The organism is Sphingomonas faeni, from assembly GCF_040407505.1.
Classification (GTDB): domain Bacteria; phylum Pseudomonadota; class Alphaproteobacteria; order Sphingomonadales; family Sphingomonadaceae; genus Sphingomonas; species Sphingomonas faeni_E.
Map to the genome: position 1 here is coordinate 112,051 of NZ_JAPZPQ010000004.1, position 54,084 is coordinate 166,134.

General features: G+C 64.5%; 65 protein-coding genes and 1 tRNA gene (2 of these 66 cut by a window edge). 49 read left to right on the forward strand and 17 right to left on the reverse strand.

Features of this window, described 5'->3' with window-relative positions; all coding sequences use genetic code 11:
- The 4 genes from O6X71_RS13655 to zwf all read left to right on the forward strand — a co-directional run.
- Positions 1-1,157: the 3' portion of an FAD-binding oxidoreductase gene (locus tag O6X71_RS13655; RefSeq protein ID WP_435368488.1), read on the forward strand. The gene continues 316 nt to the left of window position 1, outside the view; 1,157 of the gene's 1,473 nt are visible here — the last part of the coding sequence; its start codon lies off the left edge, out of view; it ends in the stop codon at positions 1,155-1,157.
- A 62-nt stretch (positions 1,158-1,219) separates the two neighbouring features.
- Positions 1,220-2,005, forward strand: coding sequence for a SapC family protein (locus O6X71_RS13660; RefSeq protein WP_353466340.1), 786 nt, complete (start codon positions 1,220-1,222; stop codon positions 2,003-2,005).
- 244 nt (positions 2,006-2,249) lie between these two features.
- Positions 2,250-3,797, forward strand: a complete 1,548-nt coding sequence (locus O6X71_RS13665; protein WP_353466341.1) for a cation:proton antiporter — start codon at positions 2,250-2,252, stop codon at positions 3,795-3,797.
- Between the two features lie 83 nt (positions 3,798-3,880).
- Entirely contained in the window at positions 3,881-5,380 is a 1,500-nt protein-coding gene (gene zwf / locus O6X71_RS13670; RefSeq protein WP_353466342.1) for a glucose-6-phosphate dehydrogenase, read from the forward strand.
- A 132-nt stretch (positions 5,381-5,512) separates the two neighbouring features.
- Here the strand turns inward: zwf and O6X71_RS13675 are convergent, their stop codons facing one another.
- The 3 genes from O6X71_RS13675 to O6X71_RS13685 form a co-directional block, all read right to left on the reverse strand.
- Positions 5,513-5,800, reverse strand: coding sequence for a hypothetical protein (locus tag O6X71_RS13675; RefSeq protein WP_056047554.1), 288 nt, complete (start codon positions 5,798-5,800; stop codon positions 5,513-5,515).
- A gap of 52 nt (positions 5,801-5,852) precedes the next feature.
- Positions 5,853-6,083 (reverse strand): hypothetical protein, encoded by a 231-nt coding sequence (locus tag O6X71_RS13680; protein ID WP_056047557.1) that lies wholly within the window; start codon positions 6,081-6,083, stop codon positions 5,853-5,855.
- A gap of 88 nt (positions 6,084-6,171) precedes the next feature.
- A complete protein-coding gene (locus tag O6X71_RS13685; RefSeq protein ID WP_353466343.1) occupies positions 6,172-8,553 on the reverse strand; it encodes a hypothetical protein in 2,382 nt (793 codons plus the stop codon).
- A gap of 347 nt (positions 8,554-8,900) precedes the next feature.
- Here O6X71_RS13685 and O6X71_RS13690 point away from each other — a divergent pair, with 347 nt between their 5' ends.
- Positions 8,901-10,286, forward strand: coding sequence for a hypothetical protein (locus O6X71_RS13690; protein WP_353466344.1), 1,386 nt, complete (start codon positions 8,901-8,903; stop codon positions 10,284-10,286).
- Between the two features lie 483 nt (positions 10,287-10,769).
- On the opposite strand, the gene rplL is transcribed toward O6X71_RS13690, so the two are convergent.
- Together rplL and rplJ are read right to left on the reverse strand one after the other, a co-directional pair.
- Positions 10,770-11,144 (reverse strand): 50S ribosomal protein L7/L12, encoded by a 375-nt coding sequence (gene rplL / locus O6X71_RS13695; RefSeq protein WP_056047577.1) that lies wholly within the window; start codon positions 11,142-11,144, stop codon positions 10,770-10,772.
- Between the two features lie 64 nt (positions 11,145-11,208).
- Positions 11,209-11,724: a 50S ribosomal protein L10 gene (gene rplJ, locus O6X71_RS13700; RefSeq protein ID WP_055879768.1), complete on the reverse strand. Its 516-nt coding sequence runs from the start codon at positions 11,722-11,724 to the stop codon at positions 11,209-11,211.
- Between the two features lie 482 nt (positions 11,725-12,206).
- On the opposite strand from rplJ, the gene O6X71_RS13705 reads away from it, so the two are divergent.
- Together O6X71_RS13705 and O6X71_RS13710 are read left to right on the forward strand one after the other, a co-directional pair.
- Positions 12,207-12,575, forward strand: a complete 369-nt coding sequence (locus O6X71_RS13705) for a type VI secretion system amidase effector protein Tae4 (protein WP_353466566.1) — start codon at positions 12,207-12,209, stop codon at positions 12,573-12,575.
- The gene (locus tag O6X71_RS13710; RefSeq protein ID WP_353466345.1) at positions 12,572-12,955 is read left to right on the forward strand and encodes a T6SS amidase immunity protein Tai4 family protein; all 384 of its coding nucleotides are present in this window, start codon (positions 12,572-12,574) and stop codon (positions 12,953-12,955) included. Before O6X71_RS13705 ends, O6X71_RS13710 begins: the two co-directional genes overlap by 4 nt.
- 155 nt (positions 12,956-13,110) lie before the next feature.
- Here O6X71_RS13710 and rplA read toward each other — a convergent pair whose 3' ends face one another.
- The 4 genes from rplA to O6X71_RS13730 form a co-directional block, all read right to left on the reverse strand.
- Positions 13,111-13,803, reverse strand: coding sequence for a 50S ribosomal protein L1 (gene rplA / locus O6X71_RS13715; protein WP_056047582.1), 693 nt, complete (start codon positions 13,801-13,803; stop codon positions 13,111-13,113).
- Between the two features lie 4 nt (positions 13,804-13,807).
- Entirely contained in the window at positions 13,808-14,239 is a 432-nt protein-coding gene (gene rplK, locus O6X71_RS13720; protein ID WP_056047586.1) for a 50S ribosomal protein L11, read from the reverse strand.
- Positions 14,240-14,411: 172 nt separating this feature from the next.
- The gene (locus O6X71_RS13725) at positions 14,412-14,696 is read right to left on the reverse strand and encodes a hypothetical protein (RefSeq protein ID WP_353466346.1); all 285 of its coding nucleotides are present in this window, start codon (positions 14,694-14,696) and stop codon (positions 14,412-14,414) included.
- Positions 14,686-15,813 (reverse strand): EAL domain-containing protein, encoded by a 1,128-nt coding sequence (locus O6X71_RS13730; RefSeq protein ID WP_353466347.1) that lies wholly within the window; start codon positions 15,811-15,813, stop codon positions 14,686-14,688. The genes O6X71_RS13725 and O6X71_RS13730 overlap by 11 nt, the downstream gene beginning before the upstream one ends.
- A gap of 668 nt (positions 15,814-16,481) precedes the next feature.
- Between O6X71_RS13730 and O6X71_RS13735 the strand changes: the two genes are divergently transcribed.
- The 8 genes from O6X71_RS13735 (at position 16,482) to O6X71_RS13770 (ending at position 23,364) form a co-directional block, all read left to right on the forward strand.
- On the forward strand, positions 16,482-17,267 hold the full coding sequence (locus O6X71_RS13735) for a hypothetical protein (protein ID WP_353466348.1): 786 nt from the start codon (positions 16,482-16,484) through the stop codon (positions 17,265-17,267).
- Position 17,268: 1 nt separating this feature from the next.
- Positions 17,269-18,426 carry a M48 family metallopeptidase gene (locus tag O6X71_RS13740; RefSeq protein ID WP_353466349.1) on the forward strand — a complete coding sequence of 386 codons (1,158 nt, stop codon included), beginning with the start codon at positions 17,269-17,271 and terminating at the stop codon, positions 18,424-18,426.
- Positions 18,427-18,437: 11 nt separating this feature from the next.
- Positions 18,438-19,031: a hypothetical protein gene (locus tag O6X71_RS13745; protein WP_353466350.1), complete on the forward strand. Its 594-nt coding sequence runs from the start codon at positions 18,438-18,440 to the stop codon at positions 19,029-19,031.
- A gap of 209 nt (positions 19,032-19,240) precedes the next feature.
- Positions 19,241-20,200, forward strand: a complete 960-nt coding sequence (locus tag O6X71_RS13750; RefSeq protein WP_353466351.1) for a hypothetical protein — start codon at positions 19,241-19,243, stop codon at positions 20,198-20,200.
- A gap of 124 nt (positions 20,201-20,324) precedes the next feature.
- Positions 20,325-20,819, forward strand: a complete 495-nt coding sequence (locus O6X71_RS13755; protein ID WP_353466352.1) for a DcrB-related protein — start codon at positions 20,325-20,327, stop codon at positions 20,817-20,819.
- Positions 20,820-20,846: 27 nt separating this feature from the next.
- Positions 20,847-22,049, forward strand: a complete 1,203-nt coding sequence (locus tag O6X71_RS13760; RefSeq protein WP_353466353.1) for a glycohydrolase toxin TNT-related protein — start codon at positions 20,847-20,849, stop codon at positions 22,047-22,049.
- A 3-nt stretch (positions 22,050-22,052) separates the two neighbouring features.
- Positions 22,053-22,610 carry a hypothetical protein gene (locus tag O6X71_RS13765; RefSeq protein ID WP_353466354.1) on the forward strand — a complete coding sequence of 186 codons (558 nt, stop codon included), beginning with the start codon at positions 22,053-22,055 and terminating at the stop codon, positions 22,608-22,610.
- Positions 22,611-22,626: 16 nt separating this feature from the next.
- Positions 22,627-23,364 (forward strand): hypothetical protein, encoded by a 738-nt coding sequence (locus O6X71_RS13770; protein ID WP_353466355.1) that lies wholly within the window; start codon positions 22,627-22,629, stop codon positions 23,362-23,364.
- A gap of 266 nt (positions 23,365-23,630) precedes the next feature.
- Here O6X71_RS13770 and nusG read toward each other — a convergent pair whose 3' ends face one another.
- The 3 genes from nusG to O6X71_RS13785 form a co-directional block, all read right to left on the reverse strand.
- On the reverse strand, positions 23,631-24,167 hold the full coding sequence (gene nusG, locus O6X71_RS13775) for a transcription termination/antitermination protein NusG (RefSeq protein ID WP_055872668.1): 537 nt from the start codon (positions 24,165-24,167) through the stop codon (positions 23,631-23,633).
- A gap of 13 nt (positions 24,168-24,180) precedes the next feature.
- Positions 24,181-24,378, reverse strand: a complete 198-nt coding sequence (gene secE / locus O6X71_RS13780) for a preprotein translocase subunit SecE (RefSeq protein ID WP_056047594.1) — start codon at positions 24,376-24,378, stop codon at positions 24,181-24,183.
- 539 nt (positions 24,379-24,917) lie between these two features.
- A tRNA-Trp gene (locus O6X71_RS13785) sits at positions 24,918-24,994 on the reverse strand.
- Positions 24,995-25,139: 145 nt separating this feature from the next.
- Here O6X71_RS13785 and O6X71_RS13790 point away from each other — a divergent pair.
- From O6X71_RS13790 to O6X71_RS13815, 6 genes are all read left to right on the forward strand, one after another.
- A complete protein-coding gene (locus O6X71_RS13790) occupies positions 25,140-26,153 on the forward strand; it encodes an alpha/beta fold hydrolase (RefSeq protein WP_353466356.1) in 1,014 nt (337 codons plus the stop codon).
- A 413-nt stretch (positions 26,154-26,566) separates the two neighbouring features.
- Positions 26,567-26,938 (forward strand): 30S ribosomal protein S12, encoded by a 372-nt coding sequence (gene rpsL / locus O6X71_RS13795; RefSeq protein WP_010164594.1) that lies wholly within the window; start codon positions 26,567-26,569, stop codon positions 26,936-26,938.
- Positions 26,939-26,991: 53 nt separating this feature from the next.
- Entirely contained in the window at positions 26,992-27,462 is a 471-nt protein-coding gene (gene rpsG / locus O6X71_RS13800) for a 30S ribosomal protein S7 (RefSeq protein ID WP_031393769.1), read from the forward strand.
- A 147-nt stretch (positions 27,463-27,609) separates the two neighbouring features.
- The gene (gene fusA / locus O6X71_RS13805; protein ID WP_056047600.1) at positions 27,610-29,706 is read left to right on the forward strand and encodes an elongation factor G; all 2,097 of its coding nucleotides are present in this window, start codon (positions 27,610-27,612) and stop codon (positions 29,704-29,706) included.
- 213 nt (positions 29,707-29,919) lie between these two features.
- Positions 29,920-31,113, forward strand: a complete 1,194-nt coding sequence (gene tuf / locus O6X71_RS13810) for an elongation factor Tu (RefSeq protein ID WP_132741515.1) — start codon at positions 29,920-29,922, stop codon at positions 31,111-31,113.
- A gap of 117 nt (positions 31,114-31,230) precedes the next feature.
- Positions 31,231-31,680, forward strand: a complete 450-nt coding sequence (locus O6X71_RS13815; protein WP_353466357.1) for a hypothetical protein — start codon at positions 31,231-31,233, stop codon at positions 31,678-31,680.
- A gap of 74 nt (positions 31,681-31,754) precedes the next feature.
- Here the strand turns inward: O6X71_RS13815 and O6X71_RS13820 are convergent, their stop codons facing one another.
- A complete protein-coding gene (locus O6X71_RS13820; RefSeq protein ID WP_353466358.1) occupies positions 31,755-32,129 on the reverse strand; it encodes an endonuclease domain-containing protein in 375 nt (124 codons plus the stop codon).
- Positions 32,130-32,431: 302 nt separating this feature from the next.
- Between O6X71_RS13820 and rpsJ the strand changes: the two genes are divergently transcribed.
- The 26 genes from rpsJ to O6X71_RS13950 all read left to right on the forward strand — a co-directional run bounded on the left by rpsJ (position 32,432) and on the right by O6X71_RS13950 (position 49,205).
- A complete protein-coding gene (rpsJ, locus tag O6X71_RS13825; protein WP_007406109.1) occupies positions 32,432-32,740 on the forward strand; it encodes a 30S ribosomal protein S10 in 309 nt (102 codons plus the stop codon).
- A 288-nt stretch (positions 32,741-33,028) separates the two neighbouring features.
- Positions 33,029-33,775 (forward strand): 50S ribosomal protein L3, encoded by a 747-nt coding sequence (rplC, locus tag O6X71_RS13830; RefSeq protein WP_056060507.1) that lies wholly within the window; start codon positions 33,029-33,031, stop codon positions 33,773-33,775.
- Positions 33,776-33,777: 2 nt separating this feature from the next.
- On the forward strand, positions 33,778-34,404 hold the full coding sequence (rplD, locus tag O6X71_RS13835; protein ID WP_056047616.1) for a 50S ribosomal protein L4: 627 nt from the start codon (positions 33,778-33,780) through the stop codon (positions 34,402-34,404).
- Positions 34,397-34,711, forward strand: coding sequence for a 50S ribosomal protein L23 (locus O6X71_RS13840; RefSeq protein WP_056047618.1), 315 nt, complete (start codon positions 34,397-34,399; stop codon positions 34,709-34,711). Before rplD ends, O6X71_RS13840 begins: the two co-directional genes overlap by 8 nt.
- Before the next feature lie 4 nt (positions 34,712-34,715).
- Complete coding sequence (gene rplB / locus O6X71_RS13845; protein WP_055872649.1) at positions 34,716-35,555, forward strand: 50S ribosomal protein L2; 840 nt, start codon at positions 34,716-34,718, stop codon at positions 35,553-35,555.
- Between the two features lies 1 nt (position 35,556).
- A complete protein-coding gene (gene rpsS, locus O6X71_RS13850) occupies positions 35,557-35,832 on the forward strand; it encodes a 30S ribosomal protein S19 (protein ID WP_031393761.1) in 276 nt (91 codons plus the stop codon).
- Positions 35,832-36,209: a 50S ribosomal protein L22 gene (gene rplV / locus O6X71_RS13855; RefSeq protein ID WP_056047621.1), complete on the forward strand. Its 378-nt coding sequence runs from the start codon at positions 35,832-35,834 to the stop codon at positions 36,207-36,209. The genes rpsS and rplV overlap by 1 nt, the downstream gene beginning before the upstream one ends.
- Positions 36,209-36,916, forward strand: coding sequence for a 30S ribosomal protein S3 (gene rpsC, locus O6X71_RS13860; protein ID WP_055872646.1), 708 nt, complete (start codon positions 36,209-36,211; stop codon positions 36,914-36,916). The genes rplV and rpsC overlap by 1 nt, the downstream gene beginning before the upstream one ends.
- 15 nt (positions 36,917-36,931) lie before the next feature.
- Complete coding sequence (gene rplP / locus O6X71_RS13865) at positions 36,932-37,366, forward strand: 50S ribosomal protein L16 (protein ID WP_031393758.1); 435 nt, start codon at positions 36,932-36,934, stop codon at positions 37,364-37,366.
- 4 nt (positions 37,367-37,370) lie between these two features.
- Positions 37,371-37,577 (forward strand): 50S ribosomal protein L29, encoded by a 207-nt coding sequence (rpmC, locus tag O6X71_RS13870; RefSeq protein ID WP_353466359.1) that lies wholly within the window; start codon positions 37,371-37,373, stop codon positions 37,575-37,577.
- A gap of 10 nt (positions 37,578-37,587) precedes the next feature.
- Positions 37,588-37,860 (forward strand): 30S ribosomal protein S17, encoded by a 273-nt coding sequence (rpsQ, locus tag O6X71_RS13875; protein ID WP_031393756.1) that lies wholly within the window; start codon positions 37,588-37,590, stop codon positions 37,858-37,860.
- A gap of 267 nt (positions 37,861-38,127) precedes the next feature.
- Positions 38,128-38,496, forward strand: coding sequence for a 50S ribosomal protein L14 (gene rplN, locus O6X71_RS13880; RefSeq protein WP_031393755.1), 369 nt, complete (start codon positions 38,128-38,130; stop codon positions 38,494-38,496).
- Complete coding sequence (rplX, locus tag O6X71_RS13885) at positions 38,496-38,813, forward strand: 50S ribosomal protein L24 (protein ID WP_056047623.1); 318 nt, start codon at positions 38,496-38,498, stop codon at positions 38,811-38,813. Before rplN ends, rplX begins: the two co-directional genes overlap by 1 nt.
- Before the next feature lie 49 nt (positions 38,814-38,862).
- Positions 38,863-39,426, forward strand: a complete 564-nt coding sequence (gene rplE / locus O6X71_RS13890) for a 50S ribosomal protein L5 (protein WP_082441396.1) — start codon at positions 38,863-38,865, stop codon at positions 39,424-39,426.
- 158 nt (positions 39,427-39,584) lie between these two features.
- Positions 39,585-39,890: a 30S ribosomal protein S14 gene (gene rpsN / locus O6X71_RS13895; RefSeq protein ID WP_056015537.1), complete on the forward strand. Its 306-nt coding sequence runs from the start codon at positions 39,585-39,587 to the stop codon at positions 39,888-39,890.
- A gap of 10 nt (positions 39,891-39,900) precedes the next feature.
- On the forward strand, positions 39,901-40,296 hold the full coding sequence (gene rpsH / locus O6X71_RS13900; RefSeq protein ID WP_031393751.1) for a 30S ribosomal protein S8: 396 nt from the start codon (positions 39,901-39,903) through the stop codon (positions 40,294-40,296).
- Positions 40,296-40,829, forward strand: coding sequence for a 50S ribosomal protein L6 (rplF, locus tag O6X71_RS13905; protein ID WP_056047628.1), 534 nt, complete (start codon positions 40,296-40,298; stop codon positions 40,827-40,829). The genes rpsH and rplF overlap by 1 nt, the downstream gene beginning before the upstream one ends.
- Positions 40,829-41,185: a 50S ribosomal protein L18 gene (gene rplR, locus O6X71_RS13910; RefSeq protein WP_031393749.1), complete on the forward strand. Its 357-nt coding sequence runs from the start codon at positions 40,829-40,831 to the stop codon at positions 41,183-41,185. The genes rplF and rplR overlap by 1 nt, the downstream gene beginning before the upstream one ends.
- Before the next feature lie 3 nt (positions 41,186-41,188).
- Positions 41,189-41,983 (forward strand): 30S ribosomal protein S5, encoded by a 795-nt coding sequence (gene rpsE / locus O6X71_RS13915; RefSeq protein WP_060524133.1) that lies wholly within the window; start codon positions 41,189-41,191, stop codon positions 41,981-41,983.
- Between the two features lie 6 nt (positions 41,984-41,989).
- Positions 41,990-42,166 carry a 50S ribosomal protein L30 gene (gene rpmD, locus O6X71_RS13920; protein ID WP_055872633.1) on the forward strand — a complete coding sequence of 59 codons (177 nt, stop codon included), beginning with the start codon at positions 41,990-41,992 and terminating at the stop codon, positions 42,164-42,166.
- A 120-nt stretch (positions 42,167-42,286) separates the two neighbouring features.
- A complete protein-coding gene (gene rplO / locus O6X71_RS13925) occupies positions 42,287-42,829 on the forward strand; it encodes a 50S ribosomal protein L15 (RefSeq protein ID WP_056047631.1) in 543 nt (180 codons plus the stop codon).
- Between the two features lie 402 nt (positions 42,830-43,231).
- The gene (secY, locus tag O6X71_RS13930; RefSeq protein ID WP_055872627.1) at positions 43,232-44,596 is read left to right on the forward strand and encodes a preprotein translocase subunit SecY; all 1,365 of its coding nucleotides are present in this window, start codon (positions 43,232-43,234) and stop codon (positions 44,594-44,596) included.
- A gap of 52 nt (positions 44,597-44,648) precedes the next feature.
- A complete protein-coding gene (locus O6X71_RS13935) occupies positions 44,649-45,299 on the forward strand; it encodes an adenylate kinase (RefSeq protein ID WP_353466360.1) in 651 nt (216 codons plus the stop codon).
- 439 nt (positions 45,300-45,738) lie between these two features.
- On the forward strand, positions 45,739-46,431 hold the full coding sequence (locus tag O6X71_RS13940) for a winged helix-turn-helix domain-containing protein (protein ID WP_056050249.1): 693 nt from the start codon (positions 45,739-45,741) through the stop codon (positions 46,429-46,431).
- Positions 46,428-47,774: a sensor histidine kinase gene (locus tag O6X71_RS13945; protein WP_056486867.1), complete on the forward strand. Its 1,347-nt coding sequence runs from the start codon at positions 46,428-46,430 to the stop codon at positions 47,772-47,774. The genes O6X71_RS13940 and O6X71_RS13945 overlap by 4 nt, the downstream gene beginning before the upstream one ends.
- Positions 47,775-47,945: 171 nt before the next feature.
- Positions 47,946-49,205, forward strand: coding sequence for an MFS transporter (locus O6X71_RS13950; protein ID WP_353466361.1), 1,260 nt, complete (start codon positions 47,946-47,948; stop codon positions 49,203-49,205).
- 33 nt (positions 49,206-49,238) lie between these two features.
- On the opposite strand, the gene rsmD is transcribed toward O6X71_RS13950, so the two are convergent.
- Together rsmD and O6X71_RS13960 are read right to left on the reverse strand one after the other, a co-directional pair.
- Positions 49,239-49,781, reverse strand: coding sequence for a 16S rRNA (guanine(966)-N(2))-methyltransferase RsmD (gene rsmD / locus O6X71_RS13955; RefSeq protein ID WP_353466362.1), 543 nt, complete (start codon positions 49,779-49,781; stop codon positions 49,239-49,241).
- The gene (locus tag O6X71_RS13960) at positions 49,781-51,361 is read right to left on the reverse strand and encodes a pseudouridine synthase (RefSeq protein ID WP_353466363.1); all 1,581 of its coding nucleotides are present in this window, start codon (positions 51,359-51,361) and stop codon (positions 49,781-49,783) included. The genes rsmD and O6X71_RS13960 overlap by 1 nt, the downstream gene beginning before the upstream one ends.
- 120 nt (positions 51,362-51,481) lie before the next feature.
- Between O6X71_RS13960 and O6X71_RS13965 the strand changes: the two genes are divergently transcribed.
- Positions 51,482-51,913: a response regulator gene (locus tag O6X71_RS13965; protein WP_056060487.1), complete on the forward strand. Its 432-nt coding sequence runs from the start codon at positions 51,482-51,484 to the stop codon at positions 51,911-51,913.
- A gap of 52 nt (positions 51,914-51,965) precedes the next feature.
- On the forward strand, positions 51,966-53,336 hold the full coding sequence (locus O6X71_RS13970; RefSeq protein WP_353466364.1) for an AmpG family muropeptide MFS transporter: 1,371 nt from the start codon (positions 51,966-51,968) through the stop codon (positions 53,334-53,336).
- Here O6X71_RS13970 and O6X71_RS13975 read toward each other — a convergent pair.
- Together O6X71_RS13975 and O6X71_RS13980 are read right to left on the reverse strand one after the other, a co-directional pair.
- Positions 53,326-53,802 (reverse strand): DUF6628 family protein, encoded by a 477-nt coding sequence (locus O6X71_RS13975; protein WP_353466365.1) that lies wholly within the window; start codon positions 53,800-53,802, stop codon positions 53,326-53,328. The genes O6X71_RS13970 and O6X71_RS13975 overlap by 11 nt on opposite strands.
- A gap of 68 nt (positions 53,803-53,870) precedes the next feature.
- Positions 53,871-54,084: the final stretch of a bifunctional folylpolyglutamate synthase/dihydrofolate synthase gene (locus O6X71_RS13980; protein WP_353466366.1), read on the reverse strand. The gene runs 1,106 nt beyond the window's last position; only the last 214 of its 1,320 coding nucleotides appear in the window; the start codon falls outside the window, past its right edge; the stop codon is at positions 53,871-53,873.

Sequence of the window (54,084 nt, forward strand, 5' to 3'; positions counted from 1 at the left end):
TGAACCACATCCGCAGCCTCGACACCGACGCCGGGCTAGCAATCGCAGAGGCCGGCGTGATCCTCGCCGACCTCGACGGCGCCGCGCAAGGGGAGGGGTGGCGCTTCCCGCTCACACTCGGCGCGCGCGGCACTGCGACGATCGGCGGGCTTGTCTCGACAAATGCCGGCGGCACGCAGGTGCTCAAGTTCGGCACGATGCGCGGCCTCGTCGCGGGCGTCGAAGCAGTGCTCGCCGACGGCACGATCTACGACGGCCTGTCTGCGCTCAAGAAGGACAACCGCGGCTACGATCTCGACCAGCTTTTCATCGGCGCGGAAGGCACGCTGGCGATCGTCACTGCCGCCACATTGCGTCTCGCCCCCGCAATCGCAGCGCGCGGCACCGCCTGGGTCGGCGTCGGCTCGCCCCAGGCGGCACTCAAACTCCTGCGCACGATGCAGGCGAAGACGGACGCGATCGAGAGCTTCGAGATCCTCCCTGCCGAGTCGCTCGACGCCGCCATCGCGCATCTCCCCAACGCCCGCGCGCCGCTCGCCGGCCACCACCCCTGGCACCTCCTGATCGAGGCGACCTCGGCCACCGCCGAAGGCGAATCCCCAACCGCGCTTCTCGAACGCATGCTCGGCAAAGCCCTCGAAGACGGCGCGATCGAAGACGCGACGATCGCCACCAGCGAAGCCCAGTCCACTGCGTTCTGGCTGCTCCGCGACTCGCTCTCAGCCGCTGAACGCGCGCTCGGCCCCGCGACGCAGCACGACATCTCGATCCCCGTCGAGACGATGCCGCGCTTCATGATCGAGGCGGCGGCGGCGTGCGACGCGCGCTTCCCCGGCACGCACGCGAGCGGCTTCGGCCATCTCGGCGACGGCAACGTCCATTTCCACGTCCGCGCCGCCCCCGGCACCGACCCTTCGCATTGGTATGGCGAGAACGCGCCGGTGGTCACCCGCTTCGTCGGCGACCTCGTCGTTGCGGCCGGCGGCTCGATCTCGGCGGAGCACGGCATCGGCCAGATGAAGCGCGACGAACTCGAACGCCTCTCGTCGCCCGCACGGATGACAGCACTCCGCGCGATCAAGTCCGCGCTCGATCCGCTCGGCATCCTCAACCCCGGCAAGCTCGTCACACTTGCACGCCCGCCCGGCGCACCATAGAGCCTCGCCCCAATCGGTGGCATGAGCCACCGGCATTTCGACCGACCGATCCGGAGAGTAACATGGCCAGCACCGCCCAGCTTCCGCTTTTCTATAATGGCCTCGAGCCGCTTTCGAGCGACACGCACGCGAACTACAAGGTCCGTCCGCAGGACAGCGCGCCGTTCCTGGTCGGCCAGCACGCGATCCCGATCACCGTCGACGAGTTTCCGCTGGTCCAGCGCCACATGCCGATCGTCTTCTCGGTCGGTGACGACGCCATCCCTCTTGCGCTGATGGGCCTGAACGAGGGCGTCAACGTGTTCGTCGGCGAAGACGGCAAGCTGACCGAGAACACGTTCTACGTGCCCGCATACGTCCGCCGCTACCCGTACATGCTCGCGCGCCTGCACCCGGAAGCACAGGAGCTGTCGCTCTGCTTCGACCCCACCTCGCAGGCAATCGGTGATTTCGAGGACGGCGATGCACTGTTCGAGAACGGCCAGCCGACCGAACTGACCAAGAACATCCTCGGGTTCAACGAGTCGTTCGAACAGGCCGGCGCGCGTACGCAGAACTTCATGAACGAGCTGCGCGAGCTCGACCTCCTGATGGACGGCGAAGTCACGATCCAGCCCGACGGCGCGGACCAGCCGTTCGTCTATCGCGGCTTCCAGATGATCAACGAGGAAAAGCTGATCGACCTGCGCGGCGATGCACTGCGCAAGATGAGCAAGTCGGGCATGCTCCCGCTGCTCTACGCACACCTGTTCTCGCTGTCGCTGATGCGCGACATCTTCGCGCGTCAGGCACAGCTCGGCATGACCCCGCAGCAGCAGATGCCAGCCCCTGCGCAGTTCAACGTCTGATAGCGAAACCGGGAGGGCGCGAAAATTATTTGGGGTGCGGTGCAGCAGGGGTTGAACCAAAACGGCGCTCACCCATTTAGATCCTGTACGGCATCGTGTCCCCCCCTTTCGCGGCGCCGTACGGAACGCTTCTAGCGTCCCTCCTCCCTGAACCTAGGCCACTCCGTGCGACACGCACGGGGTGGTTTTTTTTGGCCTGCGCAATGCGGCGGGCCCGTCCTCTCCTCCCACCCGTTGCGTGCCCGTGGAATTATTCGAAAGTCTCGACGTCATCCTGCTCGCCGCGCTGGTCCTGCTGGTCCTCGCGCGCAAGTTGAACGTGCCGTACCCCACCTTGCTGGCGGTGGCCGGGATCGCCTTTGCGGCGTTGCCGTTCGCGCCGAAGATCACGGTCGAGCCGCACCTGGCGCTGGCCTTGTTCATCGCACCTGCGTTGCTCCACGCCGCGTATCACACCAGCCCGCGCGCGTTGCGGCGACACTGGTTCCCACTGCTGAGTCTCGCCGTGTTCGCCGTACTCGTCACCGCCGCAGCGGTCGCAATGGTCGGCGTGACGCTAGGTGGGCTGCCGCTCGCCGCCGCGTTCGCCTTGGGAGCGATTGTCGCACCGCCCGATGCCGCCGCTTCCGAAGCGGTGCTGGGCGAGGTCGGCATTCCCCGCCGCGGCCTGTTGCTGCTGCAGGGCGAGAGCCTGCTCAATGACGCCACGGCGCTGCTGCTGTTCGGACTCGCGGTGGCGTTCGCGACGCATTCCGACACGCCGGTGACGCCAGTCGCGCTTGCCGCCGCGGTGCCGGGCGGGATCGTCCTCGGCGTCATCGCCTCGTGGCTGTATCTCCGCGTGACGCCGCTGTTCGCGCGGACGCTCGGCGCGAGCCTCGCCGATTTCGCGGTGACGTTCGGGATATGGCTGCTCGCCGAGCGGCTGCACATCTCGCCAGTGCTCGCGGTCGTCACGTTCGGGATGATCGTGTCGCAGCGCCGCCCGATCGGCCAGCCTGCGCGTGATCGGTTGCAGGGGGCGGCAGTGTGGTCGGCGGCGGTGCTCGTCCTCAACATCATCGCGTTCGCATTGATGGGGCTGCAATCGCGCGACGTGCTGGTCGGCCTGCCCGCCGCAGAGCGCTGGCCGGCGATCGGGTTCGCCGCCGCGGTGCTGGCGACCGTGCTCGTCACCCGCATCGCCTGGGTATTCTTCGTACGCTTCGTCGAGGGGGGGATCGCCAACCGCTACGCGCCCTCCTGGCTGCCCAAGCCGCCGCCGTGGAACGCATCGATCATCCTGTCCTGGTCGGGTATGCGTGGCCTCCTGACGCTGGCGACCGCGTTCGCGCTGCCACGATCGGTGCCGGGCCGCGACCTGATCGTGCTCGCCGCGTTCGGCGTCGTGATCGGCACGCTGGTGCTGCAAGGGCTCACACTGGGCCCATTGATCCGCCGTCTCGATCTCGGCGCAGACACGGGGCTTGCCGACGAGATCGCCCCCGCGCGCAAGCGACTGATCGATGCTGGGCTTGCGGTACTGCCAGCACGCGAAGGCGCGGCGGCCGATGCGTTGCGCTTCCGCTATGGCGCAGCGGGCAAGGTTACCGCCGAGGCGGACGATCCCCAGGCGACCTCGGAATTCGACGAACTCCACTTGGAGATGATCGCCTGCCAGCGCGTCGTGCTCCACGAAATGCGCGATAAGGGCGAGGTGGCCGAGGACGTCTATCGCCGCCTCCAGGAGGAACTCGACTGGGCGGAGGTCGACGCGCGTGCGTTCGGGGACAACATCCTCACGGCGACCTGAGGGCGTGCGGGGAACATCGGCACACGCTATGCGGTTTGAAGGAACCACCGCAGAAAGGGTCGATGCATGTCCGAGGCGAATTCGTGAGCAAGTCCGTGAAGCCCGCACCGCCGACGACGCTCGTGATCTTTGGCGCATTCGGTGACCTGACCCGCCGCTTGCTGATGCCGGCGCTGATCAACATGACCCGGCTCGGGCTGGTCGGGAATGATTTCCATGTGCTCGGCGTCGGCATCGACGAAGGAAACGACCAGTCGTTGCGCGAGGCGCTTGGCATTTTCGATGCGAAGGGCGGCGAGGGGGCCGGCGAGAAGGGCGATGCCTGGGCACGGCTCAAGGATCGCGTTGGCTATCTCCAGGGCGATTTCACCAAGGACGCCGTCTTCGAACAACTCAAGGCCCGCGTGAACGGCAACGTCGCCTTCTACTTCGCGGTGCCCGCGAAGTTCTTCGGCACGATCGTCGACAAGCTCGCCGACCACGGCCTGATGGCAGAGACGCCGCATGGCTTCCGCCGGATCGCGATCGAAAAGCCGTTCGGCCACGACCTCGCCTCCGCCCGCGATCTCAACGCACGTATTCTAGCCCGTGTGTCCGAGGCGCAAATCTACCGGATCGACCATTTCCTCGGCAAGGAAACCGTCCAGAACATCATGACCGCGCGGTTCGCGAACATGATGATCGAGCGCGTCTGGAATTCGGACTGCATCGCGCACGTCCAGATCACCGCCGCCGAGACGGTCGACGTCGGCACCCGCGGCAAGTTCTACGACGGCACCGGCGCGCTGCGCGACATGGTCCCCAACCACCTGTTCCAGCTGCTCGCAATGGTCGCGATGGAGCCGCCCGCGAGCTTCGATGCCGAGGCGATCCGCAACGAAAAGGGCAAGGTGCTCAAAGCCGTCCGCGTCTATTCGCCCGGCAAGGCAAAGCGCAACGGCGTCCGCGGTCAGTATACCGCGGGAAAAGTGAAGGGGGTGGATGTCCCCGCCTACACCGCCTCGCCCGACGTCGCGCCGGACAGCCGGACCGAGACCTATGTCGCGCTGAAGCTGATGGTCGACACGTGGCGCTGGGCGGGCGTGCCGTTCTACCTGCGCACTGGCAAGGCGATGACGTGTCGCGATACCGAGATCGCGATCACCTTCAAGCCGGTCCCGTTCGCGTCGTTCCCCGGCGCCGCCGCCGACATGCTGCCGCCCAACCGGTTGATCATCCAGATCCAGCCCGACGAAGGGCTGAGCATGGACATCAACATCAAGCGCCCCGGCCTCGAAGTAGCGACCGCGCCGATCGCGCTCGATTTTCGCTATGCCGACGAATTCGATATCGGTCATCTGACCGGATACGAGTCGCTGATCTACGACCTGTTCGTCGGTGACCAGACGCTGTTCCAACGGGCGGACGCGATCGAGGCGGGCTGGGCCGCGGTACAGCCGTTCCTCGACCTTTGGGCGCATGATGCCGGGATGCCGGAACCCTACGAGGCTGGTACGCTCGGTCCGGCCGCGGCGGATGCGCTGCTCGCACACGACGACCACAGCTGGCACGAACTCGCGCCAGCAGGGCAGACCGTCCCCTGAGTCCACCCCGGCGAAGGCCGGGGCCCAATTGGGGAACGTCGCTAACGAGGGACGGCGCTCCGTTATGCCGACCTTGCCAATTGGGCCCCGGCCTTCGCCGGGGTAGCATGTCTATTCACATGCGATTCGTGCTCAAACCCGCTCGGTCAGCTCGATCTCGCCCTCGACCTCCATCTCGTCCTCGTCACCCATCTCGTCCATATCGGGCATCGTGAAGTCAGCCTTCCAGTCATAGACCTTCTCGACCCCGCCCTGCACCCAGACGCGCACCGCGCCCGACGTGATCTCGCCGCCCATCGCGCCGACGAAGTCCGCGACGAGTGAATCCGCCGCATCCTCGTGATCGGTCGCGCCCGGAATCGTCGCGGCGGTCATTTCCTCATCGAGTTCGATGATCTGCGCCCAATATTGCTTCGCCATGTGTCGCTCCTGCGTAGATGAAAGGCCGTCAGCCGGGGTCTATGAGACGCCGTCAGCCGGCGGTGATAATCGGATGATCCTCGCGCAGCCGGTCCGCCAGCCGCTCGACCGCGTCGACCTCGCTCGCGCTGCCCGACGGCGTCACCGCCCAGTTGCAATGCGCGTGCGTCGCGAGGCTGTAGACCTTCACGTCGCCGACGATCAGCCGCCACCGCCGCCGATCGCCGCTATTGTACCGGACGAGGTTGGTGACGAACAGGCTTTGGAGATCCGATGCGGTCATCCGCGCCCCATAGCGACAATCGCCCGCCCGCCGCCACCGCAAACGGGCCAGCGATGGTCACGACTGGTCTAGTAACAAACGGCGAACGCTACGAACCGACCGCGATCGACGCCGTCATGCCCGGATCGTCTCGCAGCCGCAGGAACAGCGTCCCGCCGACTGGCTTCGGCACCGCGAGCGAAGCCCCGGTGAACCCGTCCGGCACGCGAACCGCGTCGGCAAACCCAGCATTCGCCGCGATCGACTCGATCAGGAACAGGTCGGTCCCGGTCAGCGTACAGGTCTCCTTGCACGCCACCCCCGCCAATGTCGGCGTCCGCACCAGCGTCGTGAGCGGCACCCAATCCCCCGCAACGCCGCCTTGCACCAGTCGCCATTTGAGCGGCCCATGCGCGGAAACCCCGAGTGCCTTGCCCGGCTCCACCGACACTACAGCGATCCGGTCGTCCTGCACCGTCAGCCCGCGCCCCGACGTGACACTGGTCGTCATCGCGCCATCCGCCGTCGCGATCTCGACACTGTCGCCCGCAGAAAATCGTGTTCCCTCCGCACGCAGCGAGAAGGTCAGGCGGGCATCCTGCGCGATCGCAGTCTCCCCCGCCAGCACCAGTGGCAGGCCAGGCGAGGGTGGCACGACCACGCTCTTGGCAATCAGCGTCGCCTTGGGCCGCGCCGCCGCGACGACGAACTTCACCGACCGCTTCCGTCCATCGGTCAGCGTCACGAGCGCAGTCTTCGCCTGGCCCGCCGCGAACGTCAGCACCGTACCCGCCGCCAGCGCCAGTCGATCCGCCTTGTCCGCCCGCACGACGTCGCCCGGCTTGAACGCGACCCCGTCGATCGTCATCGACGCCACCAGATCGAGCCGCGTCCCACTCAACGTCCCAGACGCATCGCCGGCATACAGCGTCAGGCCGTCGATCCGCCCTGCCTCTGCGAGCGCGGTCAACGCGATCTTGTCCGGCGACTTGACCCCGTATTGCTTCACGAGCAGCGACAATTTCCCCGGCGCGGTCTTCGCGAGCGGCAGCGTCAGACCGATCCGGTCGCCATTCGTCGTCCACGCCAGCGGCACCTCGCCTGAGGTTCCAACCAGCGTTACCGCCTCGACGCAACTTGGCGTCGGCCCTGCGAGCGCCACCGAATTGTCGCGCCCAACAACCAAATTTTCAGGATCGGTATCGACCATCTGCCACCCGCCAGCGCGCGGCACCTGCAACCGAAACCGCGGCCCGTCGAACGGCGTGAAGCCCCAGCGGCCGTGCAACGTCGCATCGGTCACGCTGCTCAATCCCGCGGTCTGCATGCCGACCTGGTCGAGCACATAGCCGCCGCGTTCCGCATCCGCCTGCACCGGCAGCTCGACCACGCCCCCCTGCGGAGTCGTCACCCGCAAGCTCATGTCGTGCGCGAACTTGGTCGCATAGATCAGCGGCGCACCCTCGACCGGCAGCACCAGATCGGGCTTGGCCGCACAGACCAGCCGGTCCGCCTCCGCACGCCGCATCGTCGGGGTCTGCGGCGCACCCGTCTCGATCACCGGCATCGCCACGACCATCACCGACTTCGGGCTGGCGAACGACGGCGCCGCGTTCAGCAGCAGTGCCAGCCGATCGTCGTGCGCCCGCGCCAGTGCCGGAATATACCGGAACTGCGTCGTCTGGAATGCGCCGAAGATCTTCGCCAGATCGCGCACCACGCCGATATACGGGCTGTAATAGCCAAGCCCGCCCTCCGGCGTCGCGCTCAGTTGCAGCGCCAGATCGGTCGGCGCCCCCACCAGAGTATCCGCCAGCGTCGAACTCTGCCCATCTGCCAGCACAAGCGAATCGCGGCTCTGCGTCAGGCAGGAGGCTTGCAGGTCCGCCGCGAGATCGAGGCACTCCGCCTTCAACTTGATCGCCAGGCTGCGCGACAGCAGCGGCGAGACCACCTCGATCCGCTCCGGCCGCGTCCGCTCCAGCGCATGGATCCCGTCGAGAAACGCATCGAGCCGCGCCCGATCGAGCGACGCCTGATCCAGATCCTGCACCGCTCGCACGAACGCCCCCGGCTGCTTGCGCACCGCCGACACGACGGCATCGAACCCGCCGCTTTCGGGCACCAGGAACACCACCAGTTGCCCCGCGCCCTCCGGTACCGTCAACGCCAGCGCGTTCTTCTTTGCCTTCCACGTCTCGGCCTTGAAGAACCACGACTTCGGCGGCGGTTCGGTCGCCCCGCGCAGGAACGCCGCGACCAGCAGATAGCGCGCGCCGTCGTCCTTCTTGCCGACGGCCAGGTCCGCCGCGATCGACACGCGGTCGCCGGTCGCGAGCCTCGGCACCTGCGCGATCGGCAACGTCGTCGTCCCATGCGTCACCCCGACGCGCAGGCTGGGCCCGGTCAGGTCGAACGGTGCCGGATCGGCGCGCGCAGCCAACGGCACCAGCGCAGCAGCCAGCGCGCAGAACGGAAGAAATCGAAGCATCATCAAGGGCGATCTCGTCGTCGGAAGCATCACAGATGGCCTGAACCGGTGTCGACAATAGGGCAAGGCCGCCCGAGGCTCCCTCGGTTCCCCCCGCCAGTGGGAGGTGGCTGCCCCTTGCTAGACGAAGAGGAGAGGCGGAACACTCGTGGCTTGTATTCCCCCTCCGTCATCTCGACGCCAGCTCGGCGGCGAAGGATTACGGTCGACGGGCGCCTGGTCGCTTACACTCAGCCGCGCCTCACCGCTGTCAGGGCGCAACTCGTCGCATCACGGGTTGCCGTCGGGTCACGTTCAGCCTCCCCCGCCCACAACGCCGCGACGACCGCGCGCAGGGGATTTCGACGATGACGACCGACCGCGGGGCGCTGGCCGCCCTGCTCGCCACCATGACCGTCCTGGCCGCCGCCGCAACCCCGGCGGCTGCGCAAACCGAGCCTGCCGCACCCGTGCGCGGCCTGGAGCGCCTCCAGACCCCCGGCACGCAGGCGAACCCCGATGCCACCGCGATTCCGGTGCCCGCTGCGCCGACGATCGTCCTGCCGACCACCACGCCCGCCCCCCGTCGTACTCCCCGCTCGACCGTTGCGGCAAAGCCCGCCACGGATCGCGCGACTACGCAACGTGCAGGCGTTGATCGCACGACGACCGAAGCGCCCACGCGCGAACGAGCAACCACCCGGACGACGCCGGAACAAACGACCCGACAGCGCGCTTCGGACGACGAGCCAATGCGTCCGCCGACATCGGCCGAACCGGCGCCCGTCGCCACGCCCACGCCCGACCCCGCTCTCCAATCGTCGCCATCGCAGACCCCGGCCACCGAAGTGGCGCCGCAGCCCACCGCGTCTGTGCAGGCAACGACGCCAGCCCCAACCCCGGAAGCCACGCTCTCGACCCCGGAAAAGGGCAGCGCGATGCCACTGTGGCTTTCGCTGACGGCGATTGTCGTGGTTCTTGGCGCGCTGTGGGCGCTCCGCCGCAAGCCGCGCAGCCACCGGTACGAGAGCGTCGAACCCGAAGCCTATGTCGAGCCGACTCCGCCGCCTGTTGCGGCGAAGCCGGTCGCCCAGCCCGTCGCCCCTAAGCCGGTCGTCTCCGAACCGGTCCAAACCCCGGCGGCCGTCACCCCTGCCACAGCATTTGCGGTCGCACCCGTGGCTGCCGTGCCAATGGCCGCGCCCAAGTTCCTTGAGCCAAGGGGCAAGGTGCCGTCTACGCCGCCAGTCGCCGCGCGTGCCCGACTGACCTGCGAACTGCGTCCGTTGCGCGCCGGTCTCAATCTGCTGAGCGCCACCGTCGAGTGCGAACTCGTCGTGACCAATACGGGTACCGCATCGGCCGAAGCGATCCGCACTGGCGTCGCGTTGCTCACCGCGCACGCCGATCAGGATCAGGACCTTGCGCAGTTCAACGCGGCGCCCGTCGTGCGGCCCGTCGCCCCGCCGTTCGCGCTGGCGCCGGGCGAAACGCGGATGATCCGTACCGTGACGGCGATCGCGCGAGAGGCGATCCGGACGATGACCGCTGCCAACCGGCCGATGTTCGTGCCGGTCGTCGCGACCAACATCCTGTACGTGACGGCTGGCAACGAAGCGCAGGCAGCGCGCGCGTGGGTGGTCGGCATCGAGCGCGTGGACTCAGCGAAGCTGGCGCCGTTCTGGCTCGATGCGCCTGCACGGATGTACGCGACGGTTGCCGCGCGGCCGCATGCGGTGACGTTCGATAGGTAGGTGAGGGGCGCCGCGTTTTGCGCGGCGTGCCGACCTTCGATACTTGGTTATGCCGCACTTGCTCCGGGCGGTAGTGTCGAGCGTACGTAAGCCTTGTTTCCCCGCGAAGGCGGAGACCCAGACTGGGCTCCCGCCTTCGCGGGAGAACACAGCAGCGATTGCGGCGGGGGCCGTACAACGCACTTATGCCGTAATGGGATAACCGTCCTCGGTCCTGGATTCACCCTAACGGGCAGTCGCTGGCGGCTGGATCGCAAGATGAGAATGCCGGAACAAGCTCGATAGGACGCGAACACTACGGGGAGGAGCCACGAGCGATATCACCAGACACGAAAAAGGGCGACCCCATTGCTGGGGCCGCCCTTTTTCTTAGCTGCGGCCAGCAGGGGCAAAGCCCCTGCTTCGTCGGTCGGCATGAATGCCGCCGGCCGGCCTTGCTGGAGTGCGATTTAGGCTACGCTAAATCGTCTCTCCAGCTGCGGCTTACTTAACCTCAACCGTAGCGCCAGCTGCTTCGAGCTGAGCCTTGATCTTGGCTGCCTCGTCCTTCGACACGCCTTCCTTGACGGCCTTGGGAGCCGACTCGACCAGCGTCTTGGCTTCGGTCAGGCCGAGCGCGGTGATCGCACGGACTTCCTTGATGACGTTGATCTTCTTGCCACCGTCGCCGGTCAGGATGACGTCGAATTCGGTCTGCTCTTCTGCTGCAGGAGCAGCGGCGCCGCCGCCTGCTGCCGGTGCTGCGACCGCTGCTGCGGCCGAAACGCCCCACTTCTCTTCGAGCAGCTTCGAAAGCTCAGCTGCTTCGAGAACGGTCAGTTCGCTCAGGCTCTCAACGAGCGCGTTCAGGTCTGCCATGATAAATCTCCATCTCGGGGCTCGTGCCCCATCAGTTCAAAAAGGTAACGAAAGGCCTGCAAGATCAGGCGGCTTCCTTCTCCGCGTAGGCGGAAAGCACGCGCGCGAGCTGCGCTGCCGGAGCCTGCGTGATCGTTGCCAGCTTCGTGGCGGGTGCCACGATGAGGCCAACGATCTTGGCACGCAGTTCGTCCAGCGAGGGCAGCGTTGCGAGCGCCTTCACACCGTCGACGTCGAGGGTCGTCGCGCCCATCGCCCCACCCACGATTTCGAACTTGTCGTTCGTCTTCGCGAATTCCACGACCACCTTGGCGGCCGCGACGGGATCGATGGAGCTGGCCAGACCGACCGGACCCGTGAGCATGTCGCCCAGCGAGCTGTAGTCGGTGCCGTCCATTGCGATCTTGGCAAGCTTGTTCTTCGAGACCTTGTAGGTCGCGCCGGCGTCGCGCATCTTGTTCCGCAGCACAGTGGACTGTGCGACGGTCAGGCCGAGGTTGCGCGTGACAACGACGACGCCGACCTCGGAAAAGGTGCGGTTCAGCTCGGCTACGGCCGCGGTCTTTTGATCACGATCCATGCCATTCTCCACGTTTTACGAGTTCACCGCTTGCGCAGTGGACCCGGTTACTAACCGGAGGCGCAGACAAACCCGCGCTTCCGGGTGTCTCGTCGATGGGGCATGGGAGAGGGCAGGCGCACGAGGCGCTCCGCAAAATCTCATTCCCCGTCTAGGTGGGAGATTAAGCACCGGCAAACCCGCTGCACCCACTGTCTCGGACGGAGTTCGACGCGCAAGCCCGCCGAACGAAGCCGCGCCTTAGCGGAATTGGCGGTGGAGTCAACGTCGGATGGACTCGTGATCCGACGCGGACGGCGGGGGGTTGCCGAAAAGCCGCCGCAACCATAGCATTCGGTGGAGATCAATGCTCGGGAATCGAGGTTCCAAATGGGAAGGCCCCAATTTGCCAAGCTTGGGCTCGATTTAGGGAAATCAACATTTCCGTCGACAAGGTCGGCGCGAAGATCGGTGGCAAAGTTGGCCACAACATCGCCGCCGGTATATTTCAGAATGCATGCCCTATCCGCATGAGTTACGTGCTGAACCACACCGGCATTCCTATTCCTGCGGCGGGATATCACGTTGTCAGCGGGGCGGACCGGCGCTGGTACATGTACCGCGTGCCCGAAATGATGGCGTTTCTTCGGCAGCAGTTGGGCGCTCCAGATGCGACGGCGGAACGTCCCACACCGAAAGATTTTGCCGGGCGTAAAGGGGTGATCGTCGTCAAGGGCCGTGGATGGTCCAATGCAGTCGGTCACGTCACACTCTGGGACGGCGCAATCTGTTCGGATAGTTGTCACCTGATAGCAGATCCCGACAATGGCCCTTTCGTTCCAGACACGGCGGCGCTGTGGGTGTTGCCATGATCGCGATCATTGCCCTGCTCCTGGTCTCTGCCGGCGGGGTTGCGCCTGAACCTGCTGGCGGTCTCGTTGCGACGGCAAACGTTGTCACCCAACGCAATCTGCTGAAGGATTGGGCTTTGTCGCGATGCCTCGCTCGGGGAGCGCCGCAACCGTTCGCCAAGGATGCCGCCGTCAGCGCGGCGGCGATCCTGGAACGCGGCGATTACGGTATGGAGGCGTATGAAGCTGTCGAGGCCCTTGTCGGGAAGCAACTGGGGAAGCGCTATGCCGGCTCGGTTCCCGGCAACTATGTCACCTTGAAGTGCATAGACCTGTATCACGGTGCGCCGCTCGACGCGGTCGTTCGGCGTCAGAAGACGACACCGTCTCCGCAGCGATAAACTTGTTCTTGGACGCAAAAAGGGCCGGGATCGCTCCCGGCCCTTCTCGATTTTAGCGGTAGGACGGGAGTAAATCCCGTCCTCGTCGGTCGCGGTTGCCCGCGCCGGCCGGGCGCTCGCCATCTCGTGGCTAGCTTGCGCTAGCCACGTGCGGCTCAGGCGCCAGCAACCTCGGTCGTGTCGACCTTGATGCCCGCACCCATGGTCGACGAGATCGCGACCTTCTGGACGTACTTGCCCTTGGCGCCGGTCGGCTTGGCCTTGACCACTGCGTCGACCAGTGCGTCGAAGTTCGCGCGCAGGTCTTCCGCCGGGAACGACGCCTTGCCGATGCCCGAGTGGATGATGCCAGCCTTCTCGACGCGGTATTCGATCTGGCCGCCCTTGGCTGCCTGAACCGCGGCGGCGACGTTCATCGTCACCGTGCCGAGCTTCGGGTTCGGCATCAGGCCCTTCGGACCCAGCACCTTACCGAGGCGACCGACGATGCCCATCATGTCCGGGGTCGCGATGCAGCGATCGAAATCGATCGTGCCACCCTGGATGATTTCCATCAGGTCTTCGGCGCCGACCACGTCTGCGCCTGCTGCGAGAGCTTCTTCAGCCTTCGCGCCGCGGGCGAACACGCCGACGCGGACGGTCTTGCCGGTGCCCTTGGGCAGCGTGACGACGCCGCGGACCATCTGGTCTGCGTGACGCGGATCGACGCCCAGGTTCAGCGCGACTTCGATCGTCTCGTCGAACTTCGACGTGGCGCCCGACCGTGCGAGACCGATGGCCTCGTCAATGCCGTGCAGCTTGACCAGGTCGACCGTGACGGCCTTCTGCTTCTTGCTCAGCTTAGCCATGATATCAGCCCTCCACCACTTCGAGGCCCATTGCGCGGGCGCTGCCTTCGATGATCTTCGTCGCAGCGTCGATATCGTTGGCGTTGAGGTCCTTCATCTTCGTCGTGGCGATCTCGCTCAGCTGCGAGCGCTTGATCGTGCCGGCGACGACCTTGCCCGGCTCCTTCGAACCCGACTTGAGACCGGCGGCCTCCTTGATCAGGTACGATGCTGGCGGGGTCTTGGTCTCGAACGAGAACGAGCGATCCGCATAGACCGTGATGACGGTCGGGATCGGCATGCCCTTCTTCAGTTCGCTCGTGCCGGCGTTGAACGCCTTGCAGAACTCCATGATGTTCACGCCGCGCTGACCCAGCGCAGGCCCGATCGGCGGCGCGGGCTTTGCCTCGCCTGCAGGGACCTGCAGCTTGATGTATCCGGTAATCTTTTTAGCCATGTCACTCTCTTTATGTGAGCCTAGCGGTGATGGCGGCCGTCTCGCGACAGCCTCCCGCAAATTCCATCAATGAAGGTGGAAGCCGGCGCGCATAGCCGAAAACGCGGGGGGCGGCAACCGGCGTTCGCGTCGACGCTGCGAGGCTCGCTACGTCCGGGCGATCGACCGCGCCTTATTCGAAGACGTCGACCGGCCAGGCGATCTGCTTGGCTGCGGCGTAACAGGCCGACCGCGTGGCATATCCGTCGGAATAGCTGATCAACCCGCCGGCTTCGTGAAACAACAACCAGGCCCATGCACCCGCGAGGAAGAGCGGTGGCGAAAGGTCGAGTCCCTCGACTTCGCGAAGCTCCAGCCGCATCGATGGCCGCTCACCCTCGACCGCGCTGGTGACGGCGGGCTCCGCCTCGTCGAGCGTCTGACCGATGAGACGGCCGAACCTGTTGTCAGGCACCATGACGGGGTACGATCGATTCAAGCGGCACGGGTTTCCCCCAGTAAAAGCCTTGGCCACAATCGGCACCGAGCGATTTCGCCAGGACGAGGTCGTCGGCGGTCTCGATGCCCTCGATCACGGTTCCGATCGACCGGCTCCGGCAATAATCGATGATTTCCTTCAGCAGCGACGGCGGGAACTCGCCCTTCCGGCACTTCTGGAAGATCTTCCGGTCGATCTTGACCTCGGACACCGGCAAATCGGAAATGCGATCGAAGTTGGTCGCGCCCTTGCCGAAATCGTCGAGCGAGATGGGTACGCCCAGCGTTCCAAGCTCTCGCATGTTTTCCAGCAGGCGGCCGTCGAGCCCCGAATAGCTGATCTCGGTGAGTTCGATCCCGAGCATGCCGGGGGCGACGTTGTGGCGTCGCAGCAGGATCGGCATCGCGGTGAGAAAATCCGGATGCGCGAGCACTGCGGCGCTGCAGTTCACCGCGATCGGTACCGGCTTGCCGTCGGTTTCCAGCGCCGCGAGGAGGCGCGCCGCCGCTTCCACCGCAAGCGATGATGCCGCGACCTCCAGCGAGAGGATCGTCGACGGTGCGAAGATATGCTCGGGGTTGAGCGACGGTCGATTGCGCAACCGCGTGAGTGTTTCGTAGCCGGCGATGCTGTCGTCGTGCAGGCTGCGTTTCTCATGGAATTCATGCGTGAGATTGGGCAGCAACCGGCCTTGCTGGATCAGCCACGACAGGAAGTGACGGTCGCCGGTGTCGCCGTCATGCGGTTGCCGGACGATATGGGCCAGGCGGGCGACAATGTCCTGCGCGGTATAGGGCGCGTCGAGCCAGTCGACATGATTGATGCCGGACTGTTCCGCCGAGGCCATCGCGTCTCGGAAATGCACGCTCGGTCGCAACAACGTCAGCGTCCCGGAAAACTGTTCTTTGTCCAGCAAGGCGATGAACGCGTGACGATTGCCGACCGAGGCATCGGGGTTCATCACGATCAGGTCCGGCTGGAACGCGAGCCCGGCACGTTCTTCGCTGGCCGTGCCGATCCAGGCGGTTTTATGGCCCATCTCTTCGAGTTGACGATGAACGTCGTTGGCGGCCGTATTCTCAAGTTCGAGAAACAAGATTCTATGGCCGACCTCGTTCGAAACTTTGTACGAACGGGCCTCATCGCTACCCGAGCGCAAGTGATCGCCGTGTAGCTGCGATGATTTCAAGGCCGTGTTCGTCAGGGGCATCAGTCATTTCCTGTAGGCGGATCACTGAATACGGTCGCATGCATGTCAAGCTGGTCATGGGATACATAGAGTTTGCCGGGTACGCAGGTCATCATATACGAAAGTCGTATCGGCAACTACGCAACGTCTTATACGCGGACTGTCCTACAAGTGTTAGCGCTATATGATCGATGATGGTTAATCGGATGTGAACATATGTGATGATGGTACCGACGGTAGGAGCTGTGTTCGACAAGTTGATGATAATGAACAGATCTATCGTGTTGAAGGCCGGAGCTGCGGCATCGTGGAAATGAAATATATTTCGACTCTGGGATAATATTGTTGGGCAGGCAAAGTCGGTAAGGCGGTGTCTACCTTTCGGTATGCTCCGGATATCAATTTGGAAGATATGGTCTGGGGTAGGTCGGGTTCTGGGGGATGCGTCATGCTACAGCATGACCATCCAGGACTGGAAAGCACTCGTTTTGAACCAAATAATTCCCGGCCAACTTGGGTTTCCAGCTCTAGTATCACCGTGAACCGGATGGGGGCATCCGATGACAGGGGTGGATATGATCACTTTGTGCCGTGCGACGCTGGTCGCGCTGATGCTTGCGGTTTCGGCGATTGCGCCTGCGTATGCGCAGGAGAAGACGGGGCTAAAACCTGGTTTTGTCCTTGCGCCCGGTACAGCGCGGATCGTGATGATGCGGCCGTCGATCCGGGTCGGCGCGCAGTCGACTGGTGGAATGTACGAGCCGAACGCCGACTGGACCGATCAGGCGAAGGAGAACATCGCCACCGCGCTCGCCAAGGCGCAGACCGGTCTAGGCAACAGCGTCGTCGGCTATGTAGATCCGGTCGGCGCGAGTTCGGCCAAGGTCGCGGAGTATCAGGAACTGTTCGGCGCGGTCGCGTCGTCAGTGATCGAGTATCAGTTCTTCAAGGGCAATCGCCTGCCTACCAAGAAGCGCAAGGACCAGTTCGAATGGGGGCTCGGCCACGACGTCCGCACGCTGCCCGGTCTGGAGACGGCCGACTACGCGCTGTTCATTACGACGGAGGATCATTTCGGTTCGACCGGCCGGAAGGTGTTGCAAGTCTTTGCGGCGATGGCGCGTGTCGGCGTCACCGCGGGCGTGCACAAGGGATTTGCCGGGCTGGTCGACCTGCGTACCGGCGAACTGGTCTGGCTGAACGCCGATATGCAGATGGGCGGCGACGTCCGTGATGCGGAGGGCGCGGACAAGCGCGTGCGGCAATTGCTGGAGGGCTTCCCGGGGAAGCCGGTGGAGGCTCCGGCGGCGGTGACTGCCGTTGCAGCCGCTCCCGCTCCCGCCATCGCCTCGGCACACTAGGATGCGAACGCTGACAGGCGCATTGCTGCTCGGCGCGGTGATGTCGACCGGCGCGCTTGCTGCCGACAAGCGCCCGCCGTTACCGACGTACACGCGCGCCTATACCCCGACGACGGTCGACGAACGTGGGGCTTGGATGGAGGCAGACGAAGACGAACGGCGCCTTCGGGAGTCCCGGTCGGTTATCAGGGACCCAGCCCTCAACGCGTATGTTCGTGGCGTACTCTGCCGTACCGTTGGTGAGGACCGCTGCAAGTCCGTGCGGATCTACATCGACGAAATCCCGGCGTTCAACGCGACGATGAGTCCGAACGGGACGTTGACGATCTGGTCGGGGCTATTGCTTCGCGTTCGGAATGAAGCCGAACTCGGCTCCATCCTTGGGCATGAGTTCGGTCATTTCGAACTCCGCCACTCGCTTATGGACTTCAAGAACCGGCGCGGCGGGTCGGATCTTATGGCGTGGGCATCGATCCTCGTCCGCAACAGCGGTGACATTCGCTACAATACTATCGGCGGTTTCTACGCATTCGATCGCGCGCAGGAACGGGAAGCCGACATGATGGGCTTCCAGTATCTCACGCGCTCGCATTATCCATCGTCAGCGTCGGCGGACGTTTGGGACCATCTTATGGGCGAGGCCGATGCCACCGCGATTGGTCGCAAGGGTAGGGCCCAGCACAAATACGTCGCGGGCTTCTTCGCCTCACACCCTACCAACCTCGCGCGCGCCACGTATCTGCGTGCCGCTTCAATCGAGGCGCATGACGTCAAGCCTCCTGTCGTCGACACGCATCAGGCGGCGATGGCGACGTGGCTGCCGGTCTTCCTCAATGACCAGATCAAGCTCAACGATTTCGGCGGCAGCGAGTATCTGCTCGCCAATCTGGCGGACGGTACCGGCTGGACGACGCCGCTGCTGTGCGCCCGCGGCGACCTGTACCGCGAGCGCGGCAATCCCCGCGACCTCGTCAGTGCAGCGCAATTCTACCAGGAGGCGATCGGCAAGGGCGACGCGCCGCCCGAGGCGTATCGCGGCCTTGGGCTGGCGTTGCTCCGCGGCCAGCAGGTTGCCGAAGGCCAGGCCGCGCTCGCGACCTATCTCCGCCTCAAGCCGGCCGCGACCGATGCCGCGCTCATCGCCACGCTGATCTCGTAAGGAGGACGACCATGTCCAAGAAACTCGCCCTGCTCGCCGCGGTCGCAACGCTCGCGTGCGCAGCCCCCGTCGCGGCCGGCAACAAGCTCATCCCCGCCGGCCAGCGCATCGCGGTCGCCAAGTCGGCGATGACGGTGCAGCCGGGCACGGAATGGAACAAGCTGTCCGAGCGCCCCGGTCGCAATGCCGAAACCTGGACGCAGGACGGTGACGACCTGAACGACCTGAGCTTCTACGGCGGCATCGAATCCGGCCGGCCGCTGTTCCGCGAGGTCGACAAGAAGAACAGGCCGTTGCCGAAGGTTTCGGCAACGATGCTGATCACCGACATCCCGGTGCTGCTGGAGAACAGCTACCGCATCGCGCGCGACGCGTCGTCGATGGCGATCGACACGATCGCGCCTATCGAGTTCGCCGGCAGCAGGGGCGTGCGTTTCACCTACACCTTCTCGAAGCAGAACGAGACGCTGCAACGGCGCGGCGAAGCGCGCGGGGCGGTGATCGGGGGGAAGCTGTATCTGGTGACGTACGAAGCACCCAGCTTGTACTACTATGATCGCAGCGCGGCGGCAGCCAAAGTGGTGGCGGACAGCGTTCGGTTTTAAGGCTCGCTACGCCACATCGCATCTATCGGCCGCCGCCTCGCTCCGGCCGGACGGGGGCGCGGTCCCGGCGATCATCAAGGCCGCTTGGTTCTCCCGCAAAGACGGGAGCCCAGTCTGGATCCCTGCCTTCGCGGGGGAAACAGTCTCGGCTTCGCCGCATGCAGCACAGGCCCCTTGCAATGTAGGATATCGAGGCAGACCCACTAACAATGGCGCGCCCCTCCACCCCCGACCGGTTCACCCGCCGCCAGGCCGCACAGAACGCCGCGTTCCTCGCCGCCCTCCGCCGCACCGGCAACGTCAGGGATGCGGCCAACACGCTGGGCTATAACCGCTCCACCTTCACCAAGCGCCGCGCCGTCCACCCCGCCTTCGCCGCCAAATGGGACGCCGCGCTGGTCATGGCCAACGCCGCCCTAAACCTCCCCTCCCGCCTGCGGGAGGGGTCGGGGGAGGGGAGTGCCAAAAACGCCGCCGTCTCGACCGGATCCCCCACCACGACAAGAACCGCCAACGGCCGCCTGCAGCTCCGTCGCCCCACCGCCAACCGCCTCGACCACGCCGCCGAGCAAGCCTTCCTCACCGCGCTCTCCGCCACCGCCAACGTCCGTCTCTCGGCCGCCGCCGCCGGCTTCAGCCACTCCGCCTTCTACGCCCGCCGCAAAGCCAGCCCCGCCTTCGCCCGCGAGATGCGCCTCGCGCTGGACGCCGGGTACGAGTCCGTCGAGTCCGCGCTGTTGGCCGGTACCCTGCCGGGCTCGCACGAGCACGACGAGTGGCGCCACAACGATCCCCCACCGATCCCGCCGATGACCGCGAACCAGGCACTGCAACTCCTCCACCTCCACGCCAGGACGGTCCACCTCCAGGAGGAACCGCCCCACATCAAGCGCCGCCGCGGCGAATCGAGCGAAGCGCACAGCTACCGCCTGACGGCAATGTACGAAGCCCGCCAGGCCTTGGAACGCGAAGCCTTCGACATCGCCGAAGCCGCCCGCAACGAACGCGGCGAACCGACGCTGACCAACCCGTATCCCATCGCCAACCCGGTACGCCTGCCGGCGCTCGATCAGGTCACGGGCTGGAGCGAGGCCGACCCGACGAAGGTCCCACACGATCCCGATGTCGCACTGTTCGGCGGCTGGAGGCTGAAGGATCGGATCGGGTAACGACGGTGCCGCATCTCGGCCTGCCGTGACCGCCTACTGGCGCCAGGATTCGACCGCACTTCCGCTCGGTGAGGGGCGGAACCTTGGACGTCGTCGGCCGCGCCGTAGCTGTAGTCGTCTTGACATGATCGGGCATTACGCCAAGCCTGTAGCGGCGCAGGTAAGGGAGCGAAGAGTGGCGAGTGCTTCGGCAGTTACCGTATCCGGGGCGATTCCGGACGGTTGGTTCGACAAGACCATGATCGTGTATTCCGCGCCCTTGCAGCCCGGGCAGGCGGTTGCCGCGAACATCGTCATCGCCCGCGATGCGATGGGTGCTTCCGAGACGTTCCGCGAGTATTGCAATCGCCAGATCGACGGGTTCGCTACCGCGTTGCCACATTTTCATCGGCTCCACGAAGGGCCGGGCCGCGTCCACGACCTCGATGCGTTTCAGATCATGTTTACCTCGATGTCGGGCGCTGGACTGCTTCGCCAGCGGGTCTTCTTCATCTCGGCCGGCGCGGGCGTGGTCGTGACGTATACGGCCACCGCAAGCGATGCCGAGTATGACTCTCACGAGCCGGTGTTCGAGCAGGGGCTGGCCGGCCTCATTATCGCGCCCCACCAGCGGCACTGACCTGATGCCGAGCGAGACGATCGCGGCATGAGCGTGAAGCCCGCGGCCAGGGTCGGCGACGACATCGCGCACAGCAATGCCGGCACCGGCATGCTGATGGGCGTGCTAGCGGGTGCCGCGGTGGGCGCGGTCCTGATCGCCGCCACCGTCGCGACCGGCGGGCTGGCACTCGTTGCGGCGGCCGGCGCGGCAGCGGGGATGGTATCGGCAGGCGGGTTGGGCGGCATGTACATCGGCGAGGCGTCGATGGGGCCTGCGTGCGGCAAGTTCGTCACCGGCTCGCCTAACGTCTTCGTCAACGGCAAGCCCGCGCTGTTCACCGCGGGTTCGTTCGCGTCCTGTCGCAAGGATAGCGGCCCGATCCCGCTCGCAACAGGATCGTCGACGGTGTCCATCAACACCGGCATGGCCGGGCGCGAGGGCGAGAAAGTCGGATGCAGCGCGGTGTCGATCACGCAGGTCTCGCCCAACGTCTTCATCGGCGGCGACAGCGTGCAGGATCCCAGGGTCGTGATCCAGCCCGAAGTGCCGGGGTGGGCGGTCACCACGCTCCAGGTGCTCGGCATCGCGGGCGCGATCGCGGCGCTGCCCTATTCGATCGTCGCGCTCGGCGTTGCGGGGACGATTGGAACGGGGGTACTGGGTGCGGCCGGCGCGCTTGGGCTGTCGGCGGCTGCTCGTCCGATCGGCGAAGCGTTGGGAATGTCGGAAGCCGGCATCCGCACCTTGGAAACGGCGGGCGGCTTCCTCGGCGGCATGGTCGGCGGCGGGGCTGCGGCGCGCTACGCTGCCCCTCGCTGGGGTGCCTCGCAAGCGACCCAGGCATCATTGGCGCGCATGCCGATGCGCTACCAGGCGCAATATGCGACGGCCAAGGCCAGCGGCTGGCGGTGGCCGAACGGGGGCTGGCCGCCGAACAATGGCGCAGCGGGCCCGGCACGCGTGACGACTTTGTTGCCGAAAACGAGAATCGACCGATATGGTGCACCGACCGGAGGATATACCTCACCAGCGGGAGAGCCATTTCCGGCGCGCGCAATGCGCGGATCGCCACCAAGCGATCCGCCGACGATTTACACCGTGAAGAAGAATCTGCCCGTCGAGGAAGCCGATATTGCACCCTGGTTCGACCAACCAGGCGGGGGCAAGCAGTATCGCATGGTCGATCCGGCGGGTGTGAAAGACCGCTACAGTGTACAGGACGCGATCGACGACGGCTTCTTGGAATAAGACATGATAGAGATCGCGCCTTTCCTGAACGATTATTACAGTGACTTTCTACGACACACCGACCGGTTCCTGACGATGCAGGGTGCTCGTCCCGCCGACTATGCCGTAGGATGGCAATCGACGCCGACCGATCGGGTGATGGTTGTCGAATATGACGAAACACGCTTCGCCGACGGCGATTATCGGGCGCATATTCTGATCAACGGGTCGGCGGGTGGTATTACGATCGACACCGGTTTGCGGATGGCGCTGGGCATTCTCCGAGCAACATTCGACCAACCCGAAAACGTTGCAATAGCGCGCAACCTGTCTTTGGCTGAGCCCAGTGAAATGGCAGCCAAGCTGGACCCATCTGCTCTTTCGTTCGATGATCGGTCATCAGGCCTTTTAATCGATGATCACGCCAGTCCCGCCCGGTTGGTCAATATCGAGGCTGGTGGCGAACGCTGGGCGCTTGCCGAGTCGACAAGTCGGCGCGCGCTGGAATACGTGATCTTCGCGATCCAATATCAGGCGAATGCGCGCGTTGGCCAACGCTTCGCCGCACTCGGTAATTCTTAGCCTGTCGGCAAGGCGCATGGCTTTGGGAACGGCGCTGCCAAAAGCATGGCACCGTTGGCTGGTCGATCCCGGCGGCGGGCGCGATGGGGTCTTGCCGCAAGGATCGCGCGGCGCGAGCATCTTGAGGACGAACACCGGCATGATCCACGACCATCCTGGGTTCGATGACCAATGGTCGCGGTCCGACTTCGAGCAACTCCGTCGGTTCCTCGACTCGCGCGGCGCCGATGGCACGGCGTATCGGCTGGCGCATGAGGCGAGCTTGGCGGATAGCGATGACGATGCGGGCGCCGTGGTAAGCGCGACTTATGGCAACGCCCGGTTCCGAAACGGGAACAACATTGCGACGATCGACTGGTCCACGCCATCGGGTGCAGCGCGCGTGCGCACCGATTTGCAGGAGGCCCAGTTCATGCTCGCGTTCGCTTTCGATCGACCCGACAACCGCGCATTGCTCACCGATCTGCCGAGCGATACCGATGCACGGTCGGCAGTCGTGGCCCTGGCGCTGGAGCCGGAAGTTCTTGTAAAACGCGTCGCCGCTCTGAATGCGGGCAGCTATGTCGCACCTGACGCAAGGGGCCCGGGGTGGAGCCTGTTTATAGTCGAGACCTACGGTGAAGTGGTCATCTTGGCAGATAGCGTACAGCCCGCACCGCTTCTCCAGATGCTGGCAGCCTCGCGGAAACTGGAAGCTCAAAACCTCGCAGGTCGGATGGCTGAGTTTATGGTGCCCTTACCTGCCGCGCGTTGAGCATTCATGGTTTGGGCGGCGCAAAATGCTGTCGGTGATTTCCGTCATTCTGCGAAAATCAGCACCCAGAATAAGCGAGCTTCGCGCCCCGTAACACCCGAATCCTGACGTTGGTCGGGATGACGGGACGGGGATGCAGGGAGCGGTCTTCACCCCAAAAACGCGACGCGGGAGTAAATCCCGCGTCGTCGGCCGGGCCGATGGCCCGCCGGCCGGGCTGGCGCCGTCTCGCGATTAGCCATTGGCTAATCGCGTGCGACTTGGCCTTACTTGCTGCGCTCGACCTGCTCGAACTCGAGCTCCACAGGCGTCGCACGCCCGAAGATCGACACCGAAACCTTGACGCGGCTGCGGTCGAAATCGAGTTCTTCGACCAAGCCGTTGAAGGTCGCGAACGGGCCGTCGAGGACCTTGACCTGATCGCCGATCTCGTAGTCGACCTTGACCTTCTGCTTGGGCGCAGCGGCAGCTTCTTCCTTGCTGTTCAGCATCCGCGTGGCTTCTGCCTCGCTGATGGCCTGCGGCTTGCCCATGCTGCCGAGGAAGCCGGTAACCTTCGGCGTGTTCTTCACCAGGTGATACACGTCGTCGTTCATGTTCAGCTTTGCCAGCACGTAGCCAGGCATAAACTTGCGTTCGACCGCGATCTTCTTGCCGCGACGGGCCTCGGTGGTGGTTTCGGTCGGGACTTCGATCTGCTCGACGAGCTGCTCGAGACCCATCCGGGTCGCCTCGGCCATGATCGAGTCGCGGACCTTGCCCTCGAAGCCCGAATAGGCGTGAATGATGTACCAGCGCGCCATGACGGAACCTTGCTTACTGAGCGAGTTTGAGGAGGGCGGAGACGATCGCTTGCAGGATCGAGTCGACGCCCAGGAAGAACAGCGCGAGGATCGTCGTCATGATCACCACCATCACGCCGGTCATGACCGTCTCGCGACGCGTCGGCCACGTGACCTTAGCGGTCTCGTTGCGGACCTGCTGGATGAATTCGAGGGGGGACGTCTTCGCCACGATGTTCTTCGAACCCGCTGATTGAGAAACTGAGATGCGAGACATAGACCCACTAGCCGCACCCTGTGAAGGGCAGCGGCGGCAGGTCCGTCCTCGCTGTCGGAAGCGCGGCAGATAGCTTCCACCCGTCGTGAAAGCAAGTGCGCGGCAGGAGAGGGCGGGGCGCCGTATCGAAAGCGACACGGCGGTGGCCGGGAGAAGTGGCGGGGGAGAGCGCTTGGGTCACTCGATCCCCCGCACGATCGTCTTGCCGGTGCCGGTTTGACCGGCGGCTCCGCTCCCACGGTTTCTATTTATCGTTCGGCTTGACGACGGCACCCGAGGTGTACGCCGAACGCAGGCGAAAAAAAAGGCCGGTACAAGACCGGCCGTGAAAGTTTTTAGGAGAGGATGCCTGAAAGGCCTGATCGTTGTGCATCGCAGCACATCATAGATCAATTGCGAAAATTGCATTATGAAATGCAATTTCTGCAATCGTAATGGACGCGCGAAAGCGGCGGGAGCAACCGCCGCGATTTTTGCAGGGAATTTAAAGGGGGTGGCAGGAGTGCTCGGATTCGAACCGAGGGCCTTCGGTTTTGGAGACCGACGCTCTAACCAACTGAGCTACACTCCTACACGGACGCGCCCCTTACCCAGCGTTTTCGCGAAGGGCAAGCGTCTCGCGTGCAATTCGTGATCATCGGGATGATCCGTTGTACGCGGCCGTGTTTGCCCGTTAACCGTACGCCGTATCGCGGGATGTAGGAAAGCGTAATCGTATGAAGGCGGGATTAACGATGCTGGCGCTGCCGGTGGCGGCGCTGCTCATGGGGGCGGGGCCGGTTCCGCAGGTGCCGGACCTGGGGCCGCAACTCGAACGCTTCACCTATCCGTGGCCTGTCCAGACGATGGAAGTCGATATCGTCGGCAGTCCTGCGCAGATGGCGTTCATGGATATCGCGCCGCAACGACCCAATGGCCGCACGGTCGTGCTGCTCCACGGCAAGAACTTCTGCGGCGCGACCTGGGGCAGCACCGCGCGGGCGCTGAGCGAGGTCGGCTACCGCGTGATCGTTCCAGACCAGATCGGCTTCTGCAAATCGTCCAAGCCCCGCGCGGCACAATATAGCTTCGAGATGCTGGCGACGTTCACCAAGCGGTTGCTCGAGTCGCGTGGCATCACGAGGGCCACGTTCGTCGGGCACTCGATGGGCGGCATGCTCGCGATGCGATACGCCATTCTCTACCCGGCGTCGGTCGAGAAGCTGGTGCTCGTCAATCCGCTCGGCCTCAAGGATCGCGGCGAGGAGGGCGTGCCCTATACCGATGTCGATACGCTCTGGGCGAACGAGAAGAAGACGAGCTACGCGTCGATCAAGGCGTATCAGCTCGAAAACTATTATCACGGCGTGTGGAAGCCGTCCTATGATCGCTGGGTCTGGATGCAGGCGGGCATGTATCAAGGGGCAGGGCGCGACACCGTGGCGCTCGCGCAGGCCAAGACGAGCGAGATGATCAAGACGCAATCGGTCGCGTATGAGCTGTACCGGATCACGCCTTCGACCACCCTTATCATCGGAACGCTGGACAAGACCGCGTTCGGCCGGGCGCAGGTGCCCGCGAACTTGCGCAAGTTCCTCGAGCCGGTGCCGATGGTGGCGCCGCGGGCGGTGAAGCAGATGCCGAATGCGAACCTGGTGATGCTCGAGGGGCTGGGTCACTCGCCGCAGGTCGAGGATCCTGCGCGATTCGAGAAGACTCTGCTTGCCGTGCTCGGGACGCGATCGCGGTAGGAGAGGTGCTGCGGTCCTCCCCCGGCAGGGGGAGGTGGCTGGCTCTTGCCAGACGGAGGGGGAGGGGGCGACAACGTAGGTTTCGTGTTCCTCCCCCTCCGTCACCTGCGGTGCCACCTCCCCCTGGCGGGGGAGGATGAGACAGGTGTCGTCGTCGGATTCGCGTGAGCCATTGTCTCCGCCCACGAAGCCAATCCTTCGCCACCCAAACCGATTCCAACCCGTTGACCGCAACCGACTCCTGACCTATAGGCGCGGCCTGTTCTTCGGGAGTGTTTCCCGCCGGGCATGCTTGAACATTGCTGGATGCATTCCAGGACCTGAGGGGCGCTCCCGCGTTCCTATGGTCCTTTTTGTATTCTCAGGCGCCTCATGGCTCCAGCAAAGTAACCACTTGAAAGGTGAAGGCTTCAATGCCGACGATCAACCAGCTGGTCCGCAAGGGCCGCGATCCGCAGAAGGCCAAGTCGAAGGTCCCTGCGATGGAAGCAAATCCGCAGAAGCGTGGCGTTTGCACGCGCGTCTACACGACGACCCCGAAGAAGCCGAACTCGGCTCTGCGCAAGGTGGCCAAGGTTCGCCTGACCAACCAGCGCGAAGTCATCAGCTACATCCCGGGCGAGGGCCACAATCTTCAGGAGCATTCGGTTGTCCTGATCCGTGGCGGTCGTGTCCGCGATCTTCCCGGTGTTCGCTATCACGTCCTGCGCGGCGTGCTCGATACACAGGGTGTGAAGGACCGGCGTCAGTCGCGTTCCAAGTACGGCGCCAAGCGTCCGAAGTAAGCCGATCGCTCATATTTGCGATCATCAAGGCTGAAGTTTAGAAGGAATACAAAATGGCACGTCGTCGTCGTCCCGAAAAGCGGGTCATCCTGCCTGATCCCAAGTTCGGGGATGAGGTTCTGTCAAAGTTCATGAACAGCGTCATGCTGGACGGCAAGAAGTCCGTCGCAGAGCTGATCGTGTACGGTGCATTCGAAACCGTCGAGAGCCGCGCCAAGCGCGATCCGATCGGCGTTTTCCACGATGCGCTGAACAACGTGAAGCCGGGCATCGAAGTCCGTTCGCGTCGCGTCGGTGGTGCAACGTACCAGGTGCCGGTCGAGGTTCGTCCCGAGCGTGCACAGGCGCTGGCGATTCGCTGGCTGATCGGTGCGGCGCGTTCGCGCAGCGAGAACACGATGGCCGCACGGCTGTCGGGTGAGCTGATGGATGCCGCCAACAACCGTGGCAACGCGGTCAAGAAGCGTGAAGATACGCATCGGATGGCGGAAGCCAACCGTGCATTCTCGCACTACCGCTGGTAACAGCGGGCTTCCTGCCGCTGGTAACAGCGGGCTTTGAAGCCTAGCATTGCTATCCGTGTGACGGACGGTCTTCCGCCTGTCACGCAAACACCTATATATTGGGGAGCCGGCACGTTCGGCTCCCCATATCCTTAAGGAAGCACGATCATGGCCCGCAGCCATCCGCTCGACCGTTACCGCAACATCGGCATCATGGCGCACATCGACGCCGGTAAGACGACGACGACCGAGCGCATCCTCTATTACACCGGCAAGTCCTACAAGATCGGCGAAGTGCACGAAGGCACCGCGACGATGGATTGGATGGAGCAGGAGCAGGAGCGCGGGATCACGATCACGTCGGCTGCGACCACCTGCAAGTGGCGCGCCGAAGAAGGTAAGGGCGAAGAGCACCTTATCAACATCATCGACACGCCCGGCCACGTCGACTTCACGATCGAAGTCGAGCGTTCGCTCCGCGTGCTCGACGGTGCAGTGGCATGCTTCGACGGCGTTGCCGGCGTTGAGCCGCAGTCCGAGACCGTGTGGCGTCAGGCCGACAAGTACGGCGTGCCGCGCATGTGCTTCGTCAACAAGCTCGACCGCACCGGCGCCGATTTCTACTTCTGCGTGAACTCGATCATCGATCGTCTCGGTGCGCGTCCGGCCGTGCTGTATCTTCCGATCGGCATGGAAGGCGGCTTCAAGGGCCTCGTCGATCTCGTCGAGAACCGTGCGATCATCTGGCTCGAAGAGAGCCTGGGCGCGAAGTTCGAATATGCCGAGATCCCTGAGGATCTGGTCGAGAAGGCCGCGAAGTATCGCAGCGAGCTGATCGAGATGGCCGTCGAGCAGGACGATGCCCTCATGGAGGCCTATCTCGAAGGTAACGAGCCGAGCGTCGCCGACCTCAAGAAGCTGATCCGCAAGGGTACGCTGAGCATGGCGTTCGTCCCCGTCGTTTGCGGTTCGGCGTTCAAGAACAAGGGCGTTCAGCCCCTGCTCGACGCCGTGGTCGACTATCTGCCTTCGCCGCTCGACGTTCCCGCGATCCAGGGTCTGAAGCTCGACGGCGTGACGCCGGACGAGCGTCCTTCGTCGGACGACGTTCCGTTCTCGGCACTCGCGTTCAAGATCATGAACGATCCGTTCGTCGGCACGCTGACCTTCGCCCGCATCTATTCGGGTAAGCTGGAGACCGCATCGCAGGTCACCAACTCGGTCAAGGACAAGAAGGAAAAGGTCGGTCGCATGCTGCTTATGCATGCGAACAGCCGTGAGGACATCCAGGAGGCATTCGCTGGCGACATCGTCGCGCTCGCGGGTCTCAAGGATACCACGACCGGTGACACGCTCTGCGCGATGAACGCACCGATCATTCTTGAGCGGATGGAATTCCCCGAGCCCGTGATCGAGCTTTCGGTGGAGCCGAAGACCAAGGCCGACCAGGAGAAGATGGGCGTCGCGCTCAATCGTCTCGCACGCGAGGATCCTTCGTTCCGCGTTTCGTCGGACCCCGAGTCGGGCCAGACCATCATCAAGGGCATGGGCGAGCTCCATCTCGAGATCCTGGTCGATCGCATGAAGCGTGAGTTCAAGGTCGAGGCGAACGTCGGCGCTCCTCAGGTCGCATACCGCGAGTATCTGAAGAAGCCGGTCGACGTCGACTACACGCACAAGAAGCAGTCGGGTGGTACCGGCCAGTTCGGTCGCGTGAAGGTCAAGGTCACCCCGGGCGAGCGCGGTTCGGGCATCACGTTCAAGGACGAGATCAAGGGCGGCAACATTCCGAAGGAATATTTGCCTGCGATCGAGAAGGGCTTCCGCGAAACCGCCGCTTCGGGTTCGCTGGTCGGCTTCCCGATCATCGATTTCGAGATCGTGCTGTATGACGGCGCGTATCACGACGTCGACTCGTCGGCACTGGCGTTCGAAATCTGTGCACGTGGCGCAATGCGCGAAGTTGCACAGAAGTCGGGCATCACGCTGCTCGAGCCGGTCATGAAGGTCGAGGTCGTTACCCCGGAGGATTACCTGGGCGACGTCATCGGTGACATGAACAGCCGTCGTGGCCAGATCCAGGGCACCGACAGCCGCGGCAACGCGCAGACGGTCGAGGCGATGGTCCCGCTGGCGAACATGTTCGGCTACGTGAACTCGCTCCGCTCGTTCACGCAGGGTCGCGCGCAGTACTCGATGCAGTTCTCGCACTATGACGAAGTGCCGCAGAACGTTGCTGACGAGGTGAAGGCTAAGCTGGCGTAAGCCCGAGGCGCACCGAGCCAGGTTTTCCTGGCTCGGAGACGCCGAAAGGCCGGCCGGCTTCGGTCAGCGACCGAAGTTCGACGACGCGGAATTTACTTCCGCGTCGGCCTCTCCCCAAGCAGGGGCTGGCGCAACGCTTTAACAGCCGCTATTGGGCCGCGTTCGCGCGGTTCCCGGGGTGGCACCGGAATACGAATCAGAAGGTAGGAAACAATGGCCAAGGCAAAATTTGAGCGGAACAAGCCGCATCTCAACATCGGCACCATCGGTCACGTCGATCATGGCAAGACGTCGCTCACCGCTGCGATCACGAAGGTTCTGGCAGAGACGACCGGCGGTACCGCTGTCGACTTCGCCAACATCGACAAGGCTCCCGAGGAGCGCGAGCGCGGCATCACGATCTCGACCGCACACGTCGAGTACGAGACGGCCAACCGTCACTACGCGCACGTCGATTGCCCGGGCCACGCCGATTATGTGAAGAACATGATCACCGGCGCAGCCCAGATGGACGGCGCGATCCTCGTCGTTTCGGCGACCGATGGCCCGATGCCACAGACCCGTGAGCACATCCTGCTCGCACGCCAGGTCGGCGTGCCTGCCATGGTCGTGTTCATGAACAAGGTCGATCTGGTCGACGACGAGGAAATCCTCGAGCTGGTCGAGATGGAAATCCGCGAGCTGCTCAGCTCGTACGACTTCCCGGGTGACGACATTCCCGTCATCAAGGGTTCGGCTACCTGCGCACTGTCGGGTTCGAACCAGAAGCTCGGCGCCGACGCCGTCACCGAGCTGATGCAGGCCGTCGACGAGTACATCCCGCAGCCAGAGCGTCCGCTCGACAAGCCGTTCATGATGCCGATCGAGGACGTGTTCTCGATCTCGGGTCGTGGCACGGTCGTCACCGGCCGCGTTGAGACCGGCATCGTCAAGGTTGGCGAGGAAGTCGAGATCGTCGGCATCCACCCGACCGTCCGCAAGACCACGGTCACGGGCGTCGAGATGTTCCGCAAGCTGCTCGACCAGGGCCAGGCTGGCGATAACGTCGGCGCGCTGATCCGCGGCGTTGCACGTGACGAAGTCGAGCGTGGCCAGGTTCTCTGCAAGCCAGGCACGATCAAGCCGCACACCGACTTCAACTCGGAAGTGTACGTGCTGTCGAAGGAAGAGGGTGGCCGTCACACGCCGTTCTTCGCCAACTACCGTCCGCAGTTCTACTTCCGTACGACGGACGTGACCGGCACCGTAGAGCTGCCTGAGGGCACCGAGATGGTCATGCCAGGCGACAACGTGTCGCTCGGCATCAAGCTGATCGCACCGATCGCCATGGACGTGGGCCAGCGCTTCACGATCCGCGAAGGCGGCCGTACCGTCGGTGCAGGCGTCGTCAGCCAGATCGACAAGTAAGCATCTTCTCCTTCGGGAGTTGATCGAAGAGCCCGGCTTCTCGTGAGAGAGGCCGGGCTTTTTCGTGTTTGGGTTTGACCGATTGCAGGTGTGGAACTTTACTGCGACACCATAGAGATGAGCCGCCTCACGCTTCGGTATCGCTACGACGCTAGCTTCTTCGATCCGAAGTTGGATCGTGACGACTTTGGTCGCTTGTCTGTGGTTGTGGAAACCGACAAGTTCTCGGGACGAGGCGGCTTCTGGGTCCAATGGCAGGACGTACGGGAGTTTGCCGAAGCGCTCGCGGTGTTTCCGATCGTCTCAGGCTCGCCCATTGTGGGGCAATGGGGCTACAACATGCAGGAGGGAGACGACCTGGTCCTGCGGTTCGAGATCGCTTCCGCGAACAAGCGAGGCGACCTTCTCGTAACCTTTGTAGTCGCAGATGAACATCATCGAGGGAGCCGGGTCTCCGGTTCGTTCCTGACAAACTATCCAGACATTGAAGCATTCCGTTTGGGCATCGGCTACATGATGGAGAGTGAAGTCGAGGAGGCAGTCTTAGAGGGCCATAATCTTCCCTAGTTCTTGTACCCAACTGACAATCCTCCCCCGCTAGGGGGAGGTGGCGCCGGAGGCGTCGGAGGGGGAGGGGGCGATTAGCTCTCGATGATGGTTCGGCGTTGGAGCGCGACGGACGTGATCTGGCGGATGACGTCGTCGAGGTTGGCTAGCATTTCTCGGGCTGGGTAGCGGAGGACGCGGATGTTTTGCGCGACTAGCCAAGCGTCTCGGGTTGCGTCTCGTTCGGGGCGGTTGCCGTGGTTGTGGGCTTCGCCGTCGACTTCGACTGCGAGTCGGGCTGGGGCGCAGTAGTAGTCCAGGACGTAGGGGCCTGCTGCGTGTTGCTTTCGGAAGCGTAGGCCTTCGTCATTGGCACGCAGCGCCAGCCAGAGCGCTATCTCTGGCGGGGTCATCTGTTTTCTTAGATGCTTGGCGTTGCTGTGGCTTTGTAGGGATCCTTCGAGCCGCATCGCCTGCCTCCCCCTCCGTCACGCTTTGCGTGCCACCTCCCCCTGGCGGGGGAGGATCGAGTAGCGGCGCGATCTTAGCGGCAGAGCGTCGATATCTTCAATCCTCCACCGCAAGGGGGAGGTGGCGCCGAAGGTGACGGAGGGGGCGGGCAGGGCGCCCTCCGATAATGCCCGCCAGATCCCGAAAACCCTCAACCGCCAGTTGCATTTCACCCGACTCTCCCGTAATGGCCCGCCTTCGGTTTAAACATCAACCAGCAAGAGCCCGGAAACGGGCCCGCTCTTTCGCATCGGTAGGGACTATGGACAGCAATATCCGCATTCGTCTGAAGGCGTTCGATCACCGTGTGCTCGATCAGGCCACTGGCGACATCGCCGACACCGCACGCCGCACCGGCGCGCTCATCCGCGGTCCGATTCCCCTTCCGACGCGCATCGAAAAGTTCACCGTGAACCGCGGCCCGCACATCGACAAGAAGTCGCGCGAGCAGTTCGAGGTGCGCACGTACAAGCGTATGCTGGATATCGTCCAGCCGACGCCGCAGACGGTCGATGCGCTGATGAAGCTGGACCTCGCCGCTGGCGTTGACGTCGAGATCAAGCTCGCCTAAGGGCTGGCGCGGCGCGGTCGAGCGGTAACGGTCCCGCGCCGTTCGACATTGGGATACCGCCGTCGGTGAAAACCGACGGGGCAGCGTCCCCCGTCACGCTTCCGCACTCGCGGAAGCACCAGCCCGGGACGGGGGCACGTTTCGTATTTACCGGGTTGAACCGACTCCATTCAGGGCATTTGCCGGGGATGGGGTCAGGTGGACGCATCATGGAGCTCGCTCCGGACATGGTCCGCAAGCCCCCGAGGAATAGTCCGACGGGGCCTCTGTCTAGGAAGGGACAAGATCATGCGTACTGGCGTGATCGCGAAGAAGATGGGGATGACCCGCCTGTTCCAGGAAGATGGTCGGCACGTGCCGGTCACCGTTCTGGCACTCGAAGGCAATCAGGTCGTTTCCGTTCGCGAAATGGATCGTGACGGCTACACTGCCGTCCAGCTTGGTGCAGGTGTCGCCAAGTCGAAGAATGTCGCAAAGCCGCAGCGCGGCCATTTCGGCAAGGCCGAAGTGGAGCCCAAGGCTGTCGTCCATGAGTTCCGCGTGAACGCAGACGGCCTGCTCGACGTCGGCGCCGAGATCTCGGCCGACCATTACGTCGCAGGCCAGATCGTCGATATCCAGGGCAAGACCCAGGGTAAGGGCTTCCAGGGCGGCATGAAGCGTTGGGGCTTCGGCGGTCTGCGGGCAACCCACGGCGTGTCGGTCTCGCACCGTTCGCTCGGTTCGACCGGTCAGCGCCAGGATCCGGGCAAGGTCTTCAAGAACAAGAAGATGGCCGGCCACATGGGCGACAAGTATCGCACCCAGCAGAACCTCGAGATCGTATCGACGGACGTTGAGCGTGGTCTCCTGTTCGTCAAGGGTTCGGTTCCTGGCTCCAAGGGCGGCTGGCTCTTCGTCAAGGACTCGGTGAAGGTCGCGCGCCACGCCGACGCACCGTTCCCCGCCGGTCTCAAGACCGCAAACAGCAACACCGCAGCAGACACGCCGGCCGAAACGACCGACGCACCTGCAGCCGACGGCCAGGAGGGCTGAGCGTGAAGATCAAGGTTTCATCTTTCGCCGGCACTGACGCAGCGGACATCGAGCTCAACGACGAGGTCTTCGGCCTCGATCCGCGCGCCGACATCCTGCACCGTGTCGTCACCTGGCAGCTCGAGAAGCGTCGCGAGACGGCTCGTGGCACCCGTGAGCGCGCTGACGTCGCACGCACCGGCAAGAAGTTCGGTCGCCAGAAGGGCGGCGGTACGGCTCGTCATGGCGATCGTCGCGCACCTGTGTTCATCGGTGGTGGTAAGGCTCACGGCGCACGCGTCCGTGACTTCAACCCGTCGCTGAACAAGAAGGTTCGCTCGCTCGGCCTGCGGATGGCTCTCAGCAGCCACGCCAAGGCGGGTTCGCTGGTCATCATGGACAGCCTGGCTGTCGAGGGTGGCAAGACCAAGACGCTGCAGGGCGATCTCGCAAAGCTCGGCTTCGGCAAGCGTGCGCTCGTCATCGACGGCGACATGGTCGACACCAGCTTCGCATTCGCTGCGGGCAACCTGTACGAAGTGAACGTGATGCCGGCTGCCGGCGCGAACGTTTACGACATCCTGAAGCATGACACGCTGGTGCTGACGCGCGCCGCTGTCGAAAAGCTGGAGGCGCGCTTCCATGGCTAAGAAGCAGAAGGCGGGCATCGATAATCGTCATTACGACGTTATCCTGGCCCCGCACATCACCGAGAAGACGACGACCCTGTCGGAGTTCAACGCGGTTGTGTTCAAGGTATCGAACGATGCCACGAAGCCCGAGATCAAGGCGGCCGTCGAGGCGCTGTTCGACGTGAACGTCGTCGGCGTGAACACGCTCGTCCAGAAGGGCAAGACCAAGAAGTGGAAGGGCACGAACTACTCGCGCTCCGACATGAAAAAGGCAATCGTGACGTTGAAGGACGGTCAGTCCATCGACGTGACGACGGGGATCTGAGGCCATGGCACTCAAGCATTATAATCCGACATCGCCGGCACGCCGCGGTCTCATCCTGGTCGACAAGTCGTCGCTCTGGAAGGGTCGCCCCGTCAAGGCGCTGACCGAAGGTAAGCACAAGACTGGCGGTCGTAACAACAAGGGCCATGTGACCTCGCGCGGCATCGCCGGCGGTCACAAGCAGAAGTACCGCTACATCGACTTCAAGCGTCGCAAGTGGGACGTCGAAGGCACCGTCGAGCGGATCGAGTATGATCCCAACCGCACCGCGTTCATCGCCCTGGTCAAGTACCCGGACGAGGAACTCGCCTACATTCTGGCGCCACAGCGTCTGGCCGTCGGCGACAAGGTCCTCGCGGCCAAGAAGACCGACGTGAAGCCAGGCAATGCCATGGAACTCGGTCAGATGCCGGTCGGCACCATCGTCCACAACGTGGAGATGAAGCCGATGAAGGGTGGCCAGATCGCCCGTTCGGCCGGCACGTACGTGCAGGTCGTCGGTCGCGACAAGGGCATGGTGATGGTCCGCCTCAACTCGGGCGAGCAGCGCTACATTCGCAGCGATTGCATGGCGACGGTTGGCGCGGTCTCGAACCCCGACAACCAGAACCAGAACCTGGGCAAGGCAGGCCGTTCGCGCTGGATGGGTATCCGTCCTCTGACGCGCGGCGTCGCCAAGAACCCGGTCGACCATCCGCACGGCGGTGGTGAAGGCCGTACCTCGGGTGGCCGTCATCCGGTTACGCCTTGGGGCAAGCCGACGAAGGGTGCGCGCACGCGTCATAACAAGTCGACCGACAAGATGATCATCCGGTCGCGTCATTCGACGAAGAGGAAGGGCTAACATGGCTCGTTCAGTCTGGAAGGGCCCCTTCGTGGACCTTCATCTGCTCAAGAAGGCAGAAACCGCCCAGGACACCAACGCGCGTTCGCCGATCAAGACCTGGTCGCGTCGCTCGACGATCCTGCCGTCGTTCGTGGGTCTCACGTTCAACGTCTATAACGGCCGCAAGTTCGTGCCCGTCTCGGTCAACGAAGACATGGTCGGCATGAAGCTCGGTGAGTTCGCGCCCACGCGCTACTTCCCCGGCCACTCCGCCGACAAGAAGGGCAAGCGCTGATGTCTAAGCAAGTCAGCCCGCGCAAGGTCGCGGACAACGAGGCGCTTTCGGTCGGTACGCAGATCCGTGGTTCCGCGCAGAAGCTCGGCCTCGTGGCTGCGCTGATCCGTGGCAAGAAGGTCGGCGATGCGATGAACATCCTCGCCTTCTCGACCAAGGGCATGGCGATCGAAGCGCGCAAGGTGCTGGCCTCGGCCATCGCCAACGCCGAGAACAACCATAACCTCGACGTCGACGCACTCGTCGTCGCCGAGGCTTCGGTCGGCAAGTCGATCACGATGAAGCGCTTCGCTACCCGCGGCCGCGGCAAGTCGACCCGCATTCTCAAGCCATTCAGCCGTCTGCGCATCGTCGTGCGCGAGCAGGAAGAAGCATAATGGGTCAGAAGAGCAACCCCATCGGTCTGCGTCTGCAGATCAACCGTACCTGGGATAGCCGCTGGTACGCCGAAGGCGCCGACTATGGTCGGCTCCTGCTCGAGGATCTCAAGATCCGCGCATTCATCATGAAGACGCTGCCGCAGGCCGCGATCTCCAAGGTGGTCATCGAGCGTCCGGCCAAGCTGGCCCGCATCTCCATCTTTGCTGCACGCCCCGGCGTGATCATCGGCAAGAAGGGTGCGGACATCGAGAAGCTGCGTTCGACGATCGGCAAGATGACGTCGTCGACCGTGTCGCTGAACATCGTCGAGATCCGCAAGCCGGAAGTCGATGCGCGTCTCGTCGCGCAGGGCATCGCCGATCAGCTCGAGCGTCGTATCGCCTTCCGTCGCGCCATGAAGCGTGCGGTCCAGTCGGCGATGCGTCTCGGTGCCGAGGGCATCCGGGTGAACTGCGGTGGCCGTCTTGGCGGCGCCGAGATCGCACGGTCGGAGAGCTATCGTGAGGGTCGGGTTCCGTTGCACACGCTGCGCGCGAACATCGATTATGCCGAGGCTACGGCGCACACGTCCTACGGCGTTTGCGGCGTGAAGGTCTGGGTCTTCAAGGGCGAGATTCTCGGCAACGATCCGACGTCGTACGACCGCATCATGATGGAGGCTCAGACCTCCGGCGTGCGGCCGCAGCGCGACGATCGTCGCTAAGGGGCAGGAACAGACATGCTGCAACCAAAAAAGACCAAGTTCCGGAAGGCCTTCAAGGGCAAGATTTCGGGCGACGCCAAGAGTGGCTTCTCGCTCAATTTCGGCTCCTACGGCCTTAAGGCGATGGAACCCGACCGGATCACCGCACGCCAGATCGAGGCGGCCCGCCGCGCGATCACGCGTCACATGAAGCGCCAGGGGCGTTTGTGGATCCGCATCTTCCCAGACCTTCCGGTCTCGGGAAAGCCAGCCGAAGTCCGCATGGGTAAGGGCAAGGGCGCGCCGGAATACTGGGCCGCTCGCGTCAAGCCGGGTCGGATCCTGTTCGAGCTCGACGGCGTCGACGGCAAGATCGCCGCCGAGGCGTTCGAGCGGGCGGCCATGAAGCTGCCGATCAAGGTAAAGGTCGTTGCCCGCCTGGGCGACACCTCGCATCTGGGAGGCGAGTAAGATCATGGCTCGTATCGACGACATGAAGACCAAGAGCGACGACCAGCTGTCGGAGTCGCTCGGCGAACTGAAGCGCGAGCAGTTCAACCTGCGCTTCCAGGCCGCCACGAACCAGCTCGAAAAGCCGAGCCGCGTTCGTGAGGTCCGCCGCGACATCGCTCGCATCAAGACCCTGCAGGCTCAGCGCATCAGCGCTGAAGCCGCGAAGTAAGGAACGTATCATGCCGAAGCGCGTGCTGACCGGTCTGGTCGTGTCCGACAAGGGCGACAAGACGGTGGTCGTGAACGTCGAGCGTAAGGTGAAGCACCCGCTCTACGGGAAGATCATCCGTCGCTCGAAGAAGTATCATGCTCATGACGAGAGCAACGAGTTCAAGCAGGGCGAGACCGTGCGGATCGAAGAGACCGCGCCGATCTCCAAGCTGAAGACCTGGAAGGTGATCGAGCGGGTCAACACCCACGCGACGCCGGAGCGGGCTTCGGCCGAGGGCTGAACTGGTACGCTCCAAACCCCGTCTTCCCAGCGACAGCTGGGATCTTGTGGAAAGGGGCGATCGGCTCGAACAGGGATACCCCAGCTTCCGCTGGGGTGACGGGTTTGAGTTAAGAGGGCAGGGGGGAAACCTCCTGCGCTCTTGTTTTCGTAAACGGGAACGGCTAAGCGGCCGCTCCTCCCCGCTGCGGTTCGTCCGTGGCGGGGTGATTTTTTAGGCGGGGTTCGGTCGGTATCGACCCCAGAGACAGAGAAGGGATACGGATCCATGATCCAGATGCAGTCCAATCTCGACGTCGCTGACAACAGCGGCGCGAAGCGGGTGCAGTGCATCAAGGTGCTTGGGGGTTCCAAGCGTCGTGTTGCAGGCGTTGGCGACATCATCGTCGTCAGCATCAAGGAAGCGCAGCCACGTGGCCGTGTGAAGAAGGGCGACGTTCACCGCGCGGTGATCGTGCGTACCGCCAAGGATATCCGCCGTGCAGACGGTACGGTCATCCGCTTCGACGGCAATGCCGCGGTGCTGGTCAACAAGAACGAGGAGCCGATCGGCACCCGTATCTTCGGCCCAGTCGTTCGCGAGCTGCGCGGCAAGAAGCACATGAAGATCATCAGCCTTGCGCCGGAGGTGCTGTAATGGCGTCGCAGCGTATCAAGAAGGGTGACAAGGTCATCGTCCTGTCCGGCAAGGACAAGGGCAAGACCGGTGAAGTCACCGTCTCCATGCCGAAGACCGACAAGGTCGTCGTATCGGGCGTCAACATCGCCGTGCGCCACACCAAGCCGACTCAGGGTGACCCGCAGGGTGGCCTGATCCGCAAGGAAGCACCGATGCACGTTTCGAAGGTCGCGCACGTGACCGCAGACGGCAAGCCGACCCGCGTCCGCTTCGAGGAGCAGGACGGCAAGAAGGTCCGCGTCGCCGTCAAGACCGGGGAGAAGATCAATGGTTGATCAGAACACTGGCGAGCAGGCCGGCACCGAGGCCGTCTACGTCGCGCGCATGCGCAAGCTGTACGACGAGACGATCATCAAGGCGATGACCGAGAAGTTCGGTTACAAGAACGTCATGGAGATCCCGCGGCTCGACAAGATCGTGCTGAACATGGGCGTCGGCGAAGCCACGCAGGACAAGAAGAAGGTCGACCAGGCTGCTTCCGAAATGGAGCTGATCGCCGGCCAGAAGCCTGTCGTGACAAAGGCCAAGAAGTCGATCGCACAGTTCAAGCTGCGTGAAGGCATGCCGATCGGCGTGAAGGTCACCCTTCGCCGCGAGCGCATGTACGAGTTCCTCGACCGTTTCATCACGATCGCTCTTCCCCGCGTCCGCGATTTTCGCGGGCTCAACCCGAAGAGCTTCGATGGCCGCGGCAACTATGCCTGCGGTATCAAGGAGCAGATCGTGTTCCCAGAAATCAGCTATGACCGAGTCGACAAGGTCCGTGGCATGGATGTGATCGTGACGACGACCGCAAAGACCGACGACGAGGCTCGCGAGCTTCTTCGTCTGTTCGGTTTCCCGTTCCCGATCGAAGACGACGCTGCCGACGAGAAGAAGGCAGCTTAAGTAACTCCCTCTCCCCTCGGGGAGAGGGTTGGGGTGAGGGGGAGTGAGTCTCCCTCGCCCCGCCCGAAAACTGGAGGCGTGGTCCTGCTGGGCTGCCCCTCACCCCGACCCTCTCCCCGGAGGGGCGAGGGGGCAGAAGAAAGAAAGAACTTAAGTCGATGGCGAAACTGAGTTCAGTCAACAAGAACGAGCGCCGCAAGCGCATGGTCAAGCAGTATGCCCCGAAGTACGCGGCACTGAAGGCAATCGCAGCGGATAAGACGCTCGACGACGGTGAGCGTCTGATCGCTCGCCTCAAGATGGCGGCACTGCCGCGCAACGCGAACCCGACCCGCATCCGTAACCGGTGCGAGCTGACCGGTCGCCCGCGCGCCTATTACCGCAAGTTCCGGCTCTGCCGTATTCAGCTGCGCGATCTGGCCAACAAGGGCCTCATCCCCGGCGTCACGAAGTCGAGCTGGTAAGGACTAAATCATGGCAGTGACCGATCCCCTGGGTGATTTGCTCACCCGTATCCGTAATGGCCAGCGCGCGAAGAAGGACTCCGTCCTCACGCCGGCGTCGAAGCTGCGCGTCCGCGTGCTCGACGTTCTGCAGCGCGAAGGCTATATCCGTGGCTATAGCGAAGAGCAGATGGGCCCCGCGGCCGGCCTTCGCATCGAGCTGAAGTATTTCGAGGGCCAGCCTGCGATCAAGCATGTCGCGCGCGTCTCGAAGCCCGGCCGTCGCGTCTATTCCGGCTCGCAGGAACTCCCGCGCGTCCGTAACGGCCTCGGCATCACCATCGTCTCGACGCCTCGCGGCGTGCTGTCGGATTCCGAAGCACGCGAGCAGAACGTCGGCGGCGAAGTCCTCGCGGAGGTGTTCTGATGAGCCGCATTGGTAAGAAGCCGGTCACCGTACCGGCGGGCATCACGCCGACCATCGAGAACAAGCAGCTGACGATGAAGGGCCCCAAGGGTACCCTCAAGATGCCGCTTCGCGACGAGATCAGCTACACGATCGAAGACGGTGGCATCTCGGTGCAGCCGGCCAACGACACCAAGCGCGCTCGCGCGTTCTGGGGCATGCAACGGACCATGGTGCAGAACCTGGTCACCGGCGTGTCGGAAGGCTTCACCAAGAAGCTGCTGATCACCGGCGTCGGCTATCGTGCCGCAGCGCAGGGTCGCAACCTCAAGCTGCAGCTCGGCTACAGCCACGACGTCAACATCGACGTGCCGGAGGGGATCGAAGTCAAGACCCCCGACAACACGACGATCGAGATCTCGGGTTCGGACAAGCAGATGGTCGGTCAGCTGGCCGCGGAAATTCGTCAGTGGCGCAAGCCCGAGCCTTACAAGGGCAAGGGTATCAAGTACGACGGCGAGTTCATCTTCCGCAAGGAAGGGAAGAAGAAGTAATGACCAAGGGACTTTCTCTTTTCGCCAAGCGGCGTCGCCGCAACCGTACCGCGCTCCGCGCACGTGCAGGCACCCGTCCGCGGTTGTCGGTGCATCGCTCGGGCAAGCACATCTATGCCCAGGTGATCGACGATGCCGCCGGCACGACGGTCGCATCGGCCTCGACGCTGGAGAAGGACGTGCGTGGCACGTCCGGCGCCAACATCGACGCGGCGACTTCGGTCGGCAAGCGCGTCGCCGAGGCTGCCAAGGCAGCGGGCGTGACCCAGGTCGTGTTCGATCGCGGCGGCTTCCTCTACCACGGTCGCGTGAAGGCTCTTGCCGATGCCGCGCGCGAAGCCGGATTGGAGTTCTAAGACATGGCTGACGAAAACAACACGCCGGCAGTAATCGCTCCCGAGACGACCGCACAGGACGTCACGGCTCAGAATGTCCCGCAGAGCACTGGCTACCAGGGCAACAACGGCGGCGGTCGCGGTCGCGGCGGTCCCGGTGGCGGCGGCGGCGGTGGTCGTGGTGGCCCCGGCGGCAACCGCAGCGGTGGCCCAGGCGGCAACCGCGGTGGTCGCGACGGCGGTCGCGGTCGCGACAATCGTGGCGGTCGTCCGGGTGCGGACGATGGTGGCGAAGAGCTAATCGAGAAGCTGGTGCACATCAACCGCGTCTCGAAGACGGTCAAGGGCGGTAAGCGCTTCGGCTTCGCAGCGCTGGTCGTCGTCGGCGACGGCAAGGGTCGTGCAGGCTTCGGTCATGGCAAGGCACGCGAAGTGCCGGAAGCCATCTCGAAGGCGACGGCTGCTGCCAAGAAGAAGATGGTTCGCGTTCCGTTGAAGGACGGTCGCACGCTGCATCATGACGGCAACGGTCACTTCGGTGCCGGCAAGGTCACGCTGCGGTCGGCACCTCAGGGTACCGGCATCATCGCCGGTGGCCCGATGCGCGCAGTCTTCGAATCGCTGGGCGTTGCGGACGTTGTCACCAAGTCGGTCGGCACGTCGAACCCCTACAACATGATCCGCGCCACGTTCGAGGCCCTTGGCGAGCAGACCTCGCCCAAGGCCGTCGCACAGCGTCGCGGCAAGAAGATCGCCGACCTGCTCGGCCATGGTGGTTCGAAGACCGCCGAGGCCGATGCAGCTGCGATCACGGAGTAAGCGATCATGGCAACCATCAAGATCACGCAGACCGGTTCGCCGATCCGCCGCGAGAAGGATCAGCGCGCAACGCTGATCGGTCTCGGTCTCAACAAGATGCACAAGACCCGCGAGCTGGAAGACAGCCCAGAGGTCCGCGGCATGATCCGCAAGGTGCAGCACATGGTGTCCGTCGAAGGCTGAGCCTTCACGCTACCTAGTGACAAATACCGGGAAGGGGGCTAACGGCCCCCTTCCTTATTTCCGGATTCGAACCCGGCGATTTCAAACCAGCGCGTAACAAGCGAAAGCGAGTGCATTACCATGAAGCTCAACGAACTCCGCGATAACGAAGGTGCCCGTAAGTCCAAGATGCGCGTCGGACGCGGCATCGGCTCGGGCAAGGGCAAGACCGCAGGCCGCGGCCAGAAGGGCCAGAAGAGCCGCGAGGGCGTGTCCATCGCCGGCTTCGAAGGCGGCCAGATGCCACTTCACATGCGTCTGCCTAAGCGCGGCTTCAACAACATCTTCCGCAAGGACTTCGCAGAGGTCAACCTCGGCGCGATCCAGCTCGCGGTCGATGCCGGCAAGATCGAGGCCAACGCCACGCTCGACCACGACGCGCTGAAGGCCGCTGGCCTGGCACGCGGCGGCAAGGACGGCGTCCGCCTCCTCGCCAAGGGCGAGCTGACCACGGTCCTCTCGTTCACCGTCGACGGCGCGTCGAAGGGCGCGATCGAAGCGGTCGAGAAGATCGGCGGCAAGGTCGAGGTGATCCACTTCGTCCCCGCAGCCGAGAAGGCCGCCGCCAAGAAGGGCGTGAAGTACAAGGAGCGTGCGGCGCACAAGGCGTCGTTCAAGGCCTGACCTTGATGGGGGAGGGGGCGCCGAGTGCGCTCCCTCCCTTTTCGTTTGTGGCTTCTGAGACGCTCCGCCGTGGCAGCCCACGCGATCTCACCCCCATCCCGTTCGTGCCGAGTAGAGGTCGAGCGTAGTCGAGAACTCGTATCGAGGTACAAGACCCAAGCGGGCCAGTCCTTCGATACGCCGTCTCGACAGGCTCGACGACTACTCGGGACGAACGGGATGGGGTGGGGGCAACAAGGCGGCGTTATTGAATGGACGAGGTGGTCATCCACCCATCCATATCCGCCTTAGCCATTAGACAAGCGCGCCCGTGCTCCTATATGAGCGGCGGGGGCGGTCACAACGCGTTCCGCCTTGTTTGTTTCCAGCCCGCCTTCTTTGTTTTCCAGGACGATCACACGCATGGCATCCGCAGCCGACCAGATGGCGCAAAGCATCAGCCTTTCGAAATTCGCGAAGGCGACCGACCTCAAGAAGCGGTTGTGGTTCACGATCGGTGCGCTGATCATTTTTCGCCTGCTCAGCTATGTCCCGCTGCCGGGTGTCGACCCGACGGCGCTCGGCCTGCTCTCGCAGCAGACGCAGGGCGGCGTGCTCGATTTCTTCAACACCTTCTCGGGTGGCTCGCTCAGCCGCATGTCGCTGATCGCGCTCGGCGTGATGCCCTACATCACCGCCTCGATCGTGGTGCAGCTCGCGACTTCGCTGTCGCCGACGCTCGCCGCGATCAAGAAGGACGGCGAATCGGGTCGCAAGCGCCTCAACCAGTACACGCGCTACGGCACGGTCGGGCTGACCGCGGTGCAGGGCTATTTCATCGCCGTCGGCCTTGAGACGCTCGGCGCGGCACAGGGCATCCAGGCGGTCATCGAGCCCGGCATGATGTTCCGCGTCGCGGCCGTCATCTCGCTGATCGGCGGTACGATGTTCCTGATGTGGCTCGGCGAGCAGATCACCAGCCGCGGCATCGGCAACGGTGTCTCGTTGATCATCATGGCCGGCATCGTCGCGCATCTCCCCGTCACGCTCGTCAACCTGCTCGAAGGCGGTCGCTCGGGTTCGCTCGATCCGATCAAGCTGATCGGCATCGTCGTCGCGGTGGTCGTGCTGATCCTCTTCATCTGTTTCATGGAGCGCGCGCAGCGCCGCATCCTGATCCAGTATCCCAAGCGCCAGACGCAGCGCGGCATGCAGGCCGATCGCAGCCATCTGCCGCTGAAGATCAACACCGCCGGCGTGATCCCGCCGATCTTCGCTTCGTCGCTGCTGCTGATGCCGCTGACGATCTCGCAGTTCGCCGGTCAGCGCGTTGCGGGTGAATCGAAGTGGGGTGATTTCATCATCACGCTCAACCAGTATCTTCAGCACGGTTCGCCCGTGTACATGCTGCTGTACGGCGCCGGCATCATCTTCTTCTCGTTCTTCTACACCGCGGTCGTCTTCAACCCCGAGGAAACCGCCGACAATCTGAAGCGCAATGGCGGGTTCATCCCCGGCATCCGCCCGGGCAAGAACACCGAGAACTACTTCGATTACGTGTTGACGCGCATCACCGTCATCGGCGCGGCGTATCTGACGATCATCTGCCTGTTGCCGGAATATCTGGTGACCGCGTTGCAGATCCCGTTCTACCTCGGTGGCACCAGCCTGCTGATCGTCGTCAACGTGACGATGGACACGGTGACGCAGATCCAGTCGCACCTGCTGGCTCACCAGTATGGCGACCTGATCAAGAAGGCGAAGCTCAAGGGCAATCGACTTCGTTAAGCTGCGGGTCTAACGCGGTAAAAATCCTGCACGAACGAGGGGAGTGCGTTTCGTGAATATCATCCTTCTTGGACCGCCCGGCGCGGGCAAGGGCACCCAAGCCGCCACGCTCGTCAGCGAGCGCGGCATGGTGCAGCTTTCGACCGGTGACATGCTGCGTGCAGCGGTCGCCGCCGGAACGCCGGTCGGCCTCCAGGCGAAGTCCGTGATGGAATCCGGTGGTCTCGTCTCGGACGAGATCGTGTCGGGCATCATCGGTGAGCGCCTCGACCAGCCGGACACCGCGAACGGCGTCATCTTCGACGGCTACCCGCGCACCGCAGCGCAGGCGGAAGCGCTCGACGGCCTGCTCGCAGACCGAGGTCGCACGCTCGATTACGTCATCGAGTTGGGCGTCGACGAAGCTGCGCTGATCGACCGCGTCGTAGGCCGCTATACCTGCGCTAAGTGCGGCACGGGCTATCACGATCGCTACAAGAAGCCGGCCGTCGCTGGCGTCTGCGACATCTGCGGCTCGACCGAGTTCAAGCGCCGTCCCGACGACAACGCGGAAACGGTCCACAACCGCATGGCGGAATACCGCGCGAAGACGGCGCCGATCCTGCCGATCTACGACGCACGAGGCCTGGTCCACCGCGTCGACGGAATGGCCGACATTGCGCACGTGGGCTCGGCGATCGCTGCGATTCTCGACAAGAAGTAAGTGTGTTCCGCCGCTGAGGCGGGGCCCTAGTTATGGGCCACGCCCTCGCCCCCTCTTCCGTCATCCCGGCGAACGCCGGGATCCACGGATACGGCGGACCAAGCGAGAGCGTGCTACCACTCCCCACTCCGCAACCATGGGTCCCGGCGTGCGCCGGGATGACGGGGTAGGAGTGGCGGGATTGCTGAGGCGCTTTCGTCTCAGGCCCACAACAACATCAACATGACGAAATTGTCACCCCTCGGTCATCGCCCTGACCCCCGCCCGATCCTAGAACGACCACGTGGCCAGCAACGGTCGCATGAGTTTCCAGAGATCGGTGCCCGTCACTCCCGGGGGTACCGTGGGGGCCGGCGGGAAGGGTTCTTTCCGCCGGCCTTTCCGTTTATAAGGGCAGGAGATGGTGACCGAAATCGGTGGCAGGGAAGGTGATACCGCGTTGAGCCGCAAGATCCTGATCGTCGAGGACGACGCCTCGACATCCGCCTATCTTGCCAAGGGCTTGGCTGAGGCCGGCCATGCAATCGAGGCCTGTGCAGACGGCCGCGACGGCCTGTTCCTGGCAAGCGAGGGCATCTTCGACCTCATCATCGCTGATCGCATGCTGCCGGGCCTGGATGGCCTGTCGATGGTCAGCGCAATTCGCGCCGCGGGTATCGCTACGCCCGTCCTTATCCTGTCCGCGCTCGCCGCCGTCGACGACCGCGTCGATGGCCTCAAGGCCGGCGCCGACGATTATCTGTGCAAGCCCTTCTCGTTCGCCGAGCTCTCCGCGCGGATCGAGGCCATGCTCCGCCGCTCCGACCGTGCCGCGACAGAGCCGCAGAAAACCAAGCTCTCCGTCGGCGATCTCGAGATCGACCTGCTCGCCCGCGCGGTGTCGCGCGCCGGCCGCTCGATCCCGCTCGGCGCCCGCGAGTTCAACCTGCTTGAGTTCCTCGCCCGCCACGCCGGCCAGGTGGTGACGCGCACTATGATGCTCGAGAAGATCTGGAACTATCACTTCGACCCGGGCTCGAACGTCGTCGACGTCCATATCGGCCGTCTCCGCCGCAAGCTCGAGGAAGGTTTCCCGACGCCGATCCTCCATACGGTCCGCGGCGCAGGCTACCGGCTCGCCGTCGAAGGGTGATTCGCCTTTCGGTAACAGCCCGAATCGCGCTGCTCTCGATCGCGCTGGCGCTGATCTCCAATCTTGCGCTGGTCGGCTTCGTCTGGAAGACCACCAGCGCGGACGCGATCGATGCAATCAGGCGCGAGACCACCGAACAATCGGAAGCCCTGCGCGCGGTCTGGCGTAACGGTGGCCTCCCCGCGATCCGTCAGGCGATCGACAGCGCTGTCGTCCCCGGCGACGTCTCGCTCGTCCTCGCAGTCGTCGACCCGAAGGGCAGGGCAGTCGTCGGCATTGCGCCCGAGCGCCTCGCAGTCCCGCTTCGCATCACACAGTTCCGGATCGCACGACTCGGTGCCGACGAACTCTGGTCGGCGCGCGAGACCGGGTACGCGCTCCATCCCCTCGGCAGTTACTGGCTGCTGACCGGCCGCAATCTCGACCTGATCGCCGCGGAGGAGCGCGCGATCGAACGTGCGCTCGCGGTCGCCGTGTTCCTGTCGCTAGCGCTCGGCGTGGTAGGCGGGTTGGTCCTCACGCGATACGTCAGCCGCCGGCTCGACGGCATCGCCAAGGCGATCGAGGCGGCTGGCGAAGGTGACCTGTCTCGCCGGGTCGACATGATCGCGGGGGGCGGCGATGCGTTCGATCGTCTTGCTGCCCGCCTCAATGTCATGCTGGGCAAGCTCGAAGGCGTCATGGCCGAACTGCGGATCGTCACCGACAGCCTCGCACACGACCTCCGCTCGCCTCTCGCGCGTCTGCGCACCAAGACCGAGCAGGCGGTGTTGATCGCCGATCCCGACGCGCGGGAAGCGGCGCTGGGCGGCCTCCTGGTCGAAACCGACCTGGTGATGCGGATGCTGACGATGGTGATCGAGATCAGCCGCTCGGGCTCGGTCTCCCGCGATCGCTTCATCGAGGTCTCACCGGCGAACCTGCTGGAGGAGATCGGCGAACTCTACGCGCCCGTCGCGGAAGACGCCGGCCTCGTCTTCACGATCGCGATCGACGACCGCCCACCGCCGATGAAGCTGCACCGCGAGCTCATCAGCCAAGCGATCACCAACCTGATCGACAACGCGCTCCGTCACGGCGCGGGCGGTGGCGAAGTCACGCTGCGGATCGTCCACCGCACCGACGGCGTCGCGATCCAGGTCGAGGACCGCGGCCCCGGCATCGCCGCCTCCGACCGTGCACAGGCGCTAAAGCGCTTCGGCCGCCTCGACAGCGCGCGGTCCACCCCCGGTGCGGGCCTCGGCATGGCGCTGATCGAGGCGGTGGCTCGGCTCCACGATGGCCACTTCGAACTCGCCGACAACGCCCCAGGTCTGGTCGCGCGGATCGTCCTCCCAGTCTGATCCTCCCCCGCCAGAGGGCGGTGGCTAGCGCTTGCCAGACGGAGGGGGAGGAAAGGGTAACCTCGGTTGCGTCTCCTCCCCCTCCGTCGCTACGCGCCACCTCCCCCTGGCGGGGAGGATTGTAAGCCGCAATCGGTTGACCGGAACCGCCTCCCCGGCGAGACCGTGTCCATGACGACGCTTGCCTCCCACCGCCGCATCCTCGCCGCCAGCTTGGTCGGCACCGCGGTCGAGTTCTACGATTTCTATATCTACGCGACCGCCGCGGCACTGGTGTTCGGGCCGCTGTTCTTTTCGGGGCAGTCCGCGTCGGCGCAGTTGCTGCTGAGCTATGCGACGTTCGGCCTGGCCTTCGTTGCACGCCCGGTCGGCGCGATCGTGTTCGGGCATTTCGGCGATCGGATCGGGCGCAAGTCCACCCTCGTCGCATCGCTGTTGTTGATGGGCGGATCGACCGTCGGCATCGCGTTTCTCCCCACCTATGCGCAGGTCGGCTGGATCGCGCCCGCGCTGCTGTGCCTGATGCGGCTCGGGCAGGGGCTCGGCCTTGGCGGCGAATGGGGCGGGGCGGCGCTGCTGGCGGTCGAGAACGCGCCGCCGCACCGCAAGAACACCTGGGGCATGTTCCCGCCGCTTGGCGCCCCGGTGGGTTTCCTCGCCGCCAACGGACTGTTCCTGGTCATCGGGCTCGTGCTCGACGAAGCGCAGTTCATCGCCTGGGGCTGGCGCATTCCGTTCCTACTCAGCGCGATCCTCGTCGGGCTCGGCCTATGGGGCCGGCTCAAGCTGACCGAAACGCCGGCGTTCCTCGAAGCCGAGGCGACCGAAGCGCTCCCCAAGGTGCCGATCGCGACACTTCTCACACAGCATCTTCGTGCGACGCTGGCGGGCACGTTCGGCGTCGTCGCATGCTTCGCGCTGTTCTATCTCGCGACCGCGTTCGCGCTTGGCTACGGCACGAAGACGCTCGGCTATTCGCGCGAGGCGTTCCTCGGTGTCGAACTCGTCGCGATCTGGTTCCTGGCAGGCGGCGTGATCGTGGCCAGCGTTCTAGCGGACCGGCATTCAGCAGCACGGATGCTCGCGATCGGGTTTGCCGGGTGCATCGGCGTCGGCGCGCTGATGGGGCCGATGCTGGGCTCGGGATCGCTGTTCACGGTGTGGCTGTGGCTGTCGGGCGCGCTGTTCGTGATGGGGTTCGCCTATGGGCCGCTCGGCGGGTGGCTGCCCAGCCTGTTCCCGGCGGGGGTGCGCTACACCGGCGTGTCGATGACGTTTAACCTTGGCGGCGTGCTGGGCGGTGCGCTGGCGCCGATCGTCGCGGAGGCACTGGCCCCGCATGGGTTGTGGCTGGTCGGCGGGTATCTCATGGCGGCCGGGGTGCTGAGCCTTGGCGGGCTGCTGATCCTCGGCCGCACGACCGACGATTAAAATGCCCTCCCGCCTTCGCGGGAGGGCATACCTTTACGCCGATACTGGCCGCAAAAGCGTCAGCCGCGCCTTGCCGTGTACGCGCGTGGCGTCGACCTCGAAGCCCGCCAGTTCGACGACCTCGGCCTTCGCCGTCTCCAGGCTGATCCATGTCGCCGGCCCGACCCAACCCAGCCGCGACAGCTTGTCGAGCGTGACCAGTCCGGCGCCGGTGTTGTAGGGCGGATCCATCAGGATTACGTCGAGCGGCGCCGGCGCGGGCCCGAGCGCCATCACCGACGTGGCGCGGACATCACCGCGGATTTCCAGCTTGGCGAGGTTCGCCTTCAGCGCGTCGACCGCCAGCTTGTCCGATTCGACGAACATGCACGTCGCCGCGCCACGCGAGAGTGCCTCGATTCCAAGCGCGCCCGAGCCCGCGAACAGATCGGCGACCGCCAACCCCTCGAAACTCCCGACGCGGCTCGTCAGCATCGAGAACAACGTCTCGCGCATTCGGTCGGCGGTGGGACGGGTGGTGTCACCCTTGGGCGCGGCGATCTGACGGCCGCGGTTCAGTCCTGCGATGATACGCATCAGCGCTTCCCTCCACGTGGTGCACGGGGCGGATGACCGCGCCCTCCGGACGGACCCTTGCCGGGTGCAGTAGGACGAGTGCCGCGTTCAGGACGCGCCGGGCCTTCCGAACGCACGGGTCGTGGCTCGGCACCCGGACGTCCGCTAGCACTCCGCGCCGCGCGCTTGTCGAGTGAGCTACGCCCCCGTGTATCGTCGGCCTGCGGACGGAAGCCCCGCGGCTGTTCCTGACGCTGTACGGTGGCGCCCGCGCCGACCCGCGACGGCGCAGCGCGCTCCCGCGGTGGCTTGGCGGCGCGGAAATGCTTGATCTTGGGGCTCGTGCTCAGCTCCTCGCCGCGGTCCGCACGCTCCTGCCGCACATACGGCTTGGACGTCTCGCCACTCGTCGGCCGGGCGTGGTGCGTGCCCGTCGGCCGCGCGGCGTTGCGTGTATCCGACCGCGCCCAGGGATCGTTGACGTCGCCGCGCTGCATCGCCGCGGTCGGACGGATGCGCTCCGGACGTGCCGGTCGCGAAGGCCGATCGGTCGGTACCGCGCCGCTCGAAAAGCCCGAGCTTGCAGGTGCAGCATACGGACTGCGAACCGGCGTACGCACGCCAGCAGCAGGCCGCGCGCCCGAAACCGGACGCGCGCCCGGCGCTGGCCGTGCCGTCGGAGCAGGCCGCGGCGCATTGCTACCCCGTTGGCTAGACCGCGCACCGATCCCGGCTCCCGCACCGGCGCTCGCACTGATCCCGATATTCGCGCGCGCCCCCGGACCCTCGGGCCGACCCTTCGCGAGTTCCTTCTGGAACGCGACGACGTCGTGCTGGAGCACTTCGCCGATCTGCCCCGGCGGCAAGTCGCCGAGCACGAACGGGCCGTAGCGCGTCCGGATCAGCCGCGAGACCTGCAACCCGAGATGCTCCAGCACGCGGCGGACTTCGCGGTTCTTGCCCTCGGTCAGGATCATCTCGATCCAGACGTTCGCGCCGGTGCGCCGCTCGATATTCGCGTTGATCGAACCATAGCGCACGCCTTCGATCTCGATACCCTCGATCAGTTCCTCGAGCTGCGGCTGCGTGATGTTGCCGTAAGCGCGCGCGCGATAGGCACGCTCTACGCCGGTCGCGGGCAGTTCGAGCTGGCGCTTGAGGCCACCATCGGTGGTCATCAGCAACAGCCCCTCGGTGTTGAGATCGAGCCGCCCGACCGGCACGAGCCGCGGCAGATCCTGCGGCAGGCGATCGTAAATCGTCGTGCGTCCGGCCGGATCGCGCTCGGTGACGAGCAGCCCGGTCGGCTTGTGATACAGGAACAGCCGAGCCGAACTGGGTGCCTCGACCGGGTCGCCATCGACCGTCACGCCGTTGAGGTTGCGCAGGATGGTGGCGGGCGTGTCGAGAATGCTGCCGTTGAGCGCGACGCGGCCCTCGGCGATCATCCGCTCGATATCGCGGCGCGAGGCGATCCCGGCGCGCGCGAGCAGCTTGGCGATGCGGTCGCCCTTGATCGGTGCGGCCGGCGTTTCGGGGGAGGTTGCGGGCGCGTCGTTCGACGGGCTGGCAGTCGGGTTATCGTCTTTTGAAGTCGTCATGGCGCGGCTGATACTATGGATCGGCGCCAAGCGCGAAAATATTTGCGACCGTTCGCCCGCAAGCGCGTTAGGACACGCGAGCGTAACGATCCTTCGTGCGCATCCGGGGGTCTTTCGGCGATGTTGTTCGGGAAGAAGAAGCGGCAGATCGTCCGGCTCCTCGTGGTCGAGGATGAACCGCTGGTCGCGTTCGATACCGAATATTTCCTGACCGACGCGAAGTTCACGATCGTCGCGACGATCGACCGGGTCGCTGAGGCCTTGCCGATCCTGGCGAGCGACACGGTGATCGATCTGGTGCTCGTGGACGTGAACTTGGCGGACGGCTCCGGCATCGACGTAGCGCGCGCGGCACAGGCTCGCGGCGTGCCGGTGATGTTCGTGACGGGAAGCTGCCCGGTGGAGGCGACCACGCTCGCCGCTGGCTGCATGGCGAAGCCGTACATGCCGCGCGACCTGATTGCGGCTATCGAGGCGATCGAGGCGATGCTCGGTGGCGGCAAGCCGACGCGCGTACCGTCGGGCTTCACGTTGTTTCCGCGGACGGCGTGACGCTGATCGGCTAACGTCTTCCCTCGCCCGGACAGCGCGCTATGGTCGGCGCATGTCCACCGATACCGTCGCTCCCGATCCCGTCGAACGCCGTTCCGTTCTCGCAACGCTCGCACCATACCTCCGGCCGAGGCCGATCGCCGCGTTGCTGCTCGGCATATCGAGCGGCTTTCCGCTGGCCTTGCTGCTCGGGACGATGGGCTATTGGCTGTCGAAGGTCGGTATCGACAAGAAGACGATCGGGTTCGCGATCGGCCTGACCACGCCGTACACGCTGAAATTCCTGTGGGCGCCGTTCATCGACCGGTTCGAGATTCCGGTGCTGACTCGCCTGGTCGGACAGCGCCGCGCATGGCTGTTCGTGGTCCAGGCGCTGTTGTTCGGATCGGTCTGGATGCTCGGGTTCAGCGCGCCGCAGGAGCATCTCGGCGTCTTCGCGTTCTGGGCGATCGTCACCGCGTTCCTCGGCGCGACCCAGGACATCGTCATCGACGCCTATCGCATCGAGATCCTGCCCGAGGACGAACTCCCGCACGGCACCGCCAACAACCAGTTCGGCTACCGCCTCGGCAACTTGGCCGCTGGCGTCGGCACGATTGCCATCGCCTCGTCCGAAGGCCTCGGGCTGGGCTGGGCGCTGGGCTACGGCCTGACCGCGTTCTGCGTCATCCCCGGCGCGCTAGCCGCTCTTTGGGCCGGGCGAGGCCTTCACGATCGCGTGCTGGCCAAGCAGCCGCATGAGACCGGCGGGCGCTGGCTCGAAGATACCATCATCGGTCCGTTCCGCGAGTTCTTCCAGCGGCGCGGCGCGGTGCTAATCTTGCTGTTCGTGCTGATCTACAAGCTCGGCGACGCGATGGGGCAGGGGATGCTCAACCCGATGATCGTCGAGCTCGGGTTCAGCGACACCGAATTCATCGCAATCAACAAGCTGGTCGGTTTCTGGGGGCTGATCGTCGGTACCGCGCTCGGCGCGCCGTTCATGGCGTGGCTCGGTCTCGGCCGCGCGCTGTTCGTGTCGGGCGTGCTGATGATGCTGAGCAACTTCACCTTCGTGATCCTCGCCTGGCATGGCCATTCGAACACGTGGCTGACGATCGCGGTGGCGACGGAGCAGGTGACCAGCGGGATCGGCCTGACCGTGTTCGTGACGTATCTCTCGGGCCTGTCGAACCTCGCCTACACCGCGACCCAGTTCGCGCTGCTGTCGTCGTTCGCCGCGGTCGGGCGGACGTGGCTGGCGGCCCCCGCCGGCTATGCCGCCACAGCGCTCGGGTGGCCGGGGTTCTGGATGCTGACGATGGTCGTCGCGATCCCCGGCCTCGTGCTGTTGTGGATCTTGTGGCGGCAGGGGTTCGTGGTCGAGAGCGTCCGCCGGGCGCGCGCAGACGAAACCCCGGATGCCCCCGCCGCTATATCGTGATCGGGCGACCCTCGTCGGCGAAGGCTGCGGCGACCGCGGCGGCGCTGGCGAGCACGCCGTCGATGCGGCGGACGCCGAGCAGGTCGGCCATCAGATAGCGTGCGGATTCGGGCGCGGTCTCGACGCGCGCGAGCACCGACAGCATCGCCGATTCCGCCGGCGTCATCCGCGCGCAACAGCACGGGGCGATCGCGATGGTACCTGCCGAGGTGCCGGCCAAGTCCGCCATTAGCGCCCTCAGCAGTACGAGCGGGCGACGGAAGCCTTGCCCAAACGCAGTGAACATCGTGTGCGAAGCGCGGGCGTCGGCGAGGCCGTGCGCACCCATGCGCCGCATCGCGAACAACGCGATTCGCGCGTTTTCACAAGGTGGTAGCGCGTGGGGCAGCAGCGAGGTCGCGCTGGCGATGGTCTGTGTCGAGGCGGCCGTCGAGTTGGTCGTCGAATTGGGGCGGGTATCGGTCATTCACGCGACTCCGTGGTGGTGCCCACAAAGTCGCCCGTTGGTTATTGATAGTCAATAGCAATAAGAATTCAATCCGGCGGTTGGTCGTTTGCGGCGAGCACTTCACCGGCAAGGTAGAGCGAGCCGGCGATCAGCACGAGTTGCGGCTGGTCGGTTTGTGCGGCGATCGAGCCTAGCGCTTCACTGGGCGTGGCCGCTGTTCCGGCGGCCTTTCCGAACGATCGGGCGAGCGTCGCGAGGGCCTCGGGCGCGTGATGGGCGTGGCCGGGGACGGGGATGGCG

What these genes read in the sequence shown, in the direction of transcription:
- O6X71_RS13660 (WP_353466340.1), top strand. Translation starts at nt 1,220, where the DNA reads ATGGCCAGCACCGCCCAGCTTCCGCTTTTCTATAATGGCCTCGAGCCG.
- O6X71_RS13675 (WP_056047554.1), bottom strand. Translation starts at nt 5,800, where the DNA reads ATGGCGAAGCAATATTGGGCGCAGATCATCGAACTCGATGAGGAAATG.
- O6X71_RS13680 (WP_056047557.1), bottom strand. Translation starts at nt 6,083, where the DNA reads ATGACCGCATCGGATCTCCAAAGCCTGTTCGTCACCAACCTCGTCCGG.
- O6X71_RS13685 (WP_353466343.1), bottom strand. Translation starts at nt 8,553, where the DNA reads ATGCTTCGATTTCTTCCGTTCTGCGCGCTGGCTGCTGCGCTGGTGCCG.
- O6X71_RS13690 (WP_353466344.1), top strand. Translation starts at nt 8,901, where the DNA reads ATGACGACCGACCGCGGGGCGCTGGCCGCCCTGCTCGCCACCATGACC.
- rplL (WP_056047577.1), bottom strand. Translation starts at nt 11,144, where the DNA reads ATGGCAGACCTGAACGCGCTCGTTGAGAGCCTGAGCGAACTGACCGTT.
- rplJ (WP_055879768.1), bottom strand. Translation starts at nt 11,724, where the DNA reads ATGGATCGTGATCAAAAGACCGCGGCCGTAGCCGAGCTGAACCGCACC.
- O6X71_RS13710 (WP_353466345.1), top strand. Translation starts at nt 12,572, where the DNA reads ATGATCGCGATCATTGCCCTGCTCCTGGTCTCTGCCGGCGGGGTTGCG.
- rplA (WP_056047582.1), bottom strand. Translation starts at nt 13,803, where the DNA reads ATGGCTAAGCTGAGCAAGAAGCAGAAGGCCGTCACGGTCGACCTGGTC.
- rplK (WP_056047586.1), bottom strand. Translation starts at nt 14,239, where the DNA reads ATGGCTAAAAAGATTACCGGATACATCAAGCTGCAGGTCCCTGCAGGC.
- O6X71_RS13725 (WP_353466346.1), bottom strand. Translation starts at nt 14,696, where the DNA reads ATGGTGCCTGACAACAGGTTCGGCCGTCTCATCGGTCAGACGCTCGAC.
- O6X71_RS13735 (WP_353466348.1), top strand. Translation starts at nt 16,482, where the DNA reads ATGATCACTTTGTGCCGTGCGACGCTGGTCGCGCTGATGCTTGCGGTT.
- O6X71_RS13740 (WP_353466349.1), top strand. Translation starts at nt 17,269, where the DNA reads ATGCGAACGCTGACAGGCGCATTGCTGCTCGGCGCGGTGATGTCGACC.
- O6X71_RS13745 (WP_353466350.1), top strand. Translation starts at nt 18,438, where the DNA reads ATGTCCAAGAAACTCGCCCTGCTCGCCGCGGTCGCAACGCTCGCGTGC.
- O6X71_RS13750 (WP_353466351.1), top strand. Translation starts at nt 19,241, where the DNA reads ATGGCGCGCCCCTCCACCCCCGACCGGTTCACCCGCCGCCAGGCCGCA.
- O6X71_RS13755 (WP_353466352.1), top strand. Translation starts at nt 20,325, where the DNA reads ATGATCGGGCATTACGCCAAGCCTGTAGCGGCGCAGGTAAGGGAGCGA.
- O6X71_RS13760 (WP_353466353.1), top strand. Translation starts at nt 20,847, where the DNA reads ATGAGCGTGAAGCCCGCGGCCAGGGTCGGCGACGACATCGCGCACAGC.
- O6X71_RS13765 (WP_353466354.1), top strand. Translation starts at nt 22,053, where the DNA reads ATGATAGAGATCGCGCCTTTCCTGAACGATTATTACAGTGACTTTCTA.
- O6X71_RS13770 (WP_353466355.1), top strand. Translation starts at nt 22,627, where the DNA reads ATGGCTTTGGGAACGGCGCTGCCAAAAGCATGGCACCGTTGGCTGGTC.
- nusG (WP_055872668.1), bottom strand. Translation starts at nt 24,167, where the DNA reads ATGGCGCGCTGGTACATCATTCACGCCTATTCGGGCTTCGAGGGCAAG.
- O6X71_RS13790 (WP_353466356.1), top strand. Translation starts at nt 25,140, where the DNA reads ATGAAGGCGGGATTAACGATGCTGGCGCTGCCGGTGGCGGCGCTGCTC.
- rpsL (WP_010164594.1), top strand. Translation starts at nt 26,567, where the DNA reads ATGCCGACGATCAACCAGCTGGTCCGCAAGGGCCGCGATCCGCAGAAG.
- rpsG (WP_031393769.1), top strand. Translation starts at nt 26,992, where the DNA reads ATGGCACGTCGTCGTCGTCCCGAAAAGCGGGTCATCCTGCCTGATCCC.
- fusA (WP_056047600.1), top strand. Translation starts at nt 27,610, where the DNA reads ATGGCCCGCAGCCATCCGCTCGACCGTTACCGCAACATCGGCATCATG.
- tuf (WP_132741515.1), top strand. Translation starts at nt 29,920, where the DNA reads ATGGCCAAGGCAAAATTTGAGCGGAACAAGCCGCATCTCAACATCGGC.
- O6X71_RS13815 (WP_353466357.1), top strand. Translation starts at nt 31,231, where the DNA reads ATGAGCCGCCTCACGCTTCGGTATCGCTACGACGCTAGCTTCTTCGAT.
- O6X71_RS13820 (WP_353466358.1), bottom strand. Translation starts at nt 32,129, where the DNA reads ATGCGGCTCGAAGGATCCCTACAAAGCCACAGCAACGCCAAGCATCTA.
- rpsJ (WP_007406109.1), top strand. Translation starts at nt 32,432, where the DNA reads ATGGACAGCAATATCCGCATTCGTCTGAAGGCGTTCGATCACCGTGTG.
- rplC (WP_056060507.1), top strand. Translation starts at nt 33,029, where the DNA reads ATGCGTACTGGCGTGATCGCGAAGAAGATGGGGATGACCCGCCTGTTC.
- O6X71_RS13840 (WP_056047618.1), top strand. Translation starts at nt 34,397, where the DNA reads ATGGCTAAGAAGCAGAAGGCGGGCATCGATAATCGTCATTACGACGTT.
- rplB (WP_055872649.1), top strand. Translation starts at nt 34,716, where the DNA reads ATGGCACTCAAGCATTATAATCCGACATCGCCGGCACGCCGCGGTCTC.
- rpsS (WP_031393761.1), top strand. Translation starts at nt 35,557, where the DNA reads ATGGCTCGTTCAGTCTGGAAGGGCCCCTTCGTGGACCTTCATCTGCTC.
- rplV (WP_056047621.1), top strand. Translation starts at nt 35,832, where the DNA reads ATGTCTAAGCAAGTCAGCCCGCGCAAGGTCGCGGACAACGAGGCGCTT.
- rpsC (WP_055872646.1), top strand. Translation starts at nt 36,209, where the DNA reads ATGGGTCAGAAGAGCAACCCCATCGGTCTGCGTCTGCAGATCAACCGT.
- rplP (WP_031393758.1), top strand. Translation starts at nt 36,932, where the DNA reads ATGCTGCAACCAAAAAAGACCAAGTTCCGGAAGGCCTTCAAGGGCAAG.
- rpmC (WP_353466359.1), top strand. Translation starts at nt 37,371, where the DNA reads ATGGCTCGTATCGACGACATGAAGACCAAGAGCGACGACCAGCTGTCG.
- rpsQ (WP_031393756.1), top strand. Translation starts at nt 37,588, where the DNA reads ATGCCGAAGCGCGTGCTGACCGGTCTGGTCGTGTCCGACAAGGGCGAC.
- rplN (WP_031393755.1), top strand. Translation starts at nt 38,128, where the DNA reads ATGATCCAGATGCAGTCCAATCTCGACGTCGCTGACAACAGCGGCGCG.
- rplX (WP_056047623.1), top strand. Translation starts at nt 38,496, where the DNA reads ATGGCGTCGCAGCGTATCAAGAAGGGTGACAAGGTCATCGTCCTGTCC.
- rplE (WP_082441396.1), top strand. Translation starts at nt 38,863, where the DNA reads ATGCGCAAGCTGTACGACGAGACGATCATCAAGGCGATGACCGAGAAG.
- rpsN (WP_056015537.1), top strand. Translation starts at nt 39,585, where the DNA reads ATGGCGAAACTGAGTTCAGTCAACAAGAACGAGCGCCGCAAGCGCATG.
- rpsH (WP_031393751.1), top strand. Translation starts at nt 39,901, where the DNA reads ATGGCAGTGACCGATCCCCTGGGTGATTTGCTCACCCGTATCCGTAAT.
- rplF (WP_056047628.1), top strand. Translation starts at nt 40,296, where the DNA reads ATGAGCCGCATTGGTAAGAAGCCGGTCACCGTACCGGCGGGCATCACG.
- rplR (WP_031393749.1), top strand. Translation starts at nt 40,829, where the DNA reads ATGACCAAGGGACTTTCTCTTTTCGCCAAGCGGCGTCGCCGCAACCGT.
- rpsE (WP_060524133.1), top strand. Translation starts at nt 41,189, where the DNA reads ATGGCTGACGAAAACAACACGCCGGCAGTAATCGCTCCCGAGACGACC.
- rpmD (WP_055872633.1), top strand. Translation starts at nt 41,990, where the DNA reads ATGGCAACCATCAAGATCACGCAGACCGGTTCGCCGATCCGCCGCGAG.
- rplO (WP_056047631.1), top strand. Translation starts at nt 42,287, where the DNA reads ATGAAGCTCAACGAACTCCGCGATAACGAAGGTGCCCGTAAGTCCAAG.
- secY (WP_055872627.1), top strand. Translation starts at nt 43,232, where the DNA reads ATGGCATCCGCAGCCGACCAGATGGCGCAAAGCATCAGCCTTTCGAAA.
- O6X71_RS13950 (WP_353466361.1), top strand. Translation starts at nt 47,946, where the DNA reads ATGACGACGCTTGCCTCCCACCGCCGCATCCTCGCCGCCAGCTTGGTC.
- rsmD (WP_353466362.1), bottom strand. Translation starts at nt 49,781, where the DNA reads ATGCGTATCATCGCAGGACTGAACCGCGGCCGTCAGATCGCCGCGCCC.
- O6X71_RS13960 (WP_353466363.1), bottom strand. Translation starts at nt 51,361, where the DNA reads ATGACGACTTCAAAAGACGATAACCCGACTGCCAGCCCGTCGAACGAC.
- O6X71_RS13965 (WP_056060487.1), top strand. Translation starts at nt 51,482, where the DNA reads ATGTTGTTCGGGAAGAAGAAGCGGCAGATCGTCCGGCTCCTCGTGGTC.
- O6X71_RS13970 (WP_353466364.1), top strand. Translation starts at nt 51,966, where the DNA reads ATGTCCACCGATACCGTCGCTCCCGATCCCGTCGAACGCCGTTCCGTT.
- O6X71_RS13975 (WP_353466365.1), bottom strand. Translation starts at nt 53,802, where the DNA reads ATGACCGATACCCGCCCCAATTCGACGACCAACTCGACGGCCGCCTCG.